Genomic DNA, 56,836 nt, shown 5'->3' with positions numbered 1-56,836 from the left:
AACCGATCCGGTTTGCCAAGCCCCAAATCTCATCTCATGTGAATATCTTGTCAGTCTGATGAACTTTGTGCGCGATGCGAGAGCCCTATCAGGTCGGCAAGTGTGTTGAGATTGGCGAAGGGATCGTTGGGGTGCGTCGTCTCCCAATCGACAGAGACCGCGCCCAATTGGGCCAGCAGGGCTCTGGGACTTTGCACAAAAGTGCCTGCTGTCGCCTGCTCCGGCAGATCGTACAGATCGGCCAGCCGCCAGGCTGCGTTGGTTGGATAGGAATTGCCTCGCCAACTGGCCTCCGCCGCCCGCGCCCCGGTGTCCAGCGCCTCAAGCAGCCTTGGTGCGAAATCCTCGGGGAGAAATGGTGTATCGACCGCGACCGAGAGCAGCACGGTGTCCTTGGGCGCACGGTCGCGCAAATACGCTGCGGCAACGGCGATGCCGGCCAGAGGCCCCCCGAGCGGTGTATCGAGGTCGGGCACCACGGCGCCAATCGGGCTCGGCTCAGGCCGACCGGGACCCGTGGAGATCAGAAGCGAGCTTGCGTCGATGCGTAGCCGACTGATGACCCTCTCAAGCAAGGCAACTCCAGCCAGCCGAATACCGGCCTTCCGAACATTCCCCAAGCGGCTTCCTCGCCCACCCGCCAGAATCACGACGCGCACATTCATCCTGTGTGTTTCTGGCGCAGCAGGAGAAGCAACAGGATGCCGCCCACCAGTCCCCAGAACGGCGCTCCCACCCCCGCCACCGTTATGCCTGACGCAGTTGTCACGAAAGTCAGGATTGCCGGGAGGCGCGCTTCCTCCACAGTCAGTGCGCCTGCCAGGGCGGCGGCTAGGCTGGAAAAAAGCGCCAGCCCGGCCACGGCCTGAATCAGTAGCGGCGGGACAGCGGCTATGAAAGCGGCAGCGAGGTTGGCAGCAAGGCCCAGCAAGAGGTAGGTGAAGCCGGCCGCGACCGGCGCCGGCCAGCGTGCGTCTGGGTCGGCATGCGCCTCGGGACCGGCGCATATTGCAGCGGTGATTGCCGCCAGGTTGCTGGTCACCCCTCCAAAAACAGCCGTTGCCGCACTGGCGATCCCGGTCAATGTGAAAAGCGGCGACGGGCGGACCGCGTAACCATTGGCCCGCATCACCGCCAGCCCAGGCAAGTTTTGCGATGCCATGGTGACCACATAGAGCGGTAGGGCGATGCGCACGATAGCGTCGATCGTGAAACTGGGCATCACAGGCACCAGAGCGGGCCAGGCATTGCCAAAGGTGCCTTCAGGCAACTGCGTGGTCGTTGCCAGTATTATGCCCGCGGCAACCACGGCCAGTGGCACCGCATAGCGCCGCGCAAAACGCAGGCTGACGGCCCAGACAATGATGACGGGCAGGGACTGCCAGGGCATTTCCGCAACCGCGTTCAACGGCGCCAGGCAAAGCGTCAGCAGCATTCCTGCCAGCATGGCATTGGCGATAGCCGCCGGAATCGCAGCGATGGCCCGGGCCAGCGGTTTGATGAGCCCAGTCAGGACCACAAGGGCCGCGCAGACCAGAAAAGCTCCGGCCACCGCCGGGAAGCCACCAACTGGCTCGCCGACGGTCAGCAGAAAGGCCGCGCCGGGCGTGCTCCACGCGAAGCTAACCGGCATGCGGACCCGCCAGGCCACGACGATATTGAGAATGCCGATGGCAATGCAGATTGAGAACAGGCCGGAGCCCGCTTGCTGCGGTGAAGCACCCGCCGCAGTCAGGGCCGCAAGGATGAGCGTGAAGGTGCTGGCATAGCCGACAATCGCCGCCAACATGCCGGCCATCACCGGTTGAGCATATTCCGTGCGAGTGATCGATTGCGCGCCGATGGTCATCGCGATTCCCAGATTTGGACGCGCGGAAATTAGCCGCTTGCAACGGCTCGCACCACCCACGGCGCCTTGATCATGCATGGAAATGGAGGCCGCGTCCGGAATCGAACCGGAGTACACGGATTTGCAATCCGCTGCGTAACCACTCCGCCACGCGGCCTCTGGGCGATGTACCTATTGGACGACAATCGCTTATGCAATAGGTTGCGTGTAGCACTGTGAATTTTCTGGTCGGCGCGGCGGCCGGCTTGTGCACTCTATACACGCGTGTCCGAATAGCCGGTCGGGACAAGCAGGCAGTTTATGCAGTTTAAGGTCACCTCGTCCTATTATGACGAAGCGAGCAAATACCTCGTTTATACGGCGACGGGGGAGCGAAACGGTGCACGCTACACTGTGTCGTCTCGGGTGAAGTGCCTCAAGCCCCCCACCACACCGGAGCGCTTGCATATGGTGGTGCTGCTGGCGCTGACTGATCAGTTCAAGCGACCAAGCCCCTCCGGCAGGCGCGAATAGGCCTGTGTTTTGGCTTTGATGGAACGCATGACCGGCGCTGCAGTTGCCCTTTCATTTCATGAAGGACACGCCATGACAAAGAGCCACCAAAACAGCGAACCGGCTCCCAAAGAAACGGAACCGGGTCAGCAGCAGGACGACAACATCGATGACCTGGGCCGCCGCCCCGATGGGACCAGGCTTGATCAGCCGATCGACCCTGAAGAACCGCGCCAATCTCCCCCCGCAAAAGATGACACATCTTCAACAACGGACAGATCGCAGCGCTAGACCGCTTCTCTTGCCTTGAACAGCATCCTTCCATAGTCAGGTCCGGCATACATAGGACGGGAGGCCGACCGTGACCGAAGAAGATTTCTCATCAGCGCGCGAGGCCATGGTCGAAAGCCAGATTGCTGTGAGCTCGGTTGTGCAGCCGGATTTGCTTTCGGCGTTGCGAACGGTCCCGCGCGAAATTTTCCTGCCCGAACACCGCGCGGCGCTCGCCTATAGCGATGCTCAGCACGAAATTGGCCCAGGCCGGAAGCTGTCTTCGCCGGTCGAGTTTGCTCGCATCGCTCAACTGGCCGCCATCAATACGACCGACCATGTTCTCGATATCGCCTGCGGCACGGGCTACTCGTCGGCTGTTCTGAGCAAAATCGCTGCCTCGGTTGTCGCCTATGAATTTGATAAAGACCTGGCAAGGATTGCGGTCCACAATCTGAGTCGGATTGGCGTGGCGAACGCCTCAGTTCTCACCCAGGAGCAAGAGGCTCTGGATGCCGGCCCTTACGACGTCATGCTCTTCGAAGGGGCGATTGATAATGTTCAGGATACCTATCTGAATCGACTGGCGCCGGGTGGGCGGCTTGTGGCGGTGATCGGCGCCGGTCGTACGGGAGTAGCAACGGTATGGATTCGGCAAGCAGACGGTGTGATCTCACAGACGCATTTCAATGTGATGCTCCCGCCGATATTGTCGAACGATGTCCAGGAAGAGTTCGTCTTTTGACGCTTTTTGTTGCTATCGGGTCACTCACGGGCATGAAGATGCAATTAATGTTTGGTAGGGTTGGCCCGAGTCGGTTGTGAACCCCATTTGCCACGCGTATGGGTGAATGGGTCAGGAGACGGTTTATGAATAGTCTTGGTTTTTTGCGGGCGACCGCCTGTGCGCTTCTTCTGACCGGCGCATCGCTGGGCGCTGCGCACGCGCAATCGATCAGCCAGGCGTTGGCCGCCGCCTATGACCACGCACCGGACCTGCAATCTGCCCTCCTTAGCGCCAAGGCCACTTCCGAAGGCATTGTCCAGGCAAAGGCGGGCGCTCTGCCCACCATTGGCGCTTCGATAAGCGGTAGCCAAAGCGCCAATCTTGTGGGCGGCAATTGGACGACTGGGCAGTCGCTGTCGACAGGCCTCTCCTACAATCAGACCATTTACGACAACAATCGCACCGCCGCCCGCGTGGAAGCGGCCCGGGCCGCCGCTGAGGTGGCCGAATATCAGATCCGCAATACCGAGCAGAACGTGCTGCTCCAGGTCGTGCAGGCGTATATGTCCGTGCTGAGCGGCCGGGACCTGCTATCCCTGCGCCAGGAGAATATCAGCTTCTTCCAGGCGCAGCTGCAGTCGTCTCAGGACCGTCTCGACGTCGGCGAGGGCACCCGCATAGACGTGGCGCAGGCGCAGGCGCGCCTCGCCCAGGGACAGGCCGCCTATCAGGCGGCCGTGAGCACGCTGCAAACGAGTGAAGCCACCTTTCAGCGTCTGGTGGGCCGGCGCCCGCAAGGTCTCTCGACCAGCCATGGCTACGCCAATCTCATTCCGCGCTCGATAGATGCCGCCATCTCGGAAGCTGAAATCGGCCATCCGGCCATTCTGCTCTCCAAGGCGAGTATCCGCGCGGCCCAGGCCAGCAGCGACGCGGCAAAAGCCGCCTTTGGCCCAACCGCGACAGTTTCAGGTTCGGTCGGTACCAGCTGGACGGGTCCCTCTGGCGGCGCACAGGACGGCATTCGCGGTTCGCTGGGCTTCCAGATCAACATTCCCATCTACTCGGGTGGCGCCATCGGATCGGGCGTACGTCAGGCCAATCTGAACCAGATCAAGTCGGAAGTGGACGCCATGGGCGCCTATGACCAGATCCGGGAAGCCGTCATCTCTGCCTGGACCGGCATCCAGAGCGCCGATGCACAGATCAGTGCCGCGCAGGCTGCCGTCACCTCCAGCAACACCGTCCTTGACGGCGTCATGCAGGAGCGTGACCTGGGCACCGCAACCACCTTGGACGTACTCAACGCCCAAGCCGATCTGACCAGCGCGCGGGAAGCGCTGATCAATGCGTCCAACAGCAAGATCGTGGCGACCTTCTCTCTGTTGAGCGCCATGGGCCGGCTAACGGCGCGCGACCTCGGGCTGCCTGTCCAGATCAAGACGGCTGTGCCCTACACCCAGGCCGTCGAGGATGTCTGGCAGGAATTGCGGACAGTCGTCGAATAAATCGCTTGAAGCACTGCAAAATATTGAGGCTGGGCATGTCCCGGCCTCAACTTTTAGTGGAAGACCGTCACTTCCAGCCTTGGGATGATTCCTAAGTCGCCCCCATGTGGTTAAGCTATTGCTTACGAATCAGGGTAGGCGACTGCGGACGTCGACCCGGTCGGGCGCATGAGTAAGAGGCACTGATGAACAAGCCGGCACCCAAAGAACCGTCCATGGACGAAATTCTGTCGTCCATCCGACAGATCATTGCCGATGATGATGCCGCCGGTGCGCCACGCCGTCCCTCCGTGCAATCCGTGCCCCCGCCAATGCAGGCGGCGCCCGCGAAGCCGTTGGGGGATCAGGATGATCGCGATCTCAGCGACATGCTGGACGATATCGAACCCCTGGCGCTCTCCCCCTCGCAAATCGTCGAGGAAGGGGAAGACGCCGAAGGATTCAGTTTCGATTCCATTCTGGCGGACACTGAAAGCGCGGAGTCCGAAGCGCCCGGACTGGTCGAGGCCGAGGATGTGACCTTCGCGGCCGAAGACGACCTCCCCAGCTTCGATCCTGCACCTTCGCGCGCGCTGCCGGAAGACCCGCCTGCGCCCGCCGCCAAGGCCGCGCCGGAACCCGCATTTCAGCCCGAGCCCGCCCCGGAGCCGACGGTCGATCCTGAGCCGGCTTTCGAGCCTGAGCTTGAGGCTGAGTCGGAACCTGCGCCTGCCATGGATGAGCCGGTCGCCCGGGCCGAAGAGCTGCCGGATCCGACATTGACTGCCGATATGGCCGATCAACTGCTCGAACCAGCAACCCGGGCTGCGGTGCGAGGCTCTATCGGCAAGCTGAGCGCACTTGGCATTGGTAATCCTGGCCTGACCATCGAAGCAATGATGCGCGACATGCTGCGCCCCATGCTCAAGGAATGGCTTGACGAGAACCTGCCTGCGGTTGTCGAACGTATGGTGGAAAAGGAAATCGCCCGCGTTTCACGCGGCGAGTAGTCCGGATGGCGAGATAGCCCTGTTCAAGGCCTGTTGACCCCGCACCCTGCATTTGCTTGAAGACTGACAACTTATTCCGACCCGCCAAGGTTTGACTTGGCGGGTCGCTGCTGTTCGCGAGTGACGTGATGCTAGAAAAAACCTACCAGCCCGCCGACGTTGAAAGCCGCATCTATGATGCCTGGCTGGACACCAATTCCTTCGCCGCCGGGGCAGGGGCCAAGCCGGGTGCCGAAACCTTCACCATCGTCATTCCACCACCAAACGTAACGGGTTCGCTGCACATCGGGCACGCGCTCAACAATACCATCCAGGACATACTGGTCCGCTTCAACCGAATGCTCAAGAAGGACGTTCTCTGGCAGCCGGGCACCGACCACGCCGGCATCGCCACCCAGATGATCGTCGAGCGTCAGTTGGCCGAAAAGCAGCTCGACCGCCGCACCATGGGCCGCGATGCCTTTATCGATCGCGTCTGGGAGTGGAAATCCGAGAGCGGCGGCACGATCATGAATCAGTTGAAGCGCCTCGGCGCCTCGGCCGATTTCAGCCGCGAGAAGTTCACGATGGGCGATCGCGGCCAGCCCGACGACCAGATGGTGCGCGCCGTCACCAAGGTGTTTGTTGAACTCCACAAGCGCGGCCTTATTTACCGTGCCAAGCGTCTGGTGAACTGGCATCCGGGCCTTGAAACCGCGATTTCCGATCTCGAAGTGGAAAACATCGAGGTCAAGGGCCACATGTGGCACTTGCGCTATCCGCTGGCCGATGGCGTGACCTATGAGTGCCCGGTCACGGACGAAGAGGGCAATGTCACCGGCACGGAAACCCGCGACTACATCATTGTGGCAACGACCCGCCCCGAGACCATGCTCGGCGACGTCGCCGTGGCCGTGCATCCGGAAGACGAGCGCTATCAGGGCCTGATCGGCAAGTTCGTCGAACTGCCTCTGGTCGGCCGCCGTATCCCCGTCGTGGCCGACGACTATGCCGATCCCACCCTGGGCACCGGCGCGGTGAAGATCACCCCGGCGCACGATTTCAACGACTTCGAGGTCGGCGCCCGCGCCGGTCTGGAACCAATTAATGTCTTCACCACGCGCGGGACCATCGTCAGCGATGAATTCGTTCCGGCGGCTTATCGCGGGCTTGATCGATTCGAGGCGCGCAAGGCCATCGTTGCTGATCTGACGGCGCTCGCCGAGGAGAACGCGACGCGCGGTCTCGATCATATTGAAAACAAGAAGATCATGGTGCCCCATGACGAGAAGTCCAAACTTGTCGTCATCGAGCCCTTCCTGACTAACCAGTGGTGGGTCAAGGCCGACGTACTGGCCGAGCCGGCGCTGGCGTCAGTTCGCGAAGGCCGCACCAAGTTCGTGCCCCAGCAATACGAAAACACCTATTTCGCCTGGCTCGAAAACATCAAACCCTGGTGCATTTCACGCCAGCTCTGGTGGGGCCACCAGATCCCAGCCTGGTACGGGCCCGATAACGAGGCGTTCGTCGCTTATGATGAAGCCGAGGCAAAAGCCCTGGCCGAAAAGCACTATGGCAAGCCCGTCGAGCTGACCCGTGATCCGGACGTCCTCGACACTTGGTTCTCGTCCGCCCTCTGGCCGTTTTCGACCCTGGGCTGGCCCGATGAGACGCCTGAGCTAAAGCGCTACTACCCCACTGACGTGCTGGTCACCGGCTTTGACATCATCTTCTTCTGGGTCGCCCGCATGATGATGATGGGCCTCGAATTCCTCGATAAAGAGCCATTCCACACCGTCTACATGCATGCTCTGGTCCGTGACGAAAAGGGCCAGAAGATGAGCAAGACCAAGGGCAACGTCATCGATCCCCTCAAGCTCGTCGACGAATATGGTGCAGACGCTACCCGTTTCACCCTGGCGGCGATGGCTGCGCAGGGCCGCGACCTCAAGCTCGCCATTAGCCGGGTGGAAGGCTACCGCAACTTCGTCACCAAGCTTTGGAACGCCGCGCGCTTCCTCGAAATGAACGAGTGCCGCCGCGTTGAGGGTTATGACCCAACCGTCAACAAACTCCCGCTCAATCGCTGGATCGTCGGCGCCACCGCGCGCGGCGCTGCGGCAGTCCGTGCCGGCATTGAGGACTACAAGTTCAACGAAGCGGCCAACAGCGCCTATGACTTTGTCTGGGGCACCTTCTGCGACTGGTATGTCGAGTTCGCCAAGCCCGTGTTCAATGGTGAGGACGAGGTCGCCAAGGCCGAGACTCGCGCGACCGCAGCCTGGGCTCTCGATCAGATCCTGATCATGCTCCATCCCATGATGCCCTTCGTGACCGAGGAACTCTGGGCCGAAACTGGCAAGTTTGGGCCGGCGCGCGAAGGGATGCTCATCACTACCGAATGGCCCGACCTGGCGGGACTGGAGGACGCCGAGGCCGACGCCGAATTGGCCTGGCTGATCGATGTCATCTCCAATGTCCGTTCAGTACGCGCCGAGATGAATGTGCCCGCCGGTGCCAAACTGCAGATGGTCGTCACCGGGGCAGGGGAGCAGACATTGTCCCGGCTCGTGGCGGGCACCTCGTTGATCTCCCGTCTGGCCCGTCTCGACGAAATCTCACCGAAGAATGACGTGCCGGGCGAGTCGGCACAATTCGTTGTCGGGGACTCCACCTTTGCCTTGCCGTTGGCTGGCGTCATCGACATCGCTGTCGAAAAAGCCCGCCTTGAGAAGGAAGTGGCCAAGATCGACGGCGAAGTCGTTCAGATCGACAAGAAGCTTGGCAATGAGCAATTCGTGGCCAAGGCGCCCGAAGAGGTCATTGAAGAGCAAAAGCTACGTCGCGAGACAGCCGTTGAACGTCGCGGCAGAATTTTGGACGCGCTCAAGCGCCTGATCTAAGAGCCAGACAGGCCCGGCAATGTGCCGGGCCTTTCTAATTGAGGCGATGGCTCAGATGCGCCCCTGCATCGCGTGCAATCCCGCATAGGTTCCGCCCATGGCCATCAATGCATCATGCGTGCCTTCCTCGACGATCCCGTCGCGCGTGAGCACGAGAATGCGATCTGCATGGCGAATAGTGGACAGACGGTGGGCGATCACCAGCGTCGTGCGACCTTTGGCCAGTGACAGCAGGGATTGCTGAATGGCGCGCTCGCTCTCATTGTCCAGCGCACTGGTGGCCTCGTCAAAGATCAGGACGGACGGGTTCTTGAGAAACGCTCGCGCAATGGTCAGCCTTTGCTTCTGTCCACCCGACAGTTTCACCCCGCGCTGCCCGATATCAGTGTCATAGCCTTGGGGCAGGGCCAAGATGAAGTCGTGCGCATTGGCGGCTTTGGCGGCCGCCACGATCTCGTCCATCGAGGCGCCGGCCCGACCATAGCGTAGGTTCTCCGCCACTGTGCCACTGAACAGATAGACGTCCTGCTGAACCACGCCCACATGGCGTCGCAGTGTCGCCAGCGTCGCATTCCGCACGTCCCGGCCATCCAGTGTCACCTTGCCCGCATCGACGTCGTAGAAGCGCGGGATTAGGCTGCACAACGTGCTTTTGCCCACACCGGACGGTCCAACTAGCGCGACAAACTCCCCCGGCCTGATCGATAGAGTAACCCTTTCAAGCACCTTCGGCTCACCTGCCTCATAGCGAAAGCCGACATTGTCGAAGCCGATCGCTCCGGTCACAGAGCCGAGCGGCTGTGCCTGCGGCCGGTCTGCAATGTCCGGCTGCTCTTCGAGCAACTCCATGGCCCGGACAAAACCGGTATAGCCCTCCTGCCAGAGGCGAATAAAATTGTCGAAACGCTTCAGTGGATCGAGCAGCACTCCGACGCAGAGCAGCAGCGTGAATAGCCCCGCCGCATCCATCTCGCCGCCCAGTATGCGGATGGCGCCAAACACGATCACCACGATGGTGACCAATTGGGCAAACGCGTCCATGCCACTCCAGAGCATGGCCTCACTGCGATAGCCCTCGGCCCGCGAGCGCAGGAATTCCGCGTTTTCGACGTCGAATCGAGTCTTCTCATCCCCCTCATTGGCAAAGGACTGCACCACTCTGATGCCGCCTAGCGCATCTTCGACCCGCTCGTTGACCCCGGCGATCCGCTCCTTCGACGTTCGCAACGCCTTGTTCATCCGGTTGTTGAAATAAAATGCGTAACCCATTGCGAACGGGAGCAGGCTGACAATGACCAGTGCAATAAGCGGGTCGATCCAGACGAGCACGGCCAGCGCTCCGGTGAATTTGAGCAGGCTGATCGCCAGGTCCTCCGGGCCATGGTGGAACAACTCCCCTAGCCACAGGGAATCATTGGTGATCCGGCTCATCAACTGCCCGGTGCGCTGCCGGTCGTAAAAGCTGAACGACAGCTTCTGGCAGTGTTCGAACAGTTCGCCGCGCACCTGGGCCTCGATGCGCGCGCCCATCACATGGCCGCGATAGTCGACGAAATAGGTGGCCAGCGCCTGCACTGCAAAAACTACGAGAAGCACGCCGCCCAGCACCAACAATTGCCCGATGGCGTCAGACGAACCGGCTAGCTCAGGCAGTCGCTTAACGATGTGGTTGGCGATCAGCGGCAGGGCGAGCGCCGTCAGCGACACCAGCACGGCGCAGCACAACACGGCACCAAGCAAAGGCAGGTGCGGCTTGTAGTAAGCGAGGAAACGGTGCCAACGGGCACGGTTTCTCGCCGCTTCTTCGCGCGAAACGCTGCGATGAAATGGAAGCTGGAAAGTTGCGCTAGGTAGTTTTCGACCGGCGACTGGCCCGACGGATTTCCTGGAAGGCATGAATGAACTGGTCCTGTTTCAGACAATTGGGCTTCTGGCTGAACAGGATCGTTTTCATCTTTATCTCTCACGCTTGGCGTTGTTCGCAGACTATGGCCACAAGCGGCGGCACGCGCAATGCGGCGACGCAAACCCACAGCATCTGTGACGATTTCGCAACAATGATGCTGATTCAGAATACGGAAATCTCACATCAACGGTTTGGCGATGTTTCCCGCCACAATCTGACCCTAAAGCAGGGCGCATGGCATTCGGGCGGATGCGATCATTCCTCAAAAGGCAGCGAAAACGCGCCTTGGGTTGTGTCGACGTTCCCCATGAACGCAGGACTGATCGAACGGCGCAAAGCGCCAGAAACGGTGGCTATGGACACCCATTTGCGAACCAGAATGGTTCCCCAGGCAAGCGCGCGCCAAGCCGGTGTGTGCCGCGTGGAACATCGTTGTGATGGGACGGGCTGAATGCGGTCACAAAGCGCGTTTACGACTTGTTCAGACTTCGCTTTGCCCGGCCGCGTCATCCGGGCAATATCATCAGTGATAAGATGCGGCATGCCCAACCGGGCTTCCGCAACGGCGAACCCGCCACGGGGATCGTCATTTGGTTGCGCCCGCAATTTTGTGGGCGAAAGGAGTGTTATGCGCATCACTTGGGACAAGTCCCTGGCCTGCGCCGTGTCCGGAGCGATACTGGCCTTTGGCCTGACCGCGCCCGCATATGCCCAGACGGCGGCCGATGCGGCGCTTGGCTTCGCCCGCACGCTCGACGGGACAGGCGCCTTTGTGTCCAATGATACCTATCTGTCCGCGCTTGAGAGCGACGCTGCCGCCGGCCGGCCGCTGGCGCTCTGGCAATTGGGCACGATGTATGAAAACGGCGAAGGGGTCGACAAGGACCCGGTCAAGGCTTTCGGCTATTTCGCGCAGATCGCCAATCAGCATGCCGATACCGCGCCCCGCGGGCTCGAAGCCGATATCGTTGCCAATTCCTTCGTCAAGCTCGGCGAATATTTCCGCATGGGCGTGCCGGAAGCTGGCGTCTCGCAGAACCCGGCCGAATATCATCGCATGCTGATGCACGCAGCCACCTATTTCGGCGATGCCGAGGCGCAATATCGCATTGGCTTGCTCTACCAACAGGAAGACGGCCTCGGTCTGAGCCCTATGCTGTCGGCCCGTTGGTTGCAATCGGCCGCGCACAAAGGTCACTGTCTGGCACAGGCGCAACTCGGCAACCTCCTGTTCAACGGCATGGAGAGCTATCCACCCCGGCCTGCTGAGGGGCTGATGTGGCTGAATTTTGCGCATACCACCTGTCTGGGCACCAGCGACCTGGCTGCGACCGAGGAATTGCTCAATCGCGCAATGTCGGTGGCAACGCCTGAGACCCGCGCCGCCGCTGTTGAAATGGCCAATTCCGGTGTGGTTGTCAGCGCCGAGTTCTGACGTTCAGAAGCTGAATGCGCCTTCTACAGGCACATGGTCACTGGGCTTGTCCCGGCCACGCACATCCTTGTGCACTACGACGTCGTCCAACCTGTCTGCTGCTTGTGGCGAGAGCATCAGATGGTCGATGCGAATGCCGGCATTGCGCCGCCATGCTCCTGCCTGGAAATCCCAGAACGTATAGGCTTCCTCGGCCGTTACGGCCCGCAGAGCATCGGTCATGCCCATATTTCTCAGAATGCGGAACTTCTCAAGGCTTTCCGGCCGGTACAGAGCATCGCCCCACCACGCTTCAGGGTTGTGTGCATCGATCGGTGCTGGAATCAGGTTGAAGTCACCCAGCAGGATGAAGGGTTCTTCTAGCGTCAGGCGTTCCCCGACAAAGCTGTTGAGCCGATCCATCCAGGCCAGTTTATAGGGGAATTTTTCGGTATCCACCGGGTTACCATTTGGCAGGTAGATATTGCACACCCGTACAACGCCCCCGTTGATCGAGAAAACGCCCTCGATCAACCGGGCCTGCTCGTCCTCGTCATTGCCTGGCAAGCCGCGACGCACTTCGTCGAAGGGCAGCTTGGAGAGGAGGGCCACTCCGTTCCAGCTTTTCTGCCCATGGGTTTCCACATTATAGCCCAGCGCTTCAAACGCGGCTTTCGGAAAGCCCTCATCGACCGTCTTGATTTCCTGGAGGCCAACGATGTCCGGCTTTTCTTCCTCCAGCCAGCGCAGCACCAATTCGAGCCGGGCCTTGATGCCGTTGATATTCCAGGTGGCAATGCGCAGGGTCATTGGATTGGGCCTCAGGTCAGGTCGGCATAGACGGCCGCGATGATATCCTTTGGATACCGCCCCGTGCACCCCTCAACTGCCGTATTGCTCATGGAAAGAATGCACAGGCCATTGACCGGGTCGATAAGCCAGGAATGGCCGTAAACGCCGCCCCAATTGATCGTGCCCTTGGCAGATGGCGAATTGGCAGCCACCGGATCGTCGACGATGGCGCCAAGATAACCGAAGCGCTGCCCAGGATCGCGCTCCACATCGCCAATCTGATTTGAGAACGCGCGGGCAACCGTCTCATGCCGGATCGCGCCACCGCCGCCATTGCGCATGGCTTCCAGGAACCGCAGCATGTCTGCAGGTGTGCCCGCCATGCCTGCTCCGCCGGACTGGAAGGCCGATTCGCTGAATATGCGCGACGGCGAGAAGATCAATGATCCGCTGTCGCCTTGAACAACCTGCGGATCTGACATCGGTGTGGGCGGCTTTCCATCGGCGTAGGGTTTGGCCAGTCGTTTCTCGTCGGCGACGAAGAACCCGGTCTCGGCCATGCCCAACGGGCCAGTGATGTGCGCTTTGACTGCGTCATCGAGCGTGCCCCCCTGAACCTGAGCCAGAACAGCACCTAGAACGTCTATCGCCACGGAATATTGCCAGGCCGTGCCAGGCTCGTAGTCGAGTGGGTGCCTTGCAACACGGGTGAAATTGTCTTCCAGACCCCGATCAGTTGGCCCCAGACCGGTTGAGATCGTCGGGTCCTGTGGGTAGCCGTAGGCGAGGCCGGCTGTGTGCGTGAGCAGATGATGGATTGTGATCTCTGCTTCCCGTCCGTCCTTTAGACGCGGCGCAAACCATGGAATATGCCGGCTCACCCGGTCGTCCAGCCCGATCAGTTCCTTATCCACCATGGCCAGGGCCGTCGCTGCAACAATGGGCTTGGTGAGCGAGGCCAGCCGATAGATCGCGTTGTCGATCATTGGGCGATCGGCTTCCCGATCAAACCAGCCCGCGCTGCGTTGATAAACGACATCCCCGTGACGCGTGACAATCACCTCCGCACCGACAATCGTCTGATGGGTGATGGCAGCATCCATCACGGCGTCGATGCGGCTGGTCATGTCTTTGATTCCTCCTGTTCTGGCCGGACCTTAGCGCCCGGTACACAGGAGTTGAAGCTTAGACGGCGAAACTGGTTCCGCACCCGCAGGAGGCGACTGCATTGGGGTTCTTGATCTGGAATGACTGGCCGACCAGGTCATCGACGAAGTCGATCTCGGCCCCTCCCATGAATTCAAGGCTCAGGGAATCGATCAGCACGGTAGCGTCGCCCTTTTGCAGCACAAGATCATCCTCGCTCGCTGTTTCCTGCACCAGATTGTACTCGTACTGGAAACCCGAACAGCCGCCACCGGCCACCGAGACGCGCAGCACCGTGCCAGGCGCTTCCTTGGACAGGATGCGCGACACACGCTTGGCGGCGCGGTCTGAAAGGGTTACGGCAGGGGCTTCGGCAAGTGCGGCGTCGGTCATGGGATATCCCGGGTCAGTCGTAATGTCATAACGCTCGTCCTAAGATAGGCGTTCAATGCGCCGTTGCAAAGGCCCGGAAGAGACCAGATGAGAGACACCGCCTCCTACGCCAGCAAGTCCTCCCAATCCATCGGACGACTTTTTGGCGCCGGCGCAAGCCCTACACGCTCCGAATACCAGCGCGATCGGGACCGGATCATCCATTCGACCGCCTTCCGGCGTCTGCAGCACAAGACCCAGGTATTCCTCGCCCATGAAGGACGGCACTTCCGCAATCGCCTGACCCACACATTGGAAGTCAGCCAGATTGCGCGCTCCATTGCCCGGGCGTTGCGTCTCGACGAAGATCTGGCTGAGGCCATCGCCCTCAGTCACGATCTAGGCCACACCCCGTTTGGCCACGCCGGTGAAAGGGCGCTCGACCGGGCTATGGAGCCCTATGGCGGGTTCGATCACAACGTCCAGGCGCTGCGCGTCGTTACACGCCTCGAAAACCGCTATGCCGAGCATGACGGGCTGAACCTGACGTGGGAAACGCTTGAAGGCATACTCAAGCATAATGGCCCGCTGCCGCATCTGGTGGACCTCGCCGAAATTCCGGCACCGGCCGATCTGCGCGTCGCTACCTATGCCAGTCTTGAGGCGCAGGTGGCTGCCATTGCGGACGATATCGCCTACAATGCGCATGACATCGACGATGCGCTGCGCGCCAACCTCGTGACGCTACAAGACTTTATCGGTGTGCCCATGGCCGGGCCCATCGTTGAGGAAGTGCTGGAGCGCTATCCCGACATCGCCGTTAAGCGCCAGACCCATGAAGTCCAGCGCCGGATGATCACGCGGGCCGTCGAGAATGTCATCGCCACCAGTTCTCAGAATATCGAGGCGATCGGGGTCAAATCGCCCGAGGATGTGCGGTTGGCGGGGCGGACCCTGGTACAGTTCTCTCCGGCGATGGCCGCCGATGAAAAAGCACTGAAGGCCTTCCTCTTCGCACGCGTCTATCGCCATGAAGATGTCATGGTGCCGGTCCGTGAAAGCGAGACCGTGGTGGAGCGACTGTTCGCCGCCTACATGGCAGACGCGGACATGCCGGGCCGCTGGGGCGAGGCGGGCAGGGCGGTCTCGGGGACAGGTCGTGCACGCATCGTCGCCGATTTCATCGCCGGCATGACCGATCCCTACGCCCTTGATGAACACCAGCGTCTGTTTGACGCTCGACCGGAATTCCGTTAACCCGGCGCCACAGGAGCGTTTCCCGCAAAAAGTGGTTCCACTTTCCGGTTGGGGAGCGTGACCAGGACAGTCTCCCCACAGGTTTGACATGGACATCTTCGCCCTCTTCACCACCCGGGTCATCGAGGCCCTGCGTGCCGACTATCCCCAGCTCGAAAACGAGCTGCTTGCGCGCGTGGTGGTGGAGCCGCCGCGCGACCCCGCCCATGGCGACCTGTCAACCAATGCAGCGATGGTAGTTGCCAAGCCGTTGGGCAAAAACCCGCGCGAAGTGGCGTCCGGTCTGGTGGAACGCTTCAAGTCTACGCCCGACGTCACCTCGGTGGAAGTCGCGGGCCCCGGTTTCATCAATTTCCGTCTTGTAGATTCGATCTGGCATCAGGTGCTTCGGGCAGTCGGCGCACAGGGCGAGAACTTTGGGCGATCCGATCTAGGCAAGAATGAACGGGTCAATGTCGAATTTGTGTCTGCCAACCCCACCGGTCCGATGCATGTGGGGCATACCCGCGGCGCGGTGTTCGGCGACGCCTTGGCTTCGCTCATGGCTTGGTCGGGTTACGATGTGACACGCGAGTATTACATCAACGACACCGGCGGCCAGACCATTATCCTTGGCCAGTCAGCCATGTTGCGCTATCGCGAAGCGCTCGGGGAAACCATCGATATACCGCCCGGCTTCTATCCCGGCGACTATCTGGTGCCTGTGGGCAAGGCGCTGGCGTCCGAGTACGGCCGGTCCTTGCTGGACATGCCCGAGCAGGAAGCGGTGCTGATCGCGCGCGAAGCGGCCCTTGCCGCCATGATGGAATTGGTCAAGGCCGACCTGGCCCAGCTTAACATTCATCACGACGTATTCTTTTCCGAGCGCACCCTGCATGGGCAGGGGGGCGACATCCAGAGCACGTTGGATTGGTTGCGCGACGAAGGCATGGTCTATGAAGGGCGCCTCGAGCCCCCCAAGGGCAAGGCGCCCGAGGAATGGGAAGATCGCGAGCAGACCCTGTTCCGCGCCACTGACTATGGCGACGATACCGATCGCGCCCTGATCAAATCCGACGGCTCCTACACTTATTTCGCGGCTGACATCGCCTATCACCGCAACAAATATCTGCGCGGCTTCAAACACATGATCAATGTGCTCGGCGCCGACCACTCAGGCTATGTCAAACGTCTCCAGGCGGCGGTTAAGGCCGTCTCGCAGGGCGAAGCAGATATTGATGTGCGCATCTGCCAACTGGTTCGGCTGCTCAAGAATGGCGAGCCATTCAAGATGTCCAAGCGCTCGGGCGATCTGGTCACCCTGGCCGACGTTGTTGATGAAGTTGGCGCCGACGCGACCCGCTTCATGCTGCTGTTCCGGCGCAACGATGCGTCGATGGATTTCGACTTTGCGCTCGTCAAGGAACAGACACGCGATAATCCGGTCTTCTACGTCCAATACGCCCATGCGCGGGCCTGCTCGATTTTCCGCACCGCCGAGCGTGACATGCCTGGGCTCGATGCGTCGCCGGCTGCGCTGGCCGGCGCAGAACTGGAACTTCTTGGCAGCGCTGCAGATATCGAGCTGATCCGGCTCCTGGGCGCCTGGCCGCGCACCGTGGCTGCCGCCACGATCGCGCATGAACCGCACCGGATTGCCTTCTATGTACACGAGCTTGCAGGGGCCTTGCATGGCTTCTGGGCCAAGGGCAAGGATGACCCGCAGTTACGATTTGTTAACCCTTCGAGCCCGAAGTTGACCCTAGCGCGACTCGCACTTGTCGACGCCGTTCGTCAGGTAATCCGCAACGGCCTAGGGATTTTGGGGGTCTCTGCACCCGAAGAGCTTTCATAATTCGGGCGCATTGGTGTGAAAATACGCGGAAAATCCTTGACAGGACATTCCGCATTCTAGGGGCGCTGCAAGATGACGTCAGCGAAACCGCAATCGATGGCCGCACAGACTGAAGCACCCGACGATCTTATTGCCGAGCTGGCGCGCCTGATGGCCGATGAGGCCCGCGGCGACCAGCCGCAACCCAAGGTACAGTCGCCGCCTGTGCGCATTCCAGGAGAGCCCCAGGCGGAACCTGCGCCACGCACCGACCCGACGTCCGGCGCCGCCGGCCAGACGGCCCAGCCCAATTCGGTGCCGGTACGTATCCCCGGCGCCGACGCGACATCCGCCGCGCCGAAACTCGAGCCATTCTCTTTCGAATTTGGTCTTGATGCAGGACAAGCCAGCGCCGCCACTAGCGCTGCTGCCACGCAGGCGCCACAGCAGGCTGAAGAAACCACGGACGAACCCGACGACGAAAAACTGGCGCCGCTGGATCAGGATAGCCTTGCTGACCTGATCGCAGCTGAACTGGCGACAGATATCTCGGTCCCGGAACCAGTCGAAGCACCGACCGCGCCCGAACCGAAACTCGAGCCGCTCGCCCGCAGCGACGACAATTTCGTCACGCCGCCCATCTTCGGTCTTGGCGATAACGCGACAAAGCCGCAGGCCCCGACGCTGTCCGACCCGGTAGCCGTGCGGCAGCAGCCGGTGGCTTCTGCAGCGCCGGAGCCGGTCCAGCCCAAAAAAGCCGACGACACAGTCGATCCGCTCGATGAAATCGAGCGCCTGGTCGGTCCGGCTGTTCGCATGGCACCACCAGCCGCCGCACCGGCAAGTCCGGCCCTGCGCAGCCTCGCAACCCCGACGGTCGCCACCCCGGCACCGGCAAAGGCAGTTGAGCCGACACCCGTGGCGCCAAAGCCTGCCGAACCGGCACCATCGGTCCGCACCGATGATATGAGTTCGGTAGACGAGGCCATTCTCGCGGCGGCTGCAGCGACCGGTGCCCATGTGGAATGGGTCAACGGCAGTGATGGCGGCACTCCCGATACCACCACGCCTGAGACCGAAGCTCTGGCCGAGCCGCAGCGTGAACCGCGCCGTATGAACCGGGCGGTGGTCGGACCTTTGGTGGCCGTCAGCCTGCTGGCCGCAGCCGGATTTGGTCTCTATTGGGTGCTGGGGCAGGGTGGACCGGCCAGCGGTCCGGCACCATTGCTGGTCGCCGACACCACCCCGACCAAGGAAGTGCCTGAGGTCGAGCAAACAACCGAAGCACCGCAATCTGTGGTGTTCAACGAGATTTCTGGTGCCAATACCGGCGACGGCGAACAATTGGTATCGCGTGACCAGGCCGATACCGAGGCCGTGGTCGCAGCCAATAGCGCCCCCACCAATGTCGGCGTAATCTCCGACGCCGAAACAACCACTGTCGACCCCAATCAGGACGGCCTCGTGAATCGCAAGGTGCGTACCGTGACCGTGCGACCAGACGGCACCATCGTCAGCGGAGATGACAGCCTTGCCGGTTCGGCCATTCTGCCTGTCGACCGCCCCGATGTCCCCGAAGTGCCGGGCGCCGACTTCTCGACCCCCGACCTGATTGCCAGCGCGCAGACCGACACCCCTACACCCGCTGCCGCCACCGAGACGGCACCGGAAACTCTGGTCCCGGCGACCGATGTTGCTGAACCGGGTTCGGACGTAACCGTGGTCGACGTTACAGGAACTGCCGTGCCGGGGCGCACCGTTCGCGTGCCGATGGAACGTCCATCCGATTTCGCCGCCCTGGCTTCGGCTGCTATTGCCGCTGCAAATGCCAGGCCAGCCCCGGCACCGGTTGCGGCTGCACCCGCGGCAACAGCACAGCAACAGGTCGCCGCAACCCCCTCGGGTGGCTCGGCCTCGGCTTATGTACAATTGGCCTCTCAGCGCAGCGAAGATGCCGCCCGCCAGTCGGCCCAGGCCATCGCGACCCGCTATGGCGTGCTGTTCGGCGGCGCCAACTTGGAAATCCAGCGTGTCGATCTGGGCGAACGCGGCATTTACTACCGCGTCCTGGTGCCCGCGAATTCGCGCGAAAGTGCAGCGAACATCTGCACCAATGTGAAGGCGGCCGGCGGCGATTGCCTCCTGCTCTAAAGCCGACATCGGTCCTTGCTTGACGCGTCCTGCGCCAGCGGACAAGGATGACGCATGATCGCCATCCTGATCGGCAGCCCATGACACAGGCAGAAACCAATTGGTTCGACCCACCGGCGCCGTCGGCCACTGAAGACGTGCTGCGGGTCGATGTGGGGGGATATGAAGGGCCGCTGGATCTGCTTCTGGATCTGGCGCGGCGCCAGAAGGTCGACCTCTCGGGTATTTCCATCCTGGCGCTCGCCGAACAATATCTCAGCTTCATCGACAAGGTGCGCGAGCGTCGCATTGAGGTCGCCGCCGATTATCTCGTCATGGCGGCCTGGCTCGCCTATCTTAAAAGCCGGTTGATGGTACCCCAGGCCCCGGGAGACGATGAGCCGAGTGGCGAAATGCTCGCCGCCATGCTGCAATTCCGGCTCAAACGCCTGGAAGCCATGCGCAACGCCGCTAACCGGTTGATGAACCGGCCGCGCCTGGGCTTCCAGATCTATCCGCGCGGCGCGCGTGAGCCCATGGAGATTTCGCGGCATGCGATATGGGAGGCGAGCCTCTACGACCTGCTCAAGGCCTATTCGAGCCAGCGCGAACGGGGCATCACCAGCGATTACGCCCCGCGCCTGCGCACCGTGTGGTCCTTGCAGGACGCGCGCGATATCCTCGAGCGGCTGATTGGCGAAAGCCAGGAGTGGATTTCGCTCGACGCCTACCTGGTCGACTATCTTTCGACACCCGCAGAACGGGCCACTGTTCGTGCCTCCTCCTTCGCGTCGAGTCTTGAACTGGTGAGGCAGGGGCAGATCGACATCCGCCAGACCGAAACCTTTGGCCCTCTGTTCATGCGCCGTCGGCGGAGTGAAAGCAGTGAGTGATCAACAGAGCGGCGAGCAACCAGGCGAAGTCCTGCGTCGCCATTTGCGCATTCTCGAAGCGCTGCTTTTCGCTTCGGACTTGCCTTTGCGCCCCTCCGACCTAGCACCCTATCTGGGAGAGGGCGCCGATGTGCCGGCGCTGCTGCAGCGTCTGCAGGAAGCTTATGCTGAACGCGGCGTCAATCTGGTCCGGCGCGGCGAGGGATGGGCATTTCGCACCGCCGAAGACCTTGGCTTCCTGCTCCGGCGCGAGGAACACGAGACCCGCCCATTGTCGCGAGCCGCCCTCGAAACGCTCTCCATCATCGCCTATCACCAACCCGCGACACGAGCCGAAATCGAGGAGGTGCGCGGCGTCGCTACGGGCAAAGGCACACTCGATCTGCTGATGGAGGCCGGCTGGGTGCGCATGCGCGGCCGTCGGCGCACCCCGGGTCGGCCGGTGACGTACGGTACCACGGATGCATTCCTCGATCATTTTGGCCTGGAAAGCCTGTCAGACCTGCCCGGACTGGACGAACTGAAGGGGGCGGGTCTCCTCTCCGGTCGCCTGCCGGCCGATATGCAGATTCCATTGCCGCTCGACGGCGCCCTGCGAAACGACGAAGATCCACTCGATCCCGCCGATCCGGGTGATCTGGAGCCCGAAGATGAGGAAACGTGATCGCTAAACGGGTTTTCCCTCGCACGAAACGGAACACGTTCTTGTGTTCAGGTGCATTTGAACCTATTTCTCGGTCTATCTATCGCGTGTAACGCGTAACAGAGTTCTAGGGAGACCATCATGCACGCGCCGTCTATTTGGGGCATTCTCGTAGTTGCCGTCGTCGTTATCCTGCTGTTCGGCCGCGGGAAGATTTCCGGCATGATGGGAGAGGTTGCCTCGGGCATCAAAGCCTTCCAGAAGGGTATGAAGGACGACGACAAGCCCGCTGAGCGTCTGCACGCGGATGCACCCAGCACCGTCGATGCCAAGGAAGTGGACAAGAGCAAGGACGCCTAAGCGAACTGCATTGTCCCATTCCAAGCGTGGCGGCCTGGCCGTCGTCCGGAGACTGAATAAATGCTCGGCCTAGGCTGGACAGAAATGCTGGTGATCGGCGTCATGGCGCTGATCTTTATCGGCCCGAAGGACCTGCCCGTTGTCATGGGCCGGGTTGGCAAGGTGATTGGTCAGGTTCAGCGTATGGGACGCGAGTTCCAGCGCGAGATCAATAAGACCACCGGGCTTGATGAGGTGCGCAATTTGCGGTCCTCGATCACCTCGCCCCTCAAGAAGACAGCTGACGAGATCCGCAAGGACTTCAACAGCATTGGCAAGGACGGCAAAGAAAGCCCCAGTGGTGCTTTGAAGCCGACCGACCCCCAAGAAGAGAGTGTCGTCGAGGCTATTCAGCAGCAGGTCGGCATGGCGCCCGCCAAAAAGTCTGCTGACGAAATGGCCGCCGAATACGGTTTCACCACCAAAAAGGCAGAGCCAGTGAAAGCACCGGCTCGTGCGTCGCGGGCCGCGACTGCCAAGGGGAGCACTGGTAAAACCAGCACCCCCAAGCCTGCTGCAGCGAAAGCCACGAGGGCCAGATCATCGGCGGCTAAGTCGGCCCGCAAACCGGCCGCCAAATCTTCGGTCGCCACGCCTGCTGCAGCAGAGGCGCCTACCGCTGAGGCTTCAGCCAGCCAGCTGGACAAGCCTGCCACTCCGCGTGCCGCGCGCGGCGCAACCGCGACGGCCAAAAAACCCGTGCGCAAGACGCCAGCAAAGGCAGCCGATCAGGGCGACAAACCGGCCAAACCCCGCGCGACGCGTAAAAAGACTGCCGTAACGGCCGGAAAGACAGAATAAATGGCCGATACGCAGTCCAAGATCGAAGACAAGAGCAATCCCGGGGTCGATGACGAACTCGCCGGCAGCGAAGCGCCGTTGCTTGAACATTTGACCGAACTGCGCAAGCGGCTGATCCGCAGTGCCATCGCAGTGGTGGCCCTGATGATGGTTTGCTTTATTTTCGCAGGACAGATCTTTGACATCCTGCTCAACCCATACCGCTCCATCTATCCCAATCCGGGTGACATGGAGCTGATCTATACGGCCCCGCAGGAATTTTTCTTCACCCAGCTTAATCTTTCGCTGTTCGGCGCTGTCTTCCTGGGCTTTCCCTATGTGGCTACCCAGATCTACGGCTTTGTGGCGCCGGGGCTCTACAAGCACGAGCGCAAGGCGCTGATCCCGTATCTTGTCGCCACACCGGTGTTCTTCCTGCTTGGCGCATCCATGGTCTATTTCGTCGTGCTGCCGCTCGCGCTTGGCTTTTTTGCCGGCATGCAGACCGACGAAATCAAACTTCTGGCCAGGGTGTCCGAATATCTCGGGCTCGCCACCACGCTCATATTGGCGTTTGGCATTTGCTTCCAGTTGCCGGTCGTCCTGACGCTGCTGGCCCAGATCGATCTGGTCAATGTGGAGATGCTTCGCAAGGGGCGCCGTTATGCCATCGTGGGCATTCTGGCCCTGGCCGCGCTTGTGTCTCCGCCTGATCCGATCTCGCAGATCGGTCTTGCCATGCCGATGTATGCTCTCTACGAACTCGCTATCCTGTCGGTTCGCTACGTGCAGAAGCGCCGCGAGGCGGCCTTGGCCGCACAGGATGCAGAGCTGTCTGGCTCATCCTCTGATTAGCTGCGCTCTTTTCGGGCGCAGTCTTTTGTGCCCGAAGCGCTCGCAGGCGTGTTCCGGGCTCGTCACCCAAGGCCTGCGCTAGCGATGAAGAGGCGGGCAGGGCCCGTAATGCAATGTTCGATATCAAGTGGATCAGAGATAACCCTGACGCTTTCGACGCGGCCATGAGCCAGCGTAAGAATGTGTCGGTGCGGTCCTCTGATCTGATCGCGATCGACGAACGCCGCCGCGCCATCATCGTCAAGCTCAACGAAGCCCAGGAAAAGCGCAACAGCCTTTCCAAGCAGATTGGCCAGGCCAAGGCCCAGAAGGACGAGGCCAAAGCCCAGGCGCTGATGGCCGAGGTCGCCGCGCTCAAGGAGTTCATCCCCACTGGCGAGGCCGAAGAGCGCGCGGTTGAAAAGGAACTACGCGACGCCCTCTCGGCCATCCCCAATATGGCGCTTGAGGATGTGCCCTTTGGTGAAGATGAAGCCGACAATGTCGAATATTTCGGCGCCAATGGCACGGCCGAAACGGCTGCAAGGGCGCGCCCGGCCAAACCGAGCTTCACCTTCGCGCCCAAGGAGCATTTCGAAGTCGGCGTCGCCGAGAAGGACATGGATTTCGAAATCGCCGCCAAGCTCTCCGGCAGCCGTTTCGTCGTCCTCAAGGGCCAGATCGCCCGGCTCGAACGCGCCCTGGGTCAGTTCATGCTCGATTTGCACACCACCGAGCACGGCTATCTCGAAGTCCAGCCGCCGGTTCTTGTGCGCGACGACGCGCTGTTTGGTACGGGCCAGCTTCCGAAGTTTGAGGAAGATCTGTTCTTTACTCCACACGGGGAGAGCCGGCTGGCCCTGATTCCCACCGCCGAAGTGCCGATGACCAACTTCGTACGCGAATCCATCCTCGCTGAAGAAGAACTCCCCTTACGCTTCACGGCCCTTACGCCCTGCTTCCGCTCCGAGGCTGGCTCGGCCGGGCGCGATACCCGCGGCATGCTGCGTCAGCACCAGTTCGACAAGGTCGAACTGGTCTCCATCACCACGCCCGAAGAATCGATCAATGAGCACGAGCGCATGCTTGCCTGCGCAGAAACCGTGCTGCAGCGTCTTGGCCTCCATTATCGGGTGATGAAACTCTGCACCGGCGATATGGGCTTTGGCGCCCGCAAGACCTACGATCTGGAAGTCTGGTTGCCGGGCCAAGACACCTATCGCGAAATCTCTTCGGTCTCGGTCTGCGGCGACTTCCAGGCCCGCCGCATGGATGCCCGCTATCGTCCATCCGGCGAAAAGCAGGCCCCGCGCTATGTTCACACCCTCAACGGTTCCGGCACGGCTGTCGGGCGCTGTCTGATTGCGGTGCTGGAGAACTATCAGCAGGAAGACGGCTCCGTGCTCATCCCCGAGGCCTTGCGGCCCTATATGGGCGGGTTGACCTCCATCGGCGGCAAATAGATGAGCCTGCGCATCCTCATCACCAATGACGATGGCGTGGATGCGCCTGGCATCGCCATCATGGCCGACATCGCGCAGGCGATTTCCGATGATGTTTGGATCGTGGCCCCGGACGGCAATCAGTCCGGGGCAGGGCACCGCTTCACCTTCGGCCGGGAACTCTCCTTCGAGACCAGAGGGGCGAGGCGCTACGCCGTCACCGGCGGCTCGCCAGCCGACTGCGTCGTGGCGGGCATGACCCACATATTGGGTGACAGGCCGGCTGATCTGGTGCTTTCCGGCGTCAATGCCGGTCAGAACCTGGGCGATATCGTCAACTGCTCCGGAACCGCCGCCGGCGCGCGCGAGGGCGTGCTGCAAGGCGCCATCGGCATCGCCATGAGCCAGTCCATGGATTACGAAGTCTCGCATAAGCCGGACTGGGCCAATGCCCGTCGCTACGGTGCCGAAGTGGTGTCGGCTATCCTGGCGGCCCATGCCGGCGACGACGTTTTCTACAATGTCAATTTCCCGTTCTGCACCACCGAGGACGTCGTCGGGCTCTCCGCAGTCGCCCATCAGCGCTTCTCGCGTTCACCCATTCGCTATTATCCGAGTGACAATGAGGGCCAGTTCTTCATGGCCATACCCGAGACACCGCAGCCGCTCGATCCTGCGGCAGACTTTGAAGTTCTGCGCCGGGGCAATGCCATTACCGTGACCCCTTTCGCGCTCCAGCAGACCCATAACGGTGCCTTGGAGCGACTGGGCGGACTTTCGCTCAAGAAGCAGTAGGCGAGGCATTGTCGCTCTCGTTCACCCTCTGGGGCTGAGATCAACCGTCTTAACCTTACCCACCTCTGAATCTGCCTGATACGAATTCGCTCAAATCGCATCGGCTTTAAACTCGTCTTTACCTTACCGGCGTAGCGTCAAGCTCAGTTGTTGAGTACCTGCGTACGAGTAAGCCGATGAGTATTCGCGTTTTTCCGCGGACCCATAGAAGTGCGGTCGCCGTTGCCGGTGTAATGATCGCCGCCGTTGGATTGTCCGGCTGTTCGAGCCTCGGGAGTCGCAGTTTTAGCGACAATACCGTCACCGGCTCGGTCGCGCAGTCCGCCCCGACAACCCTCAATCAGCCCATGCCCCCGACCATTGGTGCGCCCCAGCCGGTGCAGGTTGCCAGCATGGAATTTCTGCCGCCGGCCAATGTCGGCGCAGCCTGGAACGGCGGCAACACGCTGCCTCCGGCGCCGGCCAACGGTGGCTTCATGCAGCCATCCGGCGCGACTTCACCGATCGGAGCATCTGCCTCCACGGTGCAGACCCAGGCCCTGCCTGCATTGAGTTCGTCGTCATCTATGGGAAACACGCAAGCCATGCCTGCTCAGCAAAACCTTGCCCCGCTGCCGGCCGCACCAGCCGCCGTCGCCATGGGCGCCAATCCTTCCAGTGCCGCGCTGCCGGTCAATTCCAGTGTGCCGCAACAGGCCGCCGCCAATGCCTACACGCACACTATCGCCGGCGGCGAGTCGCTCTACACCATTGCGCGCAAATACGATGTGACCACCCAGGCCATCGTGCACGCCAATAACCTGGGTTCGCCCGATAAGATTATTGTCGGTCAGAAGATCATCATTCCCGGCCGGTCCGACCTAGTGAATACCCAGCGGGTCGAAGTGGCCAGCGCCAGTCAGGATACCATGGCTCCGGCCATGCCGGCCTCGCGCCCGTCCAATCTGTCGGCAGACAATGCCGTGCAGCAGGCGGCCACGACCAAGGCCCCCGCGCCCACACCGGCAGCGGCACCCGCAGGTGCAGAAGTGACCCAGGTTGCGTCGGTGCCGACGACGCCCGCCCCGGCCGCTGAACCTGCCGCCTCGGGCGAGAAGTTCCGCTGGCCTGTGTCCGGCCGCGTCATTACCGACTTCGCCGCCTCGCGCGGCACCGGCATCAATATCGATGTTCCCGAAGGCTCTTCGGTCAAGGCCGCCGAAAACGGCACCGTGATTTATGTCGGTTCGGGCGTCGAGGGTTACGGCAATCTCGTGCTGATCCGCCATCCGAATGGCTATGTCTCGGCCTATGCTCACCTCGCCTCCATGAGCGTTGCCAAGGGCGCCGTGGTCAATCGCGGCGACGCGATCGGCGCTGTCGGCCAGACCGGCTCTGTATCCAGGCCGCAGCTCCACTTCGAGCTGCGCAAAGGAGCGACCCCGGTCGATCCAGTGCCACTGCTCGCGAGCTGATCTAAGCTCGGACCTCCGAATTGAGAAAGGCCGGAAGTGGTGCTCCGGCCTTTTTCTATTGTCTCGCGATGGCAGATATCAGACGGCCTTGCCCTCTTCGCCTGCCAGCGTTCGTACAAGCTGTATGGCGACCCGGCCGGAGCGTGAGCCACGCGTGGCGGCCCATTCAATGGCCCGAGCCCGCAGCGTCTCTGCGTCAATCGAAAGTCCAAAATAGGTGGCGTAGCCTGAGACCATGGCGAGGTAACTTTCCTGGTCGGAATTGTGAAAGCCGAGCCACAACCCGAATCGATCGGACAGAGAAACCTTCTCTTCAACCGCCTCGCTCGGATTGATCGCGGTCGAGCGCTCATTCTCGATCATGTCGCGCGGCATCAGGTGACGGCGGTTTGAGGTCGCATAGAACAGCACATTGTCAGGTCGGCCTTCCAGGCCACCATCCAGAATGGTCTTCAAGGATTTGTAGCTGGTTTCCCCGCTGTCGAAGCTCAGATCATCACAGAAGACAATGAACCGCGCCGACTGGGAGGCAATTGCCCGCATCAATTGGGGCAGGGACTCCAGGTCCTCCCGGGCAATTTCCACCAGCACGAGCCGCTCAAACCCCTCGCGCGCGCGGATATCGGCGTGAATTGCCTTGACGAGCGAGGATTTGCCCATGCCCCGAGCGCCCCACAGCAGGGCGTTGTTGGCGCCATGGCCGCGGGCAAACTGCTCGGTATTGGCCAGAAGAATGTCGCGGACCTGATCGATGCCCCGAAGCATCGACAAGGGAACGCGGCTGACCCTGGGGATAGCCATCAACCGGCCACTTTCCCCCTGCCAATGATAGGCATCGGCTTCGCCGAGCTCGAATTGCCTGGCGTTCTCGTCCTGAGACATGGCGGTCGCAATGGTCTCAAGCGCTTCCGCAATCCGGCCCAGATAGTCCTTGGTCTTCACCCTGTCGTCCTTCAGCTTTGACGCGGCAATCTGCGCGCCCTTATTGGCTTTGCAATACGCCAACCCCAAATGTATAGTCCGCGCGATTTTGGCCGGGGCGCAAGTGCAGGCAAGCCCGATAGCGTCCACATCCCTGTCGATACAGGACCGGGCCGCCCCTTCCTCCAACGCACGAAAAAGAATCAATAAGGAGTTCGCTTGATGTTTGTAACGCCCGCCTATGCTCAGGACGCGGTTGGGGCCCCTGGTGGCATGGCTGACATCTTCATCCAGCTTATGCCGATCGCCCTTCTGGTGCTGATCTTCTGGCTTTTGATCTTCCGCCCGCAGCAGAAGCGTATGAAGGCGCAGCAGGCCATGCTCTCGGCCATCCGTCGCGGCGATACGGTCGTCACCACCGGCGGTATTGTCGGCAAGGTTACCAAGGCCGTCGACGGCGAAGATCTCGAAGTCGAGGTTGCACAGGGCGTCAAGGTCAAGGTCGTGCGCGGCATGGTTGCCGATGTGCGCTCCAAGTCCGAGCCGGTCAACGATAATAAGCCTGCCTAAGGCTGGCACAGTCTGCTCGCCGGGGCCTTAGGGCTCCGGCTTTTGCTTTCAGGACGCTCTTCCATGCAGTTTTCGCCCATCCGCACCATTGTCATGTTCGCCATCATCGTGTTCGGCGTGCTCTTTGCACTGCCCAGCATGTTGCCGCAGGCGGCGCGCGACGCGCTGCCCGATTGGTTGCCGAACGAAACGGTTGTACTGGGGCTCGACCTGCAGGGCGGTTCGCACCTGCTGTTGCAAGTGAACGAAGAAAGCATTGTCACGGAACGCCTTGCCGATCTACGCCGCGATGCGCGCAACATTTTGGCCAATGACAACGGCATCGGTAACATTATCACTACCGATCCCGCGACCAACTCGATCACAATTGAACTGATGGACGCCAGCCAGCAGGCTACTGCCCTCACGGCCCTAGAGAACTTGCAGAATACGGTTGGGGGACAAGTGTTCTCCGGCGTCGGCGGCACCAATGAGATCGCCATCGCACCCAATGGGGACAATCTCGTTACAGTTACGCTGACCCCCGAGGGCATCGAACAGCGCATGTCGAGCCTCGTGGCACAATCCATTGAGGTCGTGCGCAATCGTATCGATGAATTGGGCACAACCGAACCGAGCATTCAGCGCCAGGGCACCAACCGGCTTCTGGTTCAGGTCCCGGGTTTTGGCGATTCCACTCGTCTCAAGAACATCATTTCCCAGACGGCGCGCCTGACGTTCCATATGGTCTATCCGGGCATGACCGCCGATCAGGCTGAGGCACAGGGGTTGCCCCCGGGCACCATGATCTTGCCCAGCCAGGACGGCTCACGAGAGCTGCTCTACGAAGACATTGCTTTGGGTGGTGAGTCACTGGTCGATGCCCAGCCGGCCTACGACCAGCAGCGCAGTATCCCGGTTGTCAGTTTCAGGTTCGACACCCGTGGGGCGATCACCTTCGGTGAAATCACCTCTGCTAATGTTGGCCAGCGCTTTGCCATCGTTCTCGATAACCAGGTCATCACCGCGCCCGTAATTCAACAACCGATCACTGGCGGTTCTGGCCAGATCAGCGGCAGTTTCACCACCGCCTCGGCCAACGACCTCGCCGTTCTGCTGCGCGGGGGCGCGCTCCCTGCCAGCCTCGATATCGTTGAGGAGCGTTCGGTCAGCGCTGGGCTCGGCGCCGACTCCATCCGCGCCGGCGTCACCGCCGGCATCGTCGGTGCCATTGCGGTGGTTGCCTTCATGGTGCTGGCCTATGGCCTGTTTGGTGTGTTCGCCAACCTGGCGGTGATCATCAATGTGGTGCTTGTTTTGGGCGTGCTGTCCATGTTGGGCGCGACCCTGACCTTGCCCGGTATTGCCGGTATCGTGTTGACCATTGGCATGGCGGTGGACGCCAATGTGCTGATTTTCGAGCGCATACGCGAGGAGATGGCAGCGGGCCGCAGCAAAATCGCGGCGATTGAGGCCGGCTTCCAGCGCGCCATGGCCACCATCCTCGATGCCAATATCACCACCCTGATCGCCGCCGTTGTGCTGTTCTATCTCGGCTCTGGTCCGGTGCAGGGTTTCGCCGTCACGCTGGCCATCGGTATTCTGACCACGCTGTTCACCGCCTATCTCGTGACGCTGTTCATTGTCGGTCGCTGGTACAAATGGGCGCGACCAAAAACGCTACGTATTCAGTTGCTGCGCATCGTCCCCGATGGCACCAAGCTTCCGTTTATGGCGATCCGCAGGATTGTCCTGGCGTTGTCGATAGCCGCCTCGATCCTGTCGCTCGGCTGGTTTGGCATTCACGGCCTCAATCTGGGCATCGACTTCCGTGGCGGTTCGTCCATGGAAATTCAGGCCAACGACGGCGTGGCGGAGCCCGGCAACGTCCGCGAAGCATTGTCTCAGCTTGGACTTGGCGACGTGCAGGTGCAGGGCTTCGGTGAGGCCGACAGCCTGCTTGTGCGTGTTCAGACCCAGGATGGTGGTGCCTCGGCCCAACAGGTGGCTGTTGAAGAAGTCCGACTGGCCGTTGAAGCGCTCGATTACACCATGCGCGGCACCGAGACTGTTGGGCCGACCGTTTCGGCCGAACTGGCTATGACTGGGGCTATAGGACTCGGCGTGGCCCTGCTCGGTATTCTTGTCTATCTATGGTTCCGGTTTGAGTGGCAGTTCGCCGTTGGCGCCATTGTCACGACGGCTCACGACGTCATCCTGACCATAGGTCTGTTTGCGTTTGCCGGTCTGGAGTTCAATGCCTCCAGTATCGCGGCGATCCTCACCATTGTGGGCTACTCGCTCAACGATACCGTCGTGATCTACGATCGTATCCGCGAATACCGCATGAAGTACAAGAAGGTGGCTCTCCCAGAAATCATCGACATCGCCATCAACTCCACCTTGCCACGCACCATCCTGACGGCGACCACGACCTTCCTGGCCCTCATGGCCTTGGTGGTCTTTGGCGGCGAAGTCATTCGCAGCTTCACCATCTCCATGGCTTGGGGTGTGCTGGTCGGTACCTATTCGTCCATCTTCATCGCAGCGCCGATCCTGATCTATCTCGGCCTGACCACAAGAGCCGATCAGGCCGATGGCGGCAAAGACGTGACCGATGCCGGTGAACCCTCGGACAGTGCTGCGGGCTGATCGTTCATGGGCGCCCCAGAAAACGGTCGCTATCCCGGCCAGGTAGGCATCGATGCCTATGGCAATGGCGGCTTCCGCTTTGCTGACATGTCCCACAAGGGATCCCTGCTTTGTCTGCCCGAAGGCATGCAGGGCTGGAGCGTGAGCACCGCTGCTGAACTGACGCTCGAAAGCCTGAGCCCCGTTTTGGCTCAGGCGGCAAAGCTCGATGTGTTGCTGATCGGTCTGGGCTCGGACATCGTCGCGATCGATCCGGCAATTCGTCAGGCGCTGCGCGACCACAACATCATCATCGAGGCCACGCAGACTGGCGGCGCCGTGCGGACCTACAATGTCCTGTTGGCCGAGGAGCGTGCCGTCGGCGCCGCGCTCATTGCCGTTGAAAAGGCCCGCTGATGACAGGAGAGAGTTTCGAGTTCGCCGCGCAGGCCCTGCGCCAGGGTGATCGCGACCGCTATCTCGCGACACTTGTTTTGCCTGCGGTGGCACGTCCGGGCGTCACTGCGCTCTATGCCTTCAATACCGATGTTGCCACCATCCGGGACCGCGTTTCCGGTCCCCAGCCCGGCGAATTCCGGCTGCAGTGGTGGAGCGACGCGATCACGGGGCAGGGGCACGGCGCCGTGCATCAGAACCCCTTGGCCGACGCTCTGCTTAATACGCTTGAGCGCTACAAACTGCCGACCGGCACCTTGCTGCGGCTGATTGGTGCACGGCGCTTCGATCTCTATGACGATCCCATGCCGGATGTGGAAACCTTTGAGGGCTATGCAGGGGAGACCGCTTCAACCCTGTTCCAGCTTGCCGCCATGATTCTCAACGATGGCGAGCCGATCGAGCCGGGCGACGCTGCCGGTCATCTGGGCGTCGCCCAGGCCATGGTCGGTCACCTGCGCGCCTTCGGCTTCGTCTCGGCGCAGGGCCGCATCATGCTGCCTTGGTCGATCTTTGAGGCCAATGGTGTGCGCGAGGGCGAGATATTCGCCGGTCAGGAGAGCGAAGGCCTGCACGCGGCCCTGAGCCAGATCGCCGAATTGGCTCGCGAACATCTGGACAAGGCGCGATTGGCCGTTGCGCAATTGCCATCCCCGCTGCGCACCGCCTTTGCCGCCATGCCAGTCATCGAGGCGCAACTTGATCTCTGGCACAAGCAAAGCACGAACCCCTACGCGGCCCCGCAGGATGACGCCGACTGGCGCAAGATCGCGCGTCTGACCTGGTGGACGCTGAGACACCGCTAGGCTTGCGGAGCCCTATCTGCTTCAGCAATCGCCGCGAACGTCGCAACCAGCCGAGCCGCTACGTGCTCCTCAGACAAGACCTCGGCGGTGACGGTCAATCGCGCCTTGCCGTGCCGGTTCAATTGGCGGGAAAAGCCGTCCAAATCCAGTCCATCCAGTCGTGCAGTCGCTCGCGCCGCACCAGAAATGGGTCTGAGATATTGTGTTTCAGAGCGGCTAACCACCAATTGTCCCGCGAACCGGTCCTCATCCAGCCGAAGGTGCACGACCGACCACGCCGCCAACAGCGCGAGGGTGGCGATGCTGCCGCCAAACATGGTGCCATGGACGTTGAGGTTGGGGGGCAGGGGCGCTTCGAGCCCCACCTCCGTGGCACTGGCTGAGACCACCGACACAGCCATCGACCGCGAAAGCGGCATATGAGTGTGCAAGTACTCGGCCAGCGCCGACGTTGTCATGCCCAGGCCTTGAGATCGTCCAGCGCGCGGCTGGTGATGGCCCTGCGCTTGGCAATGGTCCGTTCCGGACCGCGCCAACGCTTGACGCCTTCTGGCTTGCTGACCGTCACTTCCGGAAACAGGCCGAAATTGACGTTCATCGGCTGGAAGCTGCGTGCGCCGCTATAGCTCTCTGCCTCGATGTGCCCGCCGGTAATGTGGCCGATCAGCGCGCCCAGCGCTGTTGTGGCCGGCGGAATAGAAAGCGATCCGCCCAGTGCCTCGGCGGCCGTCATTCGCCCCGTGATCAAGCCGACCGCAGCGCTTTCCACATAACCCTCGACGCCCGTTACCTGCCCGGCAAAGCGGATCCGCGGATCAACTTTCAGCTTCAGATCCGGCGCCAAAACCTTGGGCGAATTGATGAATGTATTCCGGTGCAACCCGCCAAGCCGCGCGAACTGGGCCTTCTCCAGCCCCGGAATCATGCGGAAGATTTCGGCCTGAATGCCATAGCGCATCTTGGTCTGGAAGCCGACCATGTTCCACAGCGTGCCCAGCGCATTGTCCTGCCGGAGCTGGACAATCGCATAGGGTTTGACCGTCGGATTACGCGGATTGGTTAGGCCCACCGGCTTCATCGGGCCGTGGCGTAGTGTCTCCACCCCGCGCTCCGCCATCACCTCGATCGGCAGGCAGCCATCGAAATAGGGGACCTTTTCCCAGTCCTTGAACTCATGCAGCGGTGCGCTCTTCAGCGCTTCGACAAACGCGAAATACTGATCCTGATCCATTGGAAGGTTCAGATAGTCGGCGCCCGTGCCGCCCGGCCCAACCTTGTCGTAGCGCGACTGCTTCCAGGCAATGTCGTGGTCGATACTGTCATAGTGCACGATGGGGGCGATAGCGTCGAAGAATGCCAGTGAATCCTCGCCTGTCTTCTCAAGCACGGCCTCGGCCAGTGCCGGCGAGGTCAGGGGACCGGTGGCTATGATCACATGCTGCCAGTCATCCGGTGGCCAGCCCGCGATTTCCTCGCGCACAATGCTGATATTCGGATGGTTCGATATCGCCTCGGTCACCGCACCCGAAAATCCATGCCGGTCGACGGCCAGCGCGCCGCCCGCTGGCAATTTGTGCTGGTCGGCTGCGCGCATGACGACTGAGTTGCAGCGCCGCATTTCCTCATGCAGCAGGCCGACGGCGTTCTGCTCATGGTCATCCGACCGGAATGAATTGGAACAGACCAGTTCCGCCAATGCGTCCGTCTGGTGCGCATCGGTTTCCCGGACGCCACGCATCTCGTGCAGAATGACCTTGGCACCGGCCTCTGCGGCCTGCCATGCGGCTTCGGACCCGGCTAGGCCCCCGCCGATAATATGAATGGGTTCTTGTGACATGGCGAGCCAGATACCAAGCCCGCAGGCAAGGAGCAATCGACGTTTTGGCTTGTCAGCACGACAGGGCCCCCGAAAACGAAAAACGCCCGCATCTCAGAGAGAGGCGAGCGTTCGGTTTACGATGATTGGGCCGTCGATTTTATAGAGCGTCGGCATGATTGCGGGCAACGCGGCTGATGTCGGTGCGCGAAATGCCCAGGTCATTGAGCTGACGGTTGTCGAGAGCGGCAAGCTCGCGGACGGTCTGCTGGTAGGCGGCCCATTTCTGGAAGGTCTTGCGGATGTCCATCGGATATCTCCTGTTGTTTACGACCAGAGATATAGGCTCGGTTATCTCCAGTGAGGAGATAGAGAATGGTCAAACTAGCTATGCATTTTGCGCAATGCTTGGGCAGTGCCTGTTCAGTAGCCATTCATCGGCCGGGCAAGAAGAAGGCCGCCGGGTGGCATGCCGGCGGCCGCTTGGAACAGGTCTACGTCGTTCAGACTGTCAGCGGTCGAACAGGGACCGCGTCATCTTGGAGAAATCCGGACCGGAAATCCCCAACAGATCGGCGTCTCGCGTTGAAGGAACGTCCATTTCCCGCAACGTCTGCTTGACGTCGACCAGGCGCCTTAAGCGCCAGACGGCTCGCACAAACATGGGTCGAATCCCTTTTGCGTTGATCGCGGTGCAAGGAGAGGATGCACTTAAACGCCAGGTTGAGGTAGCGGGGGCTAGGCACGCCCCGCATGCGTTGGGCGCATGGAAAGTTCATCAAAACGACGTAATGGCCAAACTGTGGAGCCAGTCAGGGTCATTCCCGCACTGTTAGCTTGCGACCTTAAGAAAGTGTCCACCATGATTTCCCTTGTGTCATGCGTCCCAAATCAACACACTCCGGCAACTGATTTGGGGATTCGATAGTGCGGCAAGGCGCGCATGTCATTGTTGTGGGCAACGAGAAGGGTGGTTCGGGCAAATCGACCACGGCCTTCCATCTGGGCGTGTACCTGCTCTACCAGGGCCACAAGGTCGCTTCGATCGACGTGGATAGCCGCCAGCAGACTCTGACGCACTATGTACGCAATCGCCGGGACTGGGCGCGGGCCAAAGGCCTCAGCATGCCGCACACCACGCATTATCATCTTCCGCTTGCCCGCGGTGACTCCGCCCGCGAAAACCATCGCATCGAGTTTGACCTGTTCCGCCAGGCCATTGGCGAGGTGGAGGGTACGGCCGACTTCATCATCATCGACACGCCGGGTTTCGATACCAATCTGGCGCGCCTGGCGCACTCTCTCGCCGATACCTTGGTCACGCCGGTCAATGACAGTCTCATCGACCTCAGCGTCATGGCACAGGTTGACCCGGTTACAGGCGAGCCCCGAGAATTGAGCCACTATGCACGGTTGGTGCAACGTGCACGATCAGAACGCCTGGCCATTGATGGGCGCAATATCGACTGGGTGCTGGTGCGCAACCGCATCTCAATGCTTTCCTCGCGGAATATGCGCCAAGTGCAGACCATGCTGGAGCGCATCGCCATGCGGCTCGGCTGTCGTGTGGCCGACGGCATTGCAGAACGAGTGATCTTCCGCTCACTGTTCGCCACCGGCATGACCGTGTTTGATCCGCTCGACGACGAACTCCTCGGTGGCGTGCCATCCATGTCCCATATGAGCGCGCGACAGGAATACCGGTCGCTGGTCAACGCGCTTAACCTGCCAGCCAGCCGCCGAGCCGAAGCGCGCAGGCAAGTGCTCGCCCGGCCTTCGAACGACGTGAATCGCTTCAGCCATATGGCCCACAACGACACTTGAAGTTGCGGCTATCCGCGTGCGTAGGCAATCTTGCGCGAATTGTCCGCGGCAACTGCGGTTTCGCGGGCGTCATAGATCGCGCGCGCTTCAACAATGGCGCCGTGGTTCTCCGCCGACCAATCCCACAGGGCACTGATTGGCACCTGCAAGGTCTTGCCCAACTCGGTCAGGCTATATTCCACCCGCGGCGGCACCTCGGGATAAATGGTGCGCGTCACCAGTCCGTCACGCTCCAGATTGCGCAGCGTCAGCGTCAACATGCGCTGAGATACCCCGTTGATCAGGCGCTTGAGTTCATTGAAGCGCAGGACTCCGTTCTGGCCCAGCATGCCGACGACCAGGACGCTCCACTTGTCGCCAATGCGGTTCAGCACATCTGACATTGCTGAGCAATTCGAGTGCTGTGAAGTATCGGTCAGTGACATCCATGTGCCTCCCTGCCTGTGTAACTCAGTCACTAATATAAACACAGTTACTAGTTTATACCAGGGTGCAGGTCAATCGGGAAGAGAGCCGCCATGAGTGGACCAACCGCGCAGGCGGGTGGGACTATCGCGCTTTGCTGGTTGCGTTGACACTGTCGCCTTTTGGGAGCGTTTGCGGAATGCGCCGATTACGGCGCGCGGTGTGTGAATGCCTGGTCAAATCGGACAATGACCCCCGAGGCTTTTACGACGATGCCGCAGATGACGACCCGGCCTGATGCTCGGCAGCATAGAGGCCAAGATAAAAATCTAGATCGCCTGTTCGCAGCCCCAGCGCTTCAAGAACCGCGCCCATGAAACTCACGGGTGCCGTGCCGGGCGCGGTAATGATGCCGCGGTCAAGGACGGCCCTTGGGGAACCGACAAAGAGCGCTCCGCCACTGTAACCTGTATCTGGCAGGCTCTCGGGCCCGTTCGCCGTGTGTCGCCTGTCATCGAGCAAACCGGCCCGGGCCATCGGGATGACGCCATCGCAAATCCCGCCAATCACTGTTCCAGCCGCATGCGCGGACTGCAGCAATTCGGTCAGGTCAGGCGCGTCGGGCTGTTGCCAGATGCTGCCGCCATTCACCAACAGGGCATCGTAATCACTCGGGTCGATCTCTTCGACGGCAAGCTGGGGCGCCACACTCAATCCGCCAGCCGACGTGACCGGCTCACCGCCGGGCGTCGCGAAACGCGTATCGAGACGATAATACTCGCGTGCGCCGGCATTGAGTAGTGCAGTTTCCCAATCGGCAAAGCCTGGTGTCAGTATCGTCAGCAAGGTGGTCATCATCTGTCTCCATTTCATTAAGGCAACGATGGCCCCGCGCCATGTCAGGTCCTGTCAGCACCTTCACATGGTTGTCAGGTGCAGGGGCCTTGCTTGAGATTGCCTGGACCGGCTGGTATGAGGGGCGCGTTTTCCGAAATGCCTCCTGGAGTTGCTCCACCTTGCTGCTTGTCCGTCGAATGCTGCTCGCCCTGGTCCTGACCTTTGCCGGCCTGAGCCATGCCTGGGCTAATCCAATGCTGCTGGTGGATCGAGAAACCCTGCAGGTGCTCCATGCGGAACAGGCCGGCCAGCCCTGGCACCCTGCCTCGCTCACCAAGCTGATGACCGCCTATGTGACTTTCGAGGAACTGGCCAAGGGCACGGTCACCCTCGATACGCCGGTGTCCATTTCGCGCAATGCCTACAACCAGGCGCCGAGCAAGTCCGGTCTCAAGATCGACAGCACGGTTTCGCTCCAGGACGCGCTCTACCTCCTGGTGGTCAAATCGGCCAACGATATTGCCGTCGCCATCGCTGAAACGGTAGGCGGCAGCGAGGCCAATTTTGTTGTCAAGATGAATGAGACGGCCGCGCGCATGGGGCTGACGGCGACCAATTTCGTCAATCCGCACGGATTGCATGACCCGCGTCAGGTCTCCTCGGCGCGCGACATGGCGATCATCGCGCTCTATATCGAACAGAGTTTCCCGCAATTCATGCCCATGTTCCGTACCGGCGTGGTCAATCTGGGCAAGGCTCGCTTCGAATCCAACAATGGCCTGCTGGAAGGCTTTGCCGGAACTACCGGCATGAAGACCGGCTATGTCTGCGCCTCCGGCCTCAACATCGTGGCGACGGTGGATCGCAATGGACGGCAGCTCCTTGCGGTCGTACTCGGCGGGTCATCCGGCCGCGAACGCAATGAGCGGGCCGCCGAACTGTTTCTCAATGCCCTGGGCGGTCGCCTGCAGCCGACCGGGCAGAGCGTCCTGAGCCTCGCCAACGCTACCGGGGCGGCTCCGGTCGACATGCGTCCGCTGATCTGCGGAAAGCAGGCCAAGGAATATGTGGCTGCTCAGAAGGCGGCTTTCCCGATGGGTCTGGAGGACCAGCCCTCGTACTTGACCGAAGAACTCGCCCTTAGCGAATACACTGCAATCGACCTCGGCCGCATCCGGTCAGGCATTGCCCTGCCGCGTCCTCGTCCGCCTCATATGCCTATCTTCAAGTCACCTGCGCCGGTGGAAAGCGCTGCTATAGGGGACGTCCTGCGCCCCGGACTGAATGCCGGCGGGCTCAATATCGCCCTTCCGCGCCCACGCCCTGCCGATCTCTAATCCTGTCTGGCGACACCGGCTGTCACTGTGAACTGCATATAGTCGGCGGCTGTTGTCAGGTCACAGGCGTGCCCATTCTGCCGGCAATGAAGGGGAATATCGATCCGGGCCATCGGATCGCTCGCCAGCACCACAATAGATGTACCGTTCGGGGCCCCAGCCAGCAGCTTCTCAAGCTTGAGAACGGGCAGGGGGCATTTCAGCCCCCTGGCGTCGATCGTTAAGATATCAATTGCCAAGAACCAGCACCCAATAGACGCCATAGCTCGAGCTCGGGTTATACGCCACGGCAACGCCGGCCTTGCTGGCCGGGGCAGCCAGTCCAACAGCGTCGGCGGCATTGTTGCGCCACCCCGAGAACGTCTCGGCAAAGGTGGAGTAGCCGGCACTCAGCTTCATCTGCACCAGTGCCTGCGGCTTGGTCGGGGCAGTCCCGGTCTGTGCATACTGACTGGCCAACGCCTGCGCTGTGGCATTCAGACCAGAATCGGCAGTCAGCGGCGCGACGCCGCGGGTAGCGCGATAGGCATTGATCAGGCCGATGGCCTGCTGCGAATCAAGCCGCGCATTGGGCTGGTCCATACGCGCTGACAGCGCCGGGGCCAAAGCGGCCGGTGCCGTTGCGCCGCCAAATGAGGAGCAGGCGGCCAGCGCCAGAACCGTTCCGGCCGCCACCGCGCCTTTTGCCAGCTTGCTGATGATCTTCGACATGTTTTTCCTTCCGGGAGAAATCCGGGCGTTCTGGCTTCTAGCACTCAACGCCTTAGCCCGCATTAACGGCGCGTGGTGGAGGGTAGATCTGAAGGGCACGCAACCATGTCCAGCAATGAATGCCCGGAACCGCCTGCATGCGCCATTGGCGGCGAGAAGATCGCTTAAAAGGGGCAGCATTGTGGGCCCGATGCTCGCCGAACACAGTTCGCGGAACCGAGTTGGGACCGAACTCAATTGCTGCTCTAAATTAAGATCCGGCTGATATGCGGCAGGCCCTTCAAAGGAACTGCCCGATGAATAGGAAGCGACCCTGGAGAAGTTCGACCTCGGATCCTGCTTGCCCAGTTGCGGAGCAGGCGCTACCAGCGCTCCATGACAAGACTGGGCTTTCTGGGTGCAATGAACCGCGACCTCGGCGTGCAGCAGGACAGTGCGACTGTCCTTGGCGCGCTTCGCCTCGACGCTGTGCCTCTGGTGGAAACGCCGATCTCCGATCCGGACGCGCAGCGCGGCGCTGATTTTCTGCAGCGACTTGGCGCAGCCGACAACCTCGGTGGCTCCGCCTTTAATGCCGCCCGCGTAGCGGGCCTGCTCAACGCCAACAATGAAATTGATCTGGCATTTTTCGGGATAGCTGGCACGCTGAGACAATCCTGGCCGCATCTTGAGGCCCTCGAGAATTGGGGCTTCGATACATCCGGATTGGAAACAAGCTCATACCCGCCAGCCACTTGTCTTGCCATCGCCGAACAGGCCGGTCGCACGCTGCTGACGGCCCACGGCGCCAATGCCGCCATCGCCGACTGGCTGCGCGAGCAGTCGGCACTTGCCGCTGCCATCGCCCGCTGCGACGTCGTCCACGTAACCTCATTTCTCGATCCGGCATCGCCAGGACTGATCGCCCAGGTCCTTGAGCGGGCCCGCATCTGCAATCCAAGTCTGGTCGTCTCGCTCGACCCCGGCATGGCCTGGATCGCGCCGGGTGGAGACGGGCTTTCCCAGTTGTTGGCCCAGACCAACATCCTTCATCTCAATAGCGAGGAGTTCACGCGCCTACTGGGCGAGGCCGACCCAGCCAAAATTGGCGCTGGCCTGCAACCTTGCTGGCGAGTGGTGGCGCGGACGCATGAGGGCGTGACGCTTTATTCGGATAACAGCTCTGTGCCTTACCTCCCTGAGCTACAGGACGTAGAAGCTAGGGATTCGACCGGGGCGGGGGACACGTTTTGCGGGGCATTTCTCTGGTCCTATTGTCGGGACACGGCTCGGCCGCAGCGGGCGGTGGCTCTCGGCTTCGCACTGGCGCGCCACAAGGTCGGCATCGCCGGACCACTGGTTCTGACCGATGTCGAGCGGCGCGAAATCCTGGCGCAAGTAGAGAAGACCGAATGGTGATCCCGACGCGATTCGAACGCGTGACCCCAGGATTAGGAATCCTGTGCTCTATCCTGCTGAGCTACGGGACCAGCCGAGGATCGACGTACCAGCAGGGGACTGGAGTTGCAAGATGGCGGAGGTGAATGCCAGCCATGGGCAATGAAGTGGCGCCGTTCATACTGTTCCCCGACGAACGCCTCCAGGCCGCCGCTGCGCGGGCCCCGGTGGACGCTGCGCTGCTGGAGATCGGAGAGAAGCTTCAACACGCCGCGCGGGAAGCCATGGCCTATGGGCTGGCCGCCGTCCATATCGGCGTGGTAGCCCCTGTCGCCGTCGTCAGTATAGTCCCGCCGCCCGGCCGGGACTATCGCGTTCTGTTCAATCCATGGATCATCGAACTCGGGGGCGATCCGGTTCCCGGCAAGGAAGGATCGGTGTCCATGCCGGATATCGAGGTCGAAATCTCGCGGCCCAGCGTCGCCCGGATCGGTTTTGAAGATGAAACCGGCGCCACGGTGGAGTTGGAGCTGAACGGGTTCCCCGCCCGCGTCGCCCAGCACGAGATCGATCAGGTCAACGGGGTCTTCTTTCTCAACCGGCTGTCGCGCCTCAAACGCGAAGCGGCCATCAAGCGCTATGCCAAGCTCGCGCGCCGCATGGGTTGATCCGGGGGTGCCGTTTCGCTAAACGGAGCGCCACACAACAAGGAAGACCAATGCGCACGGAAATCGAAAAGACCGTCGCCGAAATCGAGCAGGTTCTGACCCTGCTGAGGAGGCATCTTTGACTGGGATACAGCTCAACTCCGTCTCGACGCGCTGACCGCGCAAACCGAATCTCCAGAATTCTGGAATGACCCCGAAAAGGCCCGCGTCGCCATGCGTGAACGCGATGAGTTGGACGTGGCCGTCAAGACGGTGCGCGAACTCGAAGCCGGCATCAGGGACAATTCCGAGCTGATCGAACTGGGTGAGGCCGAGGGCGATGAGGAGGTCGTGCGCGACGCCGAAAATGCTCTGTTCGAACTGATGCAGACTGCGCGTCGTACCCAGATCGAAACGCTTCTCTCCGGTGAAGTCGACAGCAATGATTGCTATGTCGAAATCCACTCCGGCGCCGGTGGTACCGAGAGCCAGGACTGGGCCAATATGCTCTTGCGCATGTATACGCGCTGGGCTGAGGCCCGGAAGATGAAGGTCGACACTATCGAAATGCACGATGGTGAAGAGGCCGGCATCAAGTCCGCGACCATCATGATCAAGGGCCACAATGCCTATGGTTGGATGAAGACCGAGAGTGGGGTGCATCGTCTGGTGCGGATCAGCCCCTACGATTCAGCTGCTCGCCGTCACACCAGTTTCTCCAGCGTCTGGGTTTACCCGGTTGTCGACGACAATATCGACATTGAAATCCGAGAAGCCGATCTCAAGGTCGATACCTATCGCGCCTCCGGCGCTGGTGGACAGCACGTCAACACCACTGACTCGGCCATCCGCATCACCCACGTGCCGACCGGCATCATCGTGGCGTGTCAGCAGGAGCGCAGCCAGCACAAGAACCGCGCTACGGCCATGAACATGCTCAAGGCCCGGCTCTACGAGATGGAACTGCAAAAGCGCGAAGAGGCGGCCAACGCCCAGGCCGCCAGCAAGACCGACATCGGATGGGGCCACCAGATTCGCTCGTACGTCCTGCAGCCTTACCAGATGGTCAAGGATCTGCGTACAGGCGTCGAAAGCGGCCAGCCCTCGGTCGTGCTCGATGGTGGGCTGGACGAGTTCATGGAAGCAGCGCTCGCCCAGCGCGTGGGCGCGGCGACAGACGTATCAGCCGAAGACTAACGTTTCGATGGCGAGAGACCCCGGACAGTGTTCGGGGTCTTTTTCTGCTAGTTCAACATGGACAGAATGCGCTTGCCGGTATCGAGAAAGGGCTTGGGGTCAACACTCTTATCGGCACGGTGCATTTCAAAATGCAGATGCGGGCCAGTCGAGCGGCCGGTCGAGCCCACCTTGGCAATCGGTGTCCCGGTTTGCACCTTCTGACCCTTTTGGGAGAGAAAGGCGCTCAAATGGGCATAGCGCGTCACCAGACCATTTCCATGTTCCACTTCCACCACCTTGCCATAACCTGAACGCAGCCCGGCAAAGGTGACCACGCCCTCGCCCGCACTCAATACAGTGGTTCCTGTCGGCGCGGCAAAATCGAGACCGGAATGAAAGGCGCGGCCCCCCGTAAAGGGGTCCTTGCGGTTGCCATAGCCCGAGCTCTGGCGGAAATTCCCCACAATCGGCATATGCACGGGCGCCAGCGCCAGACTGTCCCGCGCTGCCTTGTACTGCAGCAACGCCTCCATCACCGCATTGGCGTCTTCAAGCGATGGCGATGTTTGGTCCGAACTGCCTTCGGCCGCCAGCAACGGGCCACCGACGCCACTCAGCGCGGTCCGTGGAAGGTCCACCTCGATACCGATCTTGGACAACTCGCCCACTATGCTTGCCGTGCGCTCAGTCGCTGCACTGGCAATGTCACTCATCGCCTGTTGTGTTTCATCCATCATCTGAACCACAGTCGCCGCGGTGGCCGCGACGTCTGGATTGCCATTGGCCGTCGTCGGCGCGTACAGAATCTGTTCATCAACACCCCCCAGAGCCGCCAGACCGAGCTCGTCGGCCTTGGTCACCAGCGCCCGGACAAGCTGGTGTTGCTCCAGCAAAGCCTCTTGCTGCGCCGATAATTCCTGGAGCTGCAAATTGATATCGCCCGCCTGGGCATAATTGCGCGACTGAAGGCGGTCTATCTCGACGCGCATCTGCGCCAGCCGGTCTTCATAGGCTGTAACAATTTGCTCGTTCTGGCCACCCAATAGCCGAGCGATGTCCGGCGCCATCAGCAGGGCTGTGCCCTGCAGTGCATTGCCGCCGAGTAGCAGTACGAACATACTGTAGAACAGAGCGGGGTGGACGCCACGCCGCACTGGCCGGCTTTTCCCGCCCGCAGAACTGGCCGAGTGACGCAACGCAACTACCTCCAAACGCACCGAACATGGTTAGTAAATTATGGGGGCGTTTGGTTAAGAAAGGCGAAAGCCCTGTTATCGCTGGTCTGGAGCGAGGACTTCATCGAGCGCTATCAGCACCTTGGCTGCATGCCCCTTGATGCGGGTCGCGCGAATGACGCGGGCAATCTTCCCATCAGCATCGATGATGAAGCTGGTCCGCACCAGCCCCATGAACTCCCGGCCATAGAGCTTTTTGAGCTGCCACAGGCCAAACGCCTCGATCATGGCGCGATCAGGATCCGCCCCCAGCCTGGGCAATAGATCATACTTGGCGCGAAATTTGTTGTGGCTCGCGACATCATCAGGGGAAACACCAATCAGTGATGCGCCGCGATTTTCAAACTCTGTCTGCAAGGCGGAGAATTCGACATTCTCGTCGATGCAGCCACCGGAGTCGTCTTCAGGATAGAAAAAGATAACCGCTGGCCGTCCTCTAAGCGCCGCAGGTGTAATCACTTCGCCATTGTCGCAGGTCAGAGAAAATGTCGGAACGAGATCGCCGGATTTGAGATGTGTCATGGCCCATCCTGTGTTGCCACTTGAATAGAGGGTGTCAGCGCCACATTCCAGCCGGTATCATCAATCAATGCACCGCTCGAGGCGGATGATTCTGTTTACGGTGGGAGGGGTTGACCCAGCCGATCTTTGACGTGGTGGCAGTGAACCAAATAGCAGAACCAGAGCCTTCTCAGTCGCCGCCAGCAGACAGGCCGGTTCGCTCGACCGGGTTTCGTCGCACGCGTCGAATAGCGGTCTGGGTTTTGGGGGTTCCCAGCCTGATCCTGCTGATCCTCTACGCGATCATGCTGATCACGCCGATCCGTATTCCTTTTACTGGCCAGGCCATTCGCAGTTTCGTGCAGAACTTCGTGGCCGAAACGGCCGATCTGCAGATGGGAGACATGGCGCTCGCGCTCGAAGGTGGCGTGTGGCCGGTCATTCAGTTCTCACCGGTCTTCTACGCCGACAGCAAGTCCGGCGCCCGCATTCAGATGGAGGCCCTAGAAGTCGGTTTCTCCCCGGCCCGCGCCCTGTTCGGACAGCCGGGCACCACCATCACCATCGTTGGTCCGCATGTGCAGATCGTCCAGGACCTCTACGGACCGCGCCCAGGAACGCTTGAGGTCGAGGAGAATCCCGATGGGGACGCGCCAATCGTCCGGGTTCTCGAAGGTGACGACAGTTTCCCGGCTGTTGCCATCTCCTCACAGGGTATTTCCTTCGAAGAAGGCGTCGCGCCACGCCTGCGCTCGGACAATGACTGGCTGATCTACAATCTGGAAGCCAGCGAACTGGCCATTGCCGATCTCGTAGAGCAGACCGCACAGGGGCGCTTTTCCCGGCTCGTCGTCCGCGATGCCCTCATCGACATGGCGGACCCGATCTATGGCCTGTTTCGGCAATTCGAGGCGGTATCGCTCGAAATCGGCCCTGTACCCGGGGAAGAACGGGTAACCGGCGAGTTCAGCGCACGTATCGGTGGCCAGACCGTCGTGGGTACAATCGAAAGGTCGGTGGACCCGGATGGTGTCAGGCGTCTCCAGGCCGATCTGACCAATCTCGATTTTTCCGCCTTTGTGCCATTTATCGATGACCGCGACAGCATCGCCGCGATGCGCGGCGCCGGCTCGATCTCAATCGACGTCACCTTCACCCCCGAAGAGGGGAAACTGGTGGGAGGCGGCTTCAGGCTTGACTTGACCGGTCTCGATCTGCGCCTTGCTGATGATTATTTCCCGGTGGCGACTTCGATCCTCGATGTCACCTGGCAACCTGAGCTCGGCCAGTTTCGTCTTGCCGAAGGGGCATTGCAGATTGGGCGTTCATCCGCCCGCGTCTCCGGCGTTTTCGCCCTGGGCCTCGACCGCGCCTATGGGCCGACCATCGGTATGTCGCTGACCGCGCGCGACGTCTTGATACACCCCGATGATATGGATGCGCCCGAAACGCCCTTCGACCTGGTGGAATTCTCTGGCTGGTCAGCGCCGCTATATGGCGCGCTCGGCATCGACCGCCTGACCGCAACCAAGCCCGGTGCTACGGTAGAAACGGCTGGGCGGATCGATATGGTGCAGGCCGGCATGGGTCTAGACATGACCATAGCCGGACAGGGGGTGACGGCCGACGATCTCAAGCGCCTCTGGCCCTATGTTATGTCGGGCGACAGTCGGGACTGGTTCGTTGCCAATGTCACCGAGGGGCAGGTCAAGAGCGCGCGCATGCGGTTCAACTTCCCCGTGGGAACATTGGCCATCGGCGACGAAGACGTGCCCATTCCGCCCGACAGCATGCAGATCGATATTGTTGGCGAGGGTGTCGCCATCAAGCCGACACCGGAAATGACGCCGATCCTGATCTCTGGTGATACGCGCCTGCGGCTGGACGACGCCAATATGTCGGTTGCTGGCGGCGGCGGCGCCCTGGAGACTGAGGCGGGCACCATTGACGTCTCCAACCCCGCCCTGGTCATTGACAATTCCGTGCCGGGAGAAAGCATCGTTGAGATATCCGGCGACCTTATGGCGCCTATTCCCACACTGCTGGCTCTAATCGAGCAGCAGCAGCCAGATGCCCTCAGCGGGCTGGAATTGCCAGTTGATCTGCCCAGCATTACCGGCGCCGTCGATCTGGGGCTCGTGGCCACGATTGCTCTGGGTGACGAAGAGACCGGCCGCGAATTGGATATCGACTATGTCGTCAATGGGACTGTAGCTGATTTTGCCAGCACCCAGCCCATTGAGGGGCGGCTTATCGGGGATGGCCAATTATCCTTTTCCGCCTCGCAGGACAGTTACCAGCTCGGCGGCACAGCCGAGATCGATGGCATGGCTGCCGAAATCTCGGTTGAAGGAACGCCGGAAACCGACCCGGTGATCCGGCTGGGCTCGACAATCGCTGTGGCTGACCTGGCCGAATTCGGATTTGATGCATCCGAATTTCTCGGCGGACGGGTCCGTTTCGTGGCGCAACCGCTGGACGAAGGCGCCCTGTCTATGTCGGTGGATTTGGCGGAAGCCAGTCTTACCATACGAGATCTGGGTATTTCCAAGCCGGTCGGTACCCCTGGCCTGCTTACGGCGGTCATCCGGCCCGATGAGGAGTTGACCCGTCTCGAAGATATCGCGCTCACCTTCGGTAGCGTCCGCCTCAACGGCTCGCTCGACTACCACGCCACCGAAGGGCTTGTGGCCGCCAACTTCTCCAATTTCGCGCTGAGTGAGGGTGATAGCGCGACCGTGGATCTGACACCGGTGAACGGGGGATACTCCGTCCGGATTCGAGGTCGTCAGCTCGACCTCAAGCCAGTGTTGAGCCGTTTCTTCAGCCTGGGGCAGGGCAGCGGCGGTGTGCAGTCCACCCAATTTGACCAGTCGATCGTCCTGGATGTGCAACTGGATCGTGCCATTGGCTACTACGCAACCACGGCCTTCAATCTGGATCTCGATCTGTCGCTGCGTGGCGAGAACCTTTCCCGGGTCAATCTCACAGCACAGTTCGATGAAGGTAACGCGGTTTCAATCACGACCAACCCCGCACCCAATGGGCGCACGCTCTCCATGGCCTTCAACGATGCCGGCACCGTGCTGCGCCTGCTTGGCATCTACTCCCAGCTTGCCGGCGGATCTGGCAGCCTGGTGATGACAACCGATCGCGAGCTCGATCGGGAGGTGGGCCGGTTGGTCATGCGCAATTTCGCCATTGTCGATGAAAACAACGTCGTGCAGATCCTGGGCAACCATTCCGATTCCCGGGCGGCCATCGCGGCCAGCAATCGGCTGGATTTCCGGGCCGGTGAGGTCGACTTCATCCGCAAGAGTGATCGGGTCGAGGTGACTGATGCGGTACTGGCTGGCGATACCGTAGGCGGCACCATGCGTGGCTTCATCTATACCGATCAGCGTCAATACGATCTCAGCGGCACCTATGTACCGCTCTTTGGCCTCAACAATATCTTCCAACAACTGCCCATCCTGGGACCGCTTCTCGGCGGGCGCGATGGTGAAGGGCTGGTTGGGGTCACCTTCGCAGTGCGCGGACCGCTTGAAGATCCCCAGTTCCTGGTCAATCCGCTGTCGATCCTGGCGCCAGGGATTTTCCGCGAGATGTTCGAGTTCCGCGCCCGCGAACTGCCCCCTGAAACGGCACAATAAAAAGGCGCCCCAAGGAGCGCCTTCCTTCACAGTAGTTACTTGATCGACTTAAACCGGCTTGAGCAGTGCATGCCGCTTCTTGCCGACGGAGAGCTTGATTACTCCTTCGGCCAGCAAGGCATTCTCCGCCAGAATGAGCTTGTCATCGTCGATCACGGAATCATTGACCCGTACGGCGCCCGATGAAACATGCCGCCGGGCCTCGCCATTGGAGGCTGCGAGGCCCGCCTTGACCAGAGCATTAAGCACGCCGACGCCGGCATTGAGCTCGGCATGATTGATCTCAGCGGTCGGCAGGGACAGATCAAGTTTACCGGTCTCGAACGTCGCACGTGCCGTTTCTGCAGCACCTTCAGCAGCCTCGCGGCCGCGCAGCATGGCAGTTACCTCGGTGGCCAGCCGCTTCTTGGCCTCGTTGATGTCGCCAGCCACGACCCGAGCGATCTCCTCGAGTGGCAGCGTGGTGTAGAGCTTCAGGAACCGCTCCACATCCGCGTCCTCTGTATTGCGCCAGTACTGCCAGAAATCATAGGCCGAGAGCATGTCTTCGTTGAGCCAGATGGCGCCATTGAGCGACTTGCCCATCTTGGCGCCCGAAGCCGTGGTGAGGAGCGGCGAGGTCAGCGCATAGAGCTGCGGCGTCCCCAGCCGATGCCCGAGATCAATGCCATTGACGATATTGCCCCACTGGTCCGAACCGCCCATCTGCAGCGTCACGCCATAGCGCTTGTTCAGCTCGACGAAGTCATAGGCCTGCAGGATCATGTAGTTGAACTCAAGGAAGCTCAGCGACTGCTCGCGATCCAGCCGCTGCTTGACCGAGTCAAAGCTCAACATGCGGTTGACCGAGAAGTGCTGGCCCACATCGCGGAGAAATTCGAGATAGTTGAGCGGCATCAGCCATTCGGCGTTGTTCAGCATCAAGCTGTCCTTTGGCCCATCGCCAAAGGTCAGGTAGTTGGAGAACACCTGCTTGATGCTGTCGATATTGGCCTGGATCATGTCAGGCGTCATCAGCTTGCGCGCTTCGTCCTTGAAGGACGGGTCGCCCACCATGCCGGTGCCGCCACCCATCAGGGCCACAGCACGGTGGCCAGTCTTTTCCAGCCAGTGCAGCATCATGATCTGGATTAGGCTCCCCACATGCAGCGAAGCGGCTGTGGGGTCGAAACCGATATAGGCGGTGACGGTATCGGTGGCGAACAGATTGTCCAGACCCTCATCGTCGGAGGTCTGGTGGATAAAGCCGCGCTCGGAAAGGGTGCGCAGGAAGTCTGACTTGAATTGGGTCATTTTGAATCACTGAAGCCTTGTGAGACCTCATGGTGAGCTGTCGAACCACGAGGTCGGTACATTCGGAACCTCATCCTTCGACGCGCTCAGGATGAGGTTCCTCCGAATGACCGTCTCAATTGCGCTCTAGTTAGCGCCCGCCGCCGTCCGCGATCTCCTGACGGCGACGGTCGAGATATTCGGCGCAGCGGGTGGTCAGCTCGTCGACCTTGCCTTCGTAGAAGTGGTTCGCCCCATCCACGATCTGCTGCTCGATGGTGATGCCCTTCTGCGTCTTGAGCTTGTCCACCAGCTTCTGCACCGACGTGGGCGGCGCCACGCGGTCCTTGTCGCCATGGATGATCAGGCCCGAAGACGGGCAGGGGGCCAGGAACGAGAAATCGTAGAGGTTTTCCGGCGGCGAAACCGAGATGAAGCCTTCCACTTCCGGGCGGCGCATCAGCAGTTGCATGCCGATCCAGGCGCCGAAGGAAAAGCCGGCAATCCAGCAGCCGCGCGATTCACGGTTGATGATCTGCAGCCAGTCCAGCGCTGCCGCAGCGTCTGACAATTCGCCGACACCGTGATCGAAAACGCCCTGGCTGCGGCCGACCCCGCGCGAATTGAAGCGCAGAACCGAAAAGCCGCGCTCGGCAAACATGTAGAAGAGATTATAGACGATCTGGTTGTTCATCGTCCCGCCAAATTGCGGATGAGGGTGCAGCACGATCGCCACGGGAGCGTTCGGTTCCTTACCCGGCTGGTACCGGCCTTCCAGGCGCCCTTCCGGGCCGTTGAAGATCACTTCTGGCATAAGTTTGTTCCGGCCTTTTCTGGCTCTGTCCGTTTGGGTCTCCGGGCCCTCTGGCGGAAAGCGGTTCGCGGCTTGACTAAGCGCGGACTGCTCCCTAAAACATGGGTCCGAAACACCAGTTTAGAATTATTCGAAACTCGGTTTTGGGCCGCGATACGGCCCATTGGAGCGCCCCTTGTAATGATGTTGGGCGTAAAATTTCAAGAAGTGTTTGATTGCGTGGACGCGGGAAGCGTCCCGCTACAGGCATGGAAGCTATATGGGGCGCGCATGCGTCCGGAAAGCGCAATGACGAGAGCGGCCACATATCTCGATCACAATGCATCCTCTCCGCTTCGTCCCGAAGCGCGAGAAGCCATGCTTGCTGCGCTTGATCTGGTCGGCAATCCCTCTTCAGTTCATGCCCACGGCCGCGCCCTACGCAACCTGGTAGAAACAGGGCGGCATCAGGTGGCCGAATTGGCTGGAGCCGAACCCAAGCAGGTTGTGTTCACCGGTTCCGCCACCGAAGCCATCACCCAGGCGATCCTGGGTGGCGCCAGGGCGTTTTCGGCAGGCGCCGTCGCTCTGAGTGCTGGGGAGCACGCTGCTGTCGGCAAGGCTGCAGAAGCTTCGGGCCTGCCGGTGTGGACCATCACATTGGATAGCCATGGCCGCATTGATCTCGATCAACTGACGGCCACTTTGCAAAAGGCAGACGATGAAGGGGTGACCCTTCTGGTCGCCTTGCACTGGGTGAACAACGAAACTGGCGTCATTCAGCCTATTGAGCGGATAAGTGCGCTTGTTGGCCCCACGCGTCACACGCTTTTCATCGATGCCGTACAGGCTTTTGGCAAGCTTCCTCTGGAATTTGCCTCCTCGGCTCCCGACATGATGGCGGTGAGCGGCCACAAGATTGGCGCACCCGCTGGCATTGGTGCACTGCTGGTAAAATCACACGCCGATATGGTGCGGCTCATTCCCGGCGGTGGTCAGGAACAGGGCCGCCGTGGCGGCACGGAATCGGCGGCGCTTATTGCAGCTTTTGGCGCGGCTGCAGCGGCCACCGACTACCATGCAGAAATGCTGTCCGGCCTTGTGCGGCATGTGGAGACTGGTTTGCAGAAAATGGTGCCGGACCTGGTCATCTTTGGTCAGGGCGTAAACCGTATCGGCAATGTTACTAATTTCGCGGTGCAGGGCCTGGGCAATGCGACCGCAATGATGGCGCTGGACCTGATGGGGCTGTCTGTTTCATCCGGCTCGGCTTGTTCGTCGGGCAAAGTGGGCGCCAGCCATGTACTGGCGGCCATGGGTGTGCCCAGGGAACTCGCCAATTGCGCGCTGCGCGTCAGCTTCGGCTGGAACTCGACCTTGGCGGACGCAGAGGCGTTCCTTGCCGGATTTGAAACAGTCCACTCCCGCCGGAAGCGGGCAGGGGAAGCGGCTTAGCCGCCACATCAGACTATTCGTTCACGGTGGCCTTGAACCGCCGAGGGACATAAAGGAGAAGCCGCATGGCGGATTACGATATTCCGACGCTCAAGGAAGAAATCGACCGGGAGACGGTCGAGCAGGTGCTGGCCCTCGACGTCGACAAGTACAAATACGGCTTCGAAACAGACATCGAGTCCGACGTTGCCCCCGCAGGGCTGACGGAAGACACGATCCGCTTCATCTCGGCCAAGAAGGACGAACCCGAATGGATGCTGGAATGGCGTCTCGAGGCGTTCCGTCGCTGGCAGACCATGGAAGAGCCCAACTGGGCAAAGGTCCACTACCCAAAGATCGACTTCCAGGCGATCAGCTATTACGCGGCGCCGAAGTCGTTCAAAGGCCCCAAGAGCCTGGATGAAGTTGATCCTGAGCTACTTCGTACCTACGAAAAGCTGGGCATCCCGCTTAAGGAGCAGGCCATTCTGGCTGGTGTCGAGGGCGCCGCTGAATCCGTCGGTACGCCCTTTGGCGCCAATGTCGCAGTTGATGCGGTCTTTGACTCGGTTTCCGTGGTCACCACCTTCCGCGAGGAACTGGCCAAGCAGGGCATCATCTTCTGCTCGATCTCCGACGCCATTCGTGAGTACCCTGATCTGGTCAAGCAGTATCTGGGCTCGGTGGTGCCGGTCTCCGACAACTACTACGCCACGCTCAATTGCGCCGTCTTCACCGATGGGTCCTTCGTCTATATCCCCAAGGGCGTCCGGTGCCCGATGGAGCTTTCGACCTACTTCCGCATCAACGAGAAGAAGACCGGCCAATTCGAGCGCACGCTGATCATCGCCGATGACGACAGCTACGTGTCCTATCTTGAGGGTTGCACCGCCCCGATGCGCGACGAGCACCAGTTGCACGCCGCCGTGGTGGAACTGGTTGCCCTGGACAATGCCGAAATCAAGTACTCGACGGTCCAGAACTGGTATCCCGGCGACAAGGACGGCAAGGGCGGCATCTACAATTTCGTCACCAAGCGTGGCGACTGTCGCGGCAAGAACTCGCACATTTCCTGGACCCAGGTAGAAACTGGATCGGCCATCACCTGGAAGTACCCGAGCTGCATCCTGCGCGGCGATGGTTCGCGCGGCGAATTCTACTCGATCGCCATTTCCAATGGCTATCAGCAGGTCGATAGCGGCACCAAGATGCTGCATCTGGGCAAGAACACGTCCAGCCGCATCATCTCCAAGGGTATCGCTGCCGGCTTCTCCGACAACACCTATCGCGGCCAGGTCTCGGCTCACGCCAAGGCCAAGAATGCTCGCAACTTTACCCAGTGTGACTCGCTGCTGATCGGTGACAAGTGTGGCGCCCACACCGTGCCATACATTGAGAGCCGCAACGGAACGGCTGTCTTCGAGCACGAGGCGACCACCTCCAAGATTTCGGACGACCAGATGTTCTACTGCATGCAGCGCGGGCTTTCCGAAGAGGATGCCGTGGCTCTGATCGTCAATGGCTTCGTGCGTGACGTGCTGCAGCACCTGCCCATGGAATTCATGGTTGAAACTCAGAAGCTGATCGCAATCAGCCTGGAAGGCAGCGTCGGATGACCGAGAAGACCATCGAACCTGTCATTGCATTGGCCGACCTGCCGCTCAACAGGCATGATCGTGGCCCGGGAATTGGGGCCCATGGCGCCAATTTCTCGCGTGCAATGGGCCTGACCATGCTGGGTGCCAGCTATTTCGAGGTGCAGCCGGGAGAGTCGGCGTTTCCGTTCCACGTGCACTATCTGGAAGACGAGATCATCGTCATCCTGGAGGGTGAGGGGACTTATCGCTTTGGCGAAGCCGCCGATAAAGTGACAGTTGGTGATGTTCTCGGCGCACCCGCGGGTCGCGCGGAACTGGCGCATCAGCTCACCAATACCGGACCTGGGCCGCTGAAATATATCTGCGTCGCCAACCAGACCGACACCAATGTGGTCGAGTTGCCCGAGCACGGCGTCGTGCGCGTGCACCACCGCAAGGCTGGCGGTTATGACAGCATCGAATTGAACGCGCCCGGCAAGGGCCAGGCATAAACCGAAATGGAAACAAACGAGCGCGATCGCCAAAGATCAGCGCAGTTTGAAGAAGGCAGACGAAATGACCACTCCCGTTCTTGAAATCCGTAACCTGCATGCCCGCATCGACGAGCGTGAAATCCTCAAGGGTGTAAACCTCATCATTCCCCCCGGCGAAGTCCATGCCATCATGGGCCGCAATGGTTCGGGCAAGTCGACGCTGAGCTATGTGCTGGCCGGCAAGGAAGATTATGAGATCACCGAGGGCGAAATCCTGCTCAACGGCGAGAACATCCTGGAGTTGGAGCCCGATGAGCGCGCCGCCGCCGGCCTGTTCCTGGCCTTCCAGTACCCGATCGAAATCCCAGGCGTGGCGACCATGACCTTCCTCAAGGCCGCGCTCAACGCCCAGCGCAAGGCGCGCGGCGAGGCCGAACTGACTACGCCGGACTTCATGCGCGCCGTCAAGGAAGCTGGAGCCCAGCTCAACATCGGCAATGACATGCTTAAGCGCCCGCTCAATGTCGGTTTCTCCGGTGGCGAAAAGAAGCGCGCCGAGATCATGCAGATGGCGCTGCTGAAGCCCTCATTGGCCGTGCTCGACGAGACCGATTCCGGCCTCGACATCGACGCGCTGCAGGTCGTCTCCAAGGGCGTCAACGCCCTGCGCGATGGCCAGCGCTCCATGCTGGTCATCACCCATTATCAGCGTCTCTTGAACCATATCGTCCCCGATGTCGTGCACGTCTTCTCGGACGGCAAGATCGTCGAGAGCGGCGACAAGGACCTGGCTCTCAAGCTCGAGGCCAAGGGCTATGCCAGCTACGGCGGAGAGGCTGCCTAAATCATGCGCGCAAATTTCCCCGTTCGCCTCGGCCCGGCCGAGGACGCTCTTATCGCTCAGCTCAAGGCCGCCGGCGCTGATGCAGCGGCCGAGCGCATCACCGTGGCCGGTCTGCCAACCCGTCGCGTCGAGAGCTATCACTACACCGATCTGAAGACCCTGCTGCGTGCGATCCCGCCGCTGGCAACGGCCGCCAATGAAGCCAGCGCCCCGGCGCTGCGCATTCCCGGTGCCTACAATCTGATGATTGCCAATGGCGCGATCCAGAATGCCGCCACGGCCCCGGCCGGCGTAATCGTCGGCAAGGCAGAAGGCGGCGTGCTGACCACCCGCGATGACATGCTTGTGCACATCAATGGTGCTCTTGCGAAAGAAGCGCTGACCCTCACGCTGGAAAACAGCGTCGATCCGGTCATTCAGGTGGAACGGCGCATTGAAGGCGAGGCGGCCCATGTCGCCGATGCGCTCAAGATCTTCGTTGCAGATGATGCCTCGGCGACCATTGTCGAAACCTTCTCGGGCTCCGACGCCGCGCATGTGGGCAATCACGCGACCTATCTTTCGGTGGGCAAGAACGCGGTGGTGACGCATATCACCATTGATCTCAGCGCCCGTGCCGTGTCGCATTTTGCCACTAACGAATATCAGCTCGCGGATGGGGCCAAGCTGCGCACCCTGGTGATTCATGCCGGCGCCGGCCTCGCCCGAACCCAAGTATTCCCGCGCATGGCAGGCGCGGAGGCCCATGCAGATCTGACTGGCCTCAATCTGGTGGCCGATGGTCAGCACGCCGACATCACCATGGAAGCGCTGCATGCAGTGCCGCACACCTCCTCGCAGCCATTGTTCAAGTCGATCGTGCGTGGCCGCGCCAAGGCGGTCGTACAGGGCAAGCTCGTTGTCGCTCGTGACGCGCAGAAGACCGATGCCAAGTTTATGCATCAGGGCCTGATGCTCTCGGATGAAGCGGAGATCCTCTCCAAGCCCGAACTCGAGATCTATGCCGACGACGTGGTCTGCGGCCATGGTTCGACATGCGGCATGATCGACGAGGACAGCCTCTTCTATCTGATGAGCCGCGGCGTTCCCAGGGCCGAGGCAGAGACCATGCTGGTGCGCGGCTTCATCGCCGAGCTCTTCGATCCTATCGAGGATGATGAACTCAATGAGGCCCTGCAGGGTATCGTCGATGGCTGGCTGATGGGCGCCAAGTAGGCTCGACACACACACGATCACACCCTCCCCATATTAGGGGAGGGCGTCTCGCCGGGCCCGCCGGGCCGTGGCAAAGATAGGGAGGGGGTAACCCCTATGACCTTCGACCTCGAAAAAATCCGAGCCGATTTCCCGATTCTGTCCGAACAGATCCACGGGAACAAACTTGTCTATCTCGATAGCGGCGCCTCGGCACAGAAGCCGGTCCAGGTTCTGGACCGCATGGACCACGCCTTTCGGCATGAATATGCCAATGTGCATCGTGGCCTGCATACGCTCGCCAATCGCGCCACCGAGGGCTACGAGGCCGGCCGCGAGAGCGTGCGCCGCTTTCTCAATGCTGGTCGTGTCGAAGAGATCATTTTCACCCGGTCTGCCACCGAGGCGATCAATCTCGTCGCGTCATCGTTTGCCGGCCCGAGGATCGGCGAAGGCGATGAGATCGTTACCACGATCATGGAGCACCACTCCAATATTGTCCCCTGGCACTTTCATCGTGAACGCAAGGGCGCTGTCATTAAATGGATCGATGTCGATGACGATGGAGTTCTCGACATGGCGGCCTTCGAAGCCTCGCTTTCGGACCGCACCCGTATCGTCGCCGTTACGCATATGTCCAACGTGCTGGGCACGGTCAATCCAATCAAGCAAATCGTCGAGATGGCCCATGCCCGCGGCATCCCGGTCCTTGTTGATGGTTCCCAGGGCGCTGTCCACACCAGCGTGGATGTGCAGGACCTCGGTGCCGATTTTTACGTGATGACAGGTCACAAGGTCTATGGGCCAACCGGTATCGGCGTGCTCTATGGCAAATACGATCTGCTGGCCGAGATGCAGCCCTATCAGGGCGGCGGCGAGATGATCGAGACCGTCACGCTTGAGGGCGTCACCTACAACGAGCCGCCGCATCGCTTCGAAGCCGGCACGCCGCCCATCGTCCAGGCCATGGGTCTTGGCGCTGCGCTGGATTACATGCAGGACATTGGCCGCGAAGCCATTGCCGCCCATGAGCACGAAATTGCCTCTTATGCGCAGGAGCGGCTTGGCCGCATCAACTCCTTGCGCCAGATCGGCACTGCCCCGGACAAGGGCGGCATCTTCTCGTTTGAGATCGCCGGCGCCCATGCCCATGACATCGCCACCATAATGGATCGTTACGGCATCGCGGTGCGCGCGGGCACCCATTGCGCCCAGCCGTTGCTAGCCCGATTTGGTGTCACCTCTACATGTCGCGCGTCCTTCGCCCTATATAACGGTAAGGACGACGTGGACGCGCTGGTGGACGGCATTGAGCGTGCCCAGAAATTTTTCGCCTGAGGAAGGCTGATATGACCGAAGAGACCAAGATCGACCAGACCGCAGCCGAAACGGACACCCGTATCGCGCCGAGCATGCCGACAAGTCTTCCCGAGGGGGAAGTTGAACGCATCACGACCGATCTCATTGGCGCCCTGAAAACCGTCTATGATCCTGAAATACCGGTCGACATCTACGAATTGGGTCTGATCTACAGGGTCGATCTGGATGATGAGCGC

55 protein-coding genes and 2 tRNA genes (1 of these 57 running past the window's edge) are annotated in these 56,836 nt (G+C 60.9%); 36 read left to right on the top strand and 21 right to left on the bottom strand.

Annotated features, from left to right (window positions below; translation table 11 throughout):
• Window positions 1-50 precede the first annotated feature (50 nt).
• From mobA to GGR20_RS01655, 3 genes are all read right to left on the bottom strand, one after another.
• Window positions 51-665: a molybdenum cofactor guanylyltransferase gene (gene mobA / locus GGR20_RS01665; protein ID WP_246349357.1), complete on the bottom strand. Its 615-nt coding sequence runs from the start codon at window positions 663-665 to the stop codon at window positions 51-53.
• Window positions 662-1,849, bottom strand: coding sequence for a benzoate/H(+) symporter BenE family transporter (locus tag GGR20_RS01660; protein ID WP_246349356.1), 1,188 nt, complete (start codon window positions 1,847-1,849; stop codon window positions 662-664). Before GGR20_RS01660 ends, mobA begins: the two co-directional genes overlap by 4 nt.
• Before the next feature lie 83 nt (window positions 1,850-1,932).
• Window positions 1,933-2,006, bottom strand: a tRNA-Cys gene (locus GGR20_RS01655).
• A gap of 143 nt (window positions 2,007-2,149) precedes the next feature.
• Between GGR20_RS01655 and GGR20_RS01650 the strand changes: the two genes are divergently transcribed.
• The 6 genes from GGR20_RS01650 (at window position 2,150) to GGR20_RS01625 (ending at window position 8,717) form a co-directional block, all read left to right on the top strand.
• The gene (locus GGR20_RS01650) at window positions 2,150-2,362 is read left to right on the top strand and encodes a hypothetical protein (protein ID WP_183309491.1); all 213 of its coding nucleotides are present in this window, start codon (window positions 2,150-2,152) and stop codon (window positions 2,360-2,362) included.
• A gap of 27 nt (window positions 2,363-2,389) precedes the next feature.
• Window positions 2,390-2,632 (top strand): hypothetical protein, encoded by a 243-nt coding sequence (locus GGR20_RS01645; RefSeq protein WP_183309490.1) that lies wholly within the window; start codon window positions 2,390-2,392, stop codon window positions 2,630-2,632.
• A 70-nt stretch (window positions 2,633-2,702) separates the two neighbouring features.
• A complete protein-coding gene (locus GGR20_RS01640) occupies window positions 2,703-3,356 on the top strand; it encodes an rRNA adenine N-6-methyltransferase family protein (RefSeq protein ID WP_183309489.1) in 654 nt (217 codons plus the stop codon).
• Window positions 3,357-3,481: 125 nt separating this feature from the next.
• Window positions 3,482-4,846, top strand: coding sequence for a TolC family outer membrane protein (locus tag GGR20_RS01635; RefSeq protein ID WP_183309488.1), 1,365 nt, complete (start codon window positions 3,482-3,484; stop codon window positions 4,844-4,846).
• A gap of 185 nt (window positions 4,847-5,031) precedes the next feature.
• On the top strand, window positions 5,032-5,835 hold the full coding sequence (locus tag GGR20_RS18895) for a DUF2497 domain-containing protein (RefSeq protein WP_183309487.1): 804 nt from the start codon (window positions 5,032-5,034) through the stop codon (window positions 5,833-5,835).
• 128 nt (window positions 5,836-5,963) lie between these two features.
• The gene (locus GGR20_RS01625) at window positions 5,964-8,717 is read left to right on the top strand and encodes a valine--tRNA ligase (RefSeq protein ID WP_183309486.1); all 2,754 of its coding nucleotides are present in this window, start codon (window positions 5,964-5,966) and stop codon (window positions 8,715-8,717) included.
• A 51-nt stretch (window positions 8,718-8,768) separates the two neighbouring features.
• Here GGR20_RS01625 and GGR20_RS01620 read toward each other — a convergent pair whose 3' ends face one another.
• Entirely contained in the window at window positions 8,769-10,613 is a 1,845-nt protein-coding gene (locus GGR20_RS01620) for an ABC transporter ATP-binding protein (protein WP_183309485.1), read from the bottom strand.
• A 2-nt stretch (window positions 10,614-10,615) separates the two neighbouring features.
• Here GGR20_RS01620 and GGR20_RS01615 point away from each other — a divergent pair, with 2 nt between their 5' ends.
• Both GGR20_RS01615 and GGR20_RS01610 read left to right on the top strand, forming a co-directional pair.
• Window positions 10,616-11,074, top strand: coding sequence for a hypothetical protein (locus GGR20_RS01615; protein WP_183309484.1), 459 nt, complete (start codon window positions 10,616-10,618; stop codon window positions 11,072-11,074).
• A 177-nt stretch (window positions 11,075-11,251) separates the two neighbouring features.
• Window positions 11,252-12,058 (top strand): tetratricopeptide repeat protein, encoded by an 807-nt coding sequence (locus GGR20_RS01610; RefSeq protein WP_183309483.1) that lies wholly within the window; start codon window positions 11,252-11,254, stop codon window positions 12,056-12,058.
• 3 nt (window positions 12,059-12,061) lie between these two features.
• On the opposite strand, the gene xth is transcribed toward GGR20_RS01610, so the two are convergent.
• From xth to GGR20_RS01595, 3 genes are read right to left on the bottom strand one after another with little or no spacing between them, the layout of a single operon-like run.
• On the bottom strand, window positions 12,062-12,841 hold the full coding sequence (gene xth, locus GGR20_RS01605) for an exodeoxyribonuclease III (RefSeq protein WP_183310033.1): 780 nt from the start codon (window positions 12,839-12,841) through the stop codon (window positions 12,062-12,064).
• A gap of 17 nt (window positions 12,842-12,858) precedes the next feature.
• Complete coding sequence (locus tag GGR20_RS01600) at window positions 12,859-13,956, bottom strand: serine hydrolase domain-containing protein (protein ID WP_183309482.1); 1,098 nt, start codon at window positions 13,954-13,956, stop codon at window positions 12,859-12,861.
• Window positions 13,957-14,014: 58 nt separating this feature from the next.
• Window positions 14,015-14,368: a HesB/IscA family protein gene (locus GGR20_RS01595; protein WP_183309481.1), complete on the bottom strand. Its 354-nt coding sequence runs from the start codon at window positions 14,366-14,368 to the stop codon at window positions 14,015-14,017.
• Window positions 14,369-14,455: 87 nt separating this feature from the next.
• Between GGR20_RS01595 and GGR20_RS01590 the strand changes: the two genes are divergently transcribed.
• The 11 genes from GGR20_RS01590 (at window position 14,456) to GGR20_RS01540 (ending at window position 26,787) form a co-directional block, all read left to right on the top strand.
• The gene (locus GGR20_RS01590; RefSeq protein ID WP_183309480.1) at window positions 14,456-15,604 is read left to right on the top strand and encodes a deoxyguanosinetriphosphate triphosphohydrolase; all 1,149 of its coding nucleotides are present in this window, start codon (window positions 14,456-14,458) and stop codon (window positions 15,602-15,604) included.
• A gap of 88 nt (window positions 15,605-15,692) precedes the next feature.
• Window positions 15,693-17,438 (top strand): arginine--tRNA ligase, encoded by a 1,746-nt coding sequence (gene argS / locus GGR20_RS01585; RefSeq protein WP_183309479.1) that lies wholly within the window; start codon window positions 15,693-15,695, stop codon window positions 17,436-17,438.
• Between the two features lie 72 nt (window positions 17,439-17,510).
• The gene (locus GGR20_RS01580; protein WP_183309478.1) at window positions 17,511-19,568 is read left to right on the top strand and encodes an SPOR domain-containing protein; all 2,058 of its coding nucleotides are present in this window, start codon (window positions 17,511-17,513) and stop codon (window positions 19,566-19,568) included.
• Between the two features lie 80 nt (window positions 19,569-19,648).
• Window positions 19,649-20,440: a segregation and condensation protein A gene (locus GGR20_RS01575; RefSeq protein ID WP_183309477.1), complete on the top strand. Its 792-nt coding sequence runs from the start codon at window positions 19,649-19,651 to the stop codon at window positions 20,438-20,440.
• Window positions 20,433-21,104, top strand: a complete 672-nt coding sequence (gene scpB / locus GGR20_RS01570) for an SMC-Scp complex subunit ScpB (RefSeq protein ID WP_253560038.1) — start codon at window positions 20,433-20,435, stop codon at window positions 21,102-21,104. The genes GGR20_RS01575 and scpB overlap by 8 nt, the downstream gene beginning before the upstream one ends.
• Window positions 21,105-21,224: 120 nt before the next feature.
• Entirely contained in the window at window positions 21,225-21,443 is a 219-nt protein-coding gene (locus tag GGR20_RS01565) for a twin-arginine translocase TatA/TatE family subunit (protein ID WP_104894486.1), read from the top strand.
• Window positions 21,444-21,503: 60 nt separating this feature from the next.
• Window positions 21,504-22,283 (top strand): twin-arginine translocase TatA/TatE family subunit, encoded by a 780-nt coding sequence (locus GGR20_RS01560; protein ID WP_183309475.1) that lies wholly within the window; start codon window positions 21,504-21,506, stop codon window positions 22,281-22,283.
• Entirely contained in the window at window positions 22,284-23,117 is an 834-nt protein-coding gene (tatC, locus tag GGR20_RS01555) for a twin-arginine translocase subunit TatC (protein WP_183309474.1), read from the top strand.
• Between the two features lie 113 nt (window positions 23,118-23,230).
• Entirely contained in the window at window positions 23,231-24,559 is a 1,329-nt protein-coding gene (serS, locus tag GGR20_RS01550) for a serine--tRNA ligase (protein WP_183309473.1), read from the top strand.
• Window positions 24,560-25,333 (top strand): 5'/3'-nucleotidase SurE, encoded by a 774-nt coding sequence (gene surE, locus GGR20_RS01545; protein WP_183309472.1) that lies wholly within the window; start codon window positions 24,560-24,562, stop codon window positions 25,331-25,333.
• Window positions 25,334-25,509: 176 nt separating this feature from the next.
• The gene (locus GGR20_RS01540; RefSeq protein WP_183309471.1) at window positions 25,510-26,787 is read left to right on the top strand and encodes a M23 family metallopeptidase; all 1,278 of its coding nucleotides are present in this window, start codon (window positions 25,510-25,512) and stop codon (window positions 26,785-26,787) included.
• A gap of 78 nt (window positions 26,788-26,865) precedes the next feature.
• Here GGR20_RS01540 and GGR20_RS01535 read toward each other — a convergent pair whose 3' ends face one another.
• Entirely contained in the window at window positions 26,866-27,669 is an 804-nt protein-coding gene (locus GGR20_RS01535; RefSeq protein ID WP_183310032.1) for an ATP-binding protein, read from the bottom strand.
• 261 nt (window positions 27,670-27,930) lie between these two features.
• Here GGR20_RS01535 and yajC point away from each other — a divergent pair, with 261 nt between their 5' ends.
• The 4 genes from yajC (at window position 27,931) to GGR20_RS01515 (ending at window position 32,150) form a co-directional block, all read left to right on the top strand.
• Window positions 27,931-28,278: a preprotein translocase subunit YajC gene (gene yajC, locus GGR20_RS01530; RefSeq protein WP_116590279.1), complete on the top strand. Its 348-nt coding sequence runs from the start codon at window positions 27,931-27,933 to the stop codon at window positions 28,276-28,278.
• 63 nt (window positions 28,279-28,341) lie between these two features.
• On the top strand, window positions 28,342-30,909 hold the full coding sequence (gene secD / locus GGR20_RS01525) for a protein translocase subunit SecD (protein WP_183309470.1): 2,568 nt from the start codon (window positions 28,342-28,344) through the stop codon (window positions 30,907-30,909).
• Between the two features lie 6 nt (window positions 30,910-30,915).
• Window positions 30,916-31,305, top strand: coding sequence for an Mth938-like domain-containing protein (locus GGR20_RS01520; protein ID WP_183309469.1), 390 nt, complete (start codon window positions 30,916-30,918; stop codon window positions 31,303-31,305).
• Window positions 31,305-32,150, top strand: coding sequence for a phytoene/squalene synthase family protein (locus tag GGR20_RS01515; RefSeq protein ID WP_183309468.1), 846 nt, complete (start codon window positions 31,305-31,307; stop codon window positions 32,148-32,150). Before GGR20_RS01520 ends, GGR20_RS01515 begins: the two co-directional genes overlap by 1 nt.
• On the opposite strand, the gene GGR20_RS01510 is transcribed toward GGR20_RS01515, so the two are convergent.
• The 4 genes from GGR20_RS01510 to GGR20_RS01495 form a co-directional block, all read right to left on the bottom strand.
• Entirely contained in the window at window positions 32,147-32,608 is a 462-nt protein-coding gene (locus GGR20_RS01510) for a YiiD C-terminal domain-containing protein (protein WP_183309467.1), read from the bottom strand. The genes GGR20_RS01515 and GGR20_RS01510 overlap by 4 nt on opposite strands.
• A complete protein-coding gene (gene trmFO, locus GGR20_RS01505) occupies window positions 32,605-33,987 on the bottom strand; it encodes a methylenetetrahydrofolate--tRNA-(uracil(54)-C(5))-methyltransferase (FADH(2)-oxidizing) TrmFO (protein WP_183309466.1) in 1,383 nt (460 codons plus the stop codon). The genes GGR20_RS01510 and trmFO overlap by 4 nt, the downstream gene beginning before the upstream one ends.
• 139 nt (window positions 33,988-34,126) lie before the next feature.
• A complete protein-coding gene (locus GGR20_RS01500) occupies window positions 34,127-34,276 on the bottom strand; it encodes a DUF1127 domain-containing protein (RefSeq protein WP_183309465.1) in 150 nt (49 codons plus the stop codon).
• A 201-nt stretch (window positions 34,277-34,477) separates the two neighbouring features.
• On the bottom strand, window positions 34,478-34,630 hold the full coding sequence (locus GGR20_RS01495) for a hypothetical protein (RefSeq protein WP_183309464.1): 153 nt from the start codon (window positions 34,628-34,630) through the stop codon (window positions 34,478-34,480).
• A 263-nt stretch (window positions 34,631-34,893) separates the two neighbouring features.
• Between GGR20_RS01495 and GGR20_RS01490 the strand changes: the two genes are divergently transcribed.
• Entirely contained in the window at window positions 34,894-35,790 is an 897-nt protein-coding gene (locus tag GGR20_RS01490) for a division plane positioning ATPase MipZ (protein WP_253560040.1), read from the top strand.
• A gap of 8 nt (window positions 35,791-35,798) precedes the next feature.
• On the opposite strand, the gene GGR20_RS01485 is transcribed toward GGR20_RS01490, so the two are convergent.
• Together GGR20_RS01485 and GGR20_RS01480 are read right to left on the bottom strand one after the other, a co-directional pair.
• Window positions 35,799-36,215, bottom strand: a complete 417-nt coding sequence (locus tag GGR20_RS01485) for a winged helix-turn-helix transcriptional regulator (RefSeq protein WP_183309463.1) — start codon at window positions 36,213-36,215, stop codon at window positions 35,799-35,801.
• A gap of 244 nt (window positions 36,216-36,459) precedes the next feature.
• A complete protein-coding gene (locus GGR20_RS01480) occupies window positions 36,460-37,050 on the bottom strand; it encodes a DJ-1/PfpI family protein (protein WP_183309462.1) in 591 nt (196 codons plus the stop codon).
• Window positions 37,051-37,139: 89 nt separating this feature from the next.
• Between GGR20_RS01480 and GGR20_RS01475 the strand changes: the two genes are divergently transcribed.
• Window positions 37,140-38,369, top strand: coding sequence for a D-alanyl-D-alanine carboxypeptidase family protein (locus GGR20_RS01475; protein WP_183309461.1), 1,230 nt, complete (start codon window positions 37,140-37,142; stop codon window positions 38,367-38,369).
• Here the strand turns inward: GGR20_RS01475 and GGR20_RS01470 are convergent.
• Entirely contained in the window at window positions 38,366-38,608 is a 243-nt protein-coding gene (locus tag GGR20_RS01470; protein ID WP_246349355.1) for a sulfurtransferase TusA family protein, read from the bottom strand. The two genes, GGR20_RS01475 and GGR20_RS01470, sit on opposite strands and share 4 nt — an antisense overlap.
• Window positions 38,598-39,080, bottom strand: coding sequence for a CAP domain-containing protein (locus tag GGR20_RS01465; RefSeq protein ID WP_183309460.1), 483 nt, complete (start codon window positions 39,078-39,080; stop codon window positions 38,598-38,600). Before GGR20_RS01465 ends, GGR20_RS01470 begins: the two co-directional genes overlap by 11 nt.
• 375 nt (window positions 39,081-39,455) lie before the next feature.
• Between GGR20_RS01465 and GGR20_RS01460 the strand changes: the two genes are divergently transcribed.
• Complete coding sequence (locus GGR20_RS01460; protein ID WP_183309459.1) at window positions 39,456-40,478, top strand: carbohydrate kinase family protein; 1,023 nt, start codon at window positions 39,456-39,458, stop codon at window positions 40,476-40,478.
• On the opposite strand, the gene GGR20_RS01455 is transcribed toward GGR20_RS01460, so the two are convergent.
• Window positions 40,473-40,549, bottom strand: a tRNA-Arg gene (locus tag GGR20_RS01455). The two genes, GGR20_RS01460 and GGR20_RS01455, sit on opposite strands and share 6 nt — an antisense overlap.
• A 63-nt stretch (window positions 40,550-40,612) precedes the next feature.
• Here GGR20_RS01455 and GGR20_RS01450 point away from each other — a divergent pair.
• Both GGR20_RS01450 and prfB read left to right on the top strand, forming a co-directional pair.
• Entirely contained in the window at window positions 40,613-41,125 is a 513-nt protein-coding gene (locus GGR20_RS01450) for a peptide deformylase (protein WP_183309458.1), read from the top strand.
• 50 nt (window positions 41,126-41,175) lie between these two features.
• A protein-coding gene (gene prfB / locus GGR20_RS01445) for a peptide chain release factor 2 (RefSeq protein WP_183309457.1) occupies window positions 41,176-42,301 on the top strand; the annotation gives its coding sequence in 2 pieces (ribosomal slippage) (window positions 41,176-41,244 and window positions 41,246-42,301; 1,125 coding nt in all).
• A gap of 47 nt (window positions 42,302-42,348) precedes the next feature.
• Here prfB and GGR20_RS19055 read toward each other — a convergent pair.
• Together GGR20_RS19055 and GGR20_RS01435 are read right to left on the bottom strand one after the other, a co-directional pair.
• Entirely contained in the window at window positions 42,349-43,437 is a 1,089-nt protein-coding gene (locus GGR20_RS19055; RefSeq protein ID WP_183309456.1) for a peptidoglycan DD-metalloendopeptidase family protein, read from the bottom strand.
• Window positions 43,438-43,554: 117 nt separating this feature from the next.
• Window positions 43,555-44,040, bottom strand: a complete 486-nt coding sequence (locus GGR20_RS01435; RefSeq protein WP_183309455.1) for a peroxiredoxin — start codon at window positions 44,038-44,040, stop codon at window positions 43,555-43,557.
• 242 nt (window positions 44,041-44,282) lie between these two features.
• Here GGR20_RS01435 and GGR20_RS01430 point away from each other — a divergent pair, with 242 nt between their 5' ends.
• Window positions 44,283-47,672: an AsmA-like C-terminal domain-containing protein gene (locus GGR20_RS01430; RefSeq protein ID WP_183309454.1), complete on the top strand. Its 3,390-nt coding sequence runs from the start codon at window positions 44,283-44,285 to the stop codon at window positions 47,670-47,672.
• Window positions 47,673-47,720: 48 nt separating this feature from the next.
• Here the strand turns inward: GGR20_RS01430 and tyrS are convergent, their stop codons facing one another.
• Both tyrS and GGR20_RS01420 read right to left on the bottom strand, forming a co-directional pair.
• Window positions 47,721-48,965 (bottom strand): tyrosine--tRNA ligase, encoded by a 1,245-nt coding sequence (gene tyrS / locus GGR20_RS01425; protein ID WP_183309453.1) that lies wholly within the window; start codon window positions 48,963-48,965, stop codon window positions 47,721-47,723.
• A 130-nt stretch (window positions 48,966-49,095) separates the two neighbouring features.
• The gene (locus GGR20_RS01420) at window positions 49,096-49,758 is read right to left on the bottom strand and encodes an alpha/beta hydrolase (RefSeq protein ID WP_183309452.1); all 663 of its coding nucleotides are present in this window, start codon (window positions 49,756-49,758) and stop codon (window positions 49,096-49,098) included.
• Between the two features lie 288 nt (window positions 49,759-50,046).
• Here GGR20_RS01420 and GGR20_RS01415 point away from each other — a divergent pair, with 288 nt between their 5' ends.
• The 7 genes from GGR20_RS01415 to GGR20_RS01385 all read left to right on the top strand — a co-directional run.
• Window positions 50,047-51,192: a cysteine desulfurase family protein gene (locus GGR20_RS01415; protein ID WP_183309451.1), complete on the top strand. Its 1,146-nt coding sequence runs from the start codon at window positions 50,047-50,049 to the stop codon at window positions 51,190-51,192.
• Between the two features lie 65 nt (window positions 51,193-51,257).
• Window positions 51,258-52,787 carry a Fe-S cluster assembly protein SufB gene (gene sufB / locus GGR20_RS01410; protein WP_183309450.1) on the top strand — a complete coding sequence of 510 codons (1,530 nt, stop codon included), beginning with the start codon at window positions 51,258-51,260 and terminating at the stop codon, window positions 52,785-52,787.
• Window positions 52,784-53,260, top strand: coding sequence for a cupin domain-containing protein (locus GGR20_RS01405; protein ID WP_183309449.1), 477 nt, complete (start codon window positions 52,784-52,786; stop codon window positions 53,258-53,260). Before sufB ends, GGR20_RS01405 begins: the two co-directional genes overlap by 4 nt.
• Window positions 53,261-53,324: 64 nt before the next feature.
• Window positions 53,325-54,086, top strand: coding sequence for a Fe-S cluster assembly ATPase SufC (sufC, locus tag GGR20_RS01400; RefSeq protein WP_183309448.1), 762 nt, complete (start codon window positions 53,325-53,327; stop codon window positions 54,084-54,086).
• Between the two features lie 3 nt (window positions 54,087-54,089).
• Complete coding sequence (gene sufD, locus GGR20_RS01395) at window positions 54,090-55,301, top strand: Fe-S cluster assembly protein SufD (RefSeq protein WP_183309447.1); 1,212 nt, start codon at window positions 54,090-54,092, stop codon at window positions 55,299-55,301.
• A 96-nt stretch (window positions 55,302-55,397) separates the two neighbouring features.
• On the top strand, window positions 55,398-56,618 hold the full coding sequence (locus tag GGR20_RS01390; protein ID WP_183309446.1) for a cysteine desulfurase: 1,221 nt from the start codon (window positions 55,398-55,400) through the stop codon (window positions 56,616-56,618).
• 11 nt (window positions 56,619-56,629) lie between these two features.
• Window positions 56,630-56,836, top strand: the 5' portion of a protein-coding gene (locus GGR20_RS01385; protein ID WP_183309445.1) for an SUF system Fe-S cluster assembly protein. It continues 189 nt past the right edge of the window; the window shows 207 of its 396 coding nt (coding positions 1-207); the start codon lies at window positions 56,630-56,632; the stop codon falls past the right edge of the window.

The sequence above is a fragment of the Devosia subaequoris genome, assembly GCF_014197055.1.
Taxonomy (GTDB): Bacteria; Pseudomonadota; Alphaproteobacteria; order Rhizobiales; family Devosiaceae; genus Devosia; species Devosia subaequoris.
The sequence above is the reverse complement of the archived record's forward strand: the minus strand, read 5'-3'. Positions and strand labels throughout refer to the sequence as shown.

Coding starts and splice junctions, on each gene's coding strand:
- mobA (WP_246349357.1), bottom strand. CDS start 665: ATGAATGTGCGCGTCGTGATTCTGGCGGGTGGGCGAGGAAGCCGCTTG.
- GGR20_RS01660 (WP_246349356.1), bottom strand. CDS start 1,849: ATGACCATCGGCGCGCAATCGATCACTCGCACGGAATATGCTCAACCG.
- GGR20_RS01650 (WP_183309491.1), top strand. CDS start 2,150: ATGCAGTTTAAGGTCACCTCGTCCTATTATGACGAAGCGAGCAAATAC.
- GGR20_RS01645 (WP_183309490.1), top strand. CDS start 2,390: ATGACCGGCGCTGCAGTTGCCCTTTCATTTCATGAAGGACACGCCATG.
- GGR20_RS01635 (WP_183309488.1), top strand. CDS start 3,482: ATGAATAGTCTTGGTTTTTTGCGGGCGACCGCCTGTGCGCTTCTTCTG.
- GGR20_RS18895 (WP_183309487.1), top strand. CDS start 5,032: ATGAACAAGCCGGCACCCAAAGAACCGTCCATGGACGAAATTCTGTCG.
- GGR20_RS01625 (WP_183309486.1), top strand. CDS start 5,964: ATGCTAGAAAAAACCTACCAGCCCGCCGACGTTGAAAGCCGCATCTAT.
- GGR20_RS01620 (WP_183309485.1), bottom strand. CDS start 10,613: ATGCCTTCCAGGAAATCCGTCGGGCCAGTCGCCGGTCGAAAACTACCT.
- GGR20_RS01615 (WP_183309484.1), top strand. CDS start 10,616: ATGAACTGGTCCTGTTTCAGACAATTGGGCTTCTGGCTGAACAGGATC.
- GGR20_RS01610 (WP_183309483.1), top strand. CDS start 11,252: ATGCGCATCACTTGGGACAAGTCCCTGGCCTGCGCCGTGTCCGGAGCG.
- GGR20_RS01600 (WP_183309482.1), bottom strand. CDS start 13,956: ATGACCAGCCGCATCGACGCCGTGATGGATGCTGCCATCACCCATCAG.
- GGR20_RS01595 (WP_183309481.1), bottom strand. CDS start 14,368: ATGACCGACGCCGCACTTGCCGAAGCCCCTGCCGTAACCCTTTCAGAC.
- GGR20_RS01590 (WP_183309480.1), top strand. CDS start 14,456: ATGAGAGACACCGCCTCCTACGCCAGCAAGTCCTCCCAATCCATCGGA.
- argS (WP_183309479.1), top strand. CDS start 15,693: ATGGACATCTTCGCCCTCTTCACCACCCGGGTCATCGAGGCCCTGCGT.
- GGR20_RS01580 (WP_183309478.1), top strand. CDS start 17,511: ATGACGTCAGCGAAACCGCAATCGATGGCCGCACAGACTGAAGCACCC.
- GGR20_RS01575 (WP_183309477.1), top strand. CDS start 19,649: ATGACACAGGCAGAAACCAATTGGTTCGACCCACCGGCGCCGTCGGCC.
- GGR20_RS01565 (WP_104894486.1), top strand. CDS start 21,225: ATGCACGCGCCGTCTATTTGGGGCATTCTCGTAGTTGCCGTCGTCGTT.
- GGR20_RS01560 (WP_183309475.1), top strand. CDS start 21,504: ATGCTCGGCCTAGGCTGGACAGAAATGCTGGTGATCGGCGTCATGGCG.
- tatC (WP_183309474.1), top strand. CDS start 22,284: ATGGCCGATACGCAGTCCAAGATCGAAGACAAGAGCAATCCCGGGGTC.
- serS (WP_183309473.1), top strand. CDS start 23,231: ATGTTCGATATCAAGTGGATCAGAGATAACCCTGACGCTTTCGACGCG.
- surE (WP_183309472.1), top strand. CDS start 24,560: ATGAGCCTGCGCATCCTCATCACCAATGACGATGGCGTGGATGCGCCT.
- GGR20_RS01540 (WP_183309471.1), top strand. CDS start 25,510: ATGAGTATTCGCGTTTTTCCGCGGACCCATAGAAGTGCGGTCGCCGTT.
- GGR20_RS01535 (WP_183310032.1), bottom strand. CDS start 27,669: ATGTCTCAGGACGAGAACGCCAGGCAATTCGAGCTCGGCGAAGCCGAT.
- yajC (WP_116590279.1), top strand. CDS start 27,931: ATGTTTGTAACGCCCGCCTATGCTCAGGACGCGGTTGGGGCCCCTGGT.
- secD (WP_183309470.1), top strand. CDS start 28,342: ATGCAGTTTTCGCCCATCCGCACCATTGTCATGTTCGCCATCATCGTG.
- GGR20_RS01520 (WP_183309469.1), top strand. CDS start 30,916: ATGGGCGCCCCAGAAAACGGTCGCTATCCCGGCCAGGTAGGCATCGAT.
- GGR20_RS01515 (WP_183309468.1), top strand. CDS start 31,305: ATGACAGGAGAGAGTTTCGAGTTCGCCGCGCAGGCCCTGCGCCAGGGT.
- GGR20_RS01510 (WP_183309467.1), bottom strand. CDS start 32,608: ATGACAACGTCGGCGCTGGCCGAGTACTTGCACACTCATATGCCGCTT.
- trmFO (WP_183309466.1), bottom strand. CDS start 33,987: ATGTCACAAGAACCCATTCATATTATCGGCGGGGGCCTAGCCGGGTCC.
- GGR20_RS01500 (WP_183309465.1), bottom strand. CDS start 34,276: ATGGACATCCGCAAGACCTTCCAGAAATGGGCCGCCTACCAGCAGACC.
- GGR20_RS01495 (WP_183309464.1), bottom strand. CDS start 34,630: ATGTTTGTGCGAGCCGTCTGGCGCTTAAGGCGCCTGGTCGACGTCAAG.
- GGR20_RS01485 (WP_183309463.1), bottom strand. CDS start 36,215: ATGTCACTGACCGATACTTCACAGCACTCGAATTGCTCAGCAATGTCA.
- GGR20_RS01480 (WP_183309462.1), bottom strand. CDS start 37,050: ATGACCACCTTGCTGACGATACTGACACCAGGCTTTGCCGATTGGGAA.
- GGR20_RS01465 (WP_183309460.1), bottom strand. CDS start 39,080: ATGTCGAAGATCATCAGCAAGCTGGCAAAAGGCGCGGTGGCGGCCGGA.
- GGR20_RS01460 (WP_183309459.1), top strand. CDS start 39,456: ATGACAAGACTGGGCTTTCTGGGTGCAATGAACCGCGACCTCGGCGTG.
- GGR20_RS01450 (WP_183309458.1), top strand. CDS start 40,613: ATGGGCAATGAAGTGGCGCCGTTCATACTGTTCCCCGACGAACGCCTC.
- GGR20_RS01435 (WP_183309455.1), bottom strand. CDS start 44,040: ATGACACATCTCAAATCCGGCGATCTCGTTCCGACATTTTCTCTGACC.
- tyrS (WP_183309453.1), bottom strand. CDS start 48,965: ATGACCCAATTCAAGTCAGACTTCCTGCGCACCCTTTCCGAGCGCGGC.
- GGR20_RS01420 (WP_183309452.1), bottom strand. CDS start 49,758: ATGCCAGAAGTGATCTTCAACGGCCCGGAAGGGCGCCTGGAAGGCCGG.
- GGR20_RS01415 (WP_183309451.1), top strand. CDS start 50,047: ATGACGAGAGCGGCCACATATCTCGATCACAATGCATCCTCTCCGCTT.
- sufB (WP_183309450.1), top strand. CDS start 51,258: ATGGCGGATTACGATATTCCGACGCTCAAGGAAGAAATCGACCGGGAG.
- GGR20_RS01405 (WP_183309449.1), top strand. CDS start 52,784: ATGACCGAGAAGACCATCGAACCTGTCATTGCATTGGCCGACCTGCCG.
- sufC (WP_183309448.1), top strand. CDS start 53,325: ATGACCACTCCCGTTCTTGAAATCCGTAACCTGCATGCCCGCATCGAC.
- sufD (WP_183309447.1), top strand. CDS start 54,090: ATGCGCGCAAATTTCCCCGTTCGCCTCGGCCCGGCCGAGGACGCTCTT.
- GGR20_RS01390 (WP_183309446.1), top strand. CDS start 55,398: ATGACCTTCGACCTCGAAAAAATCCGAGCCGATTTCCCGATTCTGTCC.